Origin of the sequence: Halomonas sp. A11-A (assembly GCF_003182195.1) — a bacterium.
GTDB classification, from domain to species: Bacteria; Pseudomonadota; Gammaproteobacteria; order Pseudomonadales; family Halomonadaceae; genus Halomonas; species Halomonas alkalicola.
Genome location: NZ_QGTM01000016.1, coordinates 1 through 55,677, shown reverse-complemented (window position 1 = coordinate 55,677; position 55,677 = coordinate 1). Strand labels below are relative to the sequence as shown.

51 protein-coding genes, 2 tRNA genes, 1 other RNA gene and 1 pseudogene (1 of these 55 only partly in view) are annotated in these 55,677 nt (G+C 67.3%); 22 read left to right on the top strand and 33 right to left on the bottom strand.

Annotation, left to right across the window (positions count from 1 at the left end; all coding sequences use genetic code 11):
• Positions 1-870, bottom strand: the 5' portion of a protein-coding gene (locus DER72_RS11030; RefSeq protein WP_110070041.1) for a pyridoxal phosphate-dependent aminotransferase. 288 nt of this gene lie to the left of the window's left edge; 870 of the gene's 1,158 nt are visible here — the first part of the coding sequence; it begins with the start codon at positions 868-870; its stop codon lies beyond the left edge, outside the window.
• A 236-nt stretch (positions 871-1,106) separates the two neighbouring features.
• Between DER72_RS11030 and dksA the strand changes: the two genes are divergently transcribed.
• From dksA to DER72_RS10980, 11 genes are all read left to right on the top strand, one after another.
• A complete protein-coding gene (dksA, locus tag DER72_RS11025) occupies positions 1,107-1,544 on the top strand; it encodes an RNA polymerase-binding protein DksA (RefSeq protein WP_110070040.1) in 438 nt (145 codons plus the stop codon).
• An 84-nt stretch (positions 1,545-1,628) separates the two neighbouring features.
• Positions 1,629-2,525 carry a tRNA glutamyl-Q(34) synthetase GluQRS gene (gene gluQRS / locus DER72_RS11020; RefSeq protein WP_110070039.1) on the top strand — a complete coding sequence of 299 codons (897 nt, stop codon included), beginning with the start codon at positions 1,629-1,631 and terminating at the stop codon, positions 2,523-2,525.
• 9 nt (positions 2,526-2,534) lie between these two features.
• The gene (locus tag DER72_RS16185; RefSeq protein WP_181395657.1) at positions 2,535-2,711 is read left to right on the top strand and encodes a hypothetical protein; all 177 of its coding nucleotides are present in this window, start codon (positions 2,535-2,537) and stop codon (positions 2,709-2,711) included.
• On the top strand, positions 2,701-5,640 hold the full coding sequence (locus DER72_RS11015; RefSeq protein WP_110070038.1) for an ATP-binding protein: 2,940 nt from the start codon (positions 2,701-2,703) through the stop codon (positions 5,638-5,640). The genes DER72_RS16185 and DER72_RS11015 overlap by 11 nt, the downstream gene beginning before the upstream one ends.
• Positions 5,637-7,037 carry a sigma-54 dependent transcriptional regulator gene (locus DER72_RS11010; RefSeq protein WP_110070037.1) on the top strand — a complete coding sequence of 467 codons (1,401 nt, stop codon included), beginning with the start codon at positions 5,637-5,639 and terminating at the stop codon, positions 7,035-7,037. Before DER72_RS11015 ends, DER72_RS11010 begins: the two co-directional genes overlap by 4 nt.
• Positions 7,038-7,930: 893 nt before the next feature.
• A complete protein-coding gene (pcnB, locus tag DER72_RS11005) occupies positions 7,931-9,340 on the top strand; it encodes a polynucleotide adenylyltransferase PcnB (protein ID WP_110070036.1) in 1,410 nt (469 codons plus the stop codon).
• A complete protein-coding gene (folK, locus tag DER72_RS11000; RefSeq protein WP_110070035.1) occupies positions 9,337-9,831 on the top strand; it encodes a 2-amino-4-hydroxy-6-hydroxymethyldihydropteridine diphosphokinase in 495 nt (164 codons plus the stop codon). Before pcnB ends, folK begins: the two co-directional genes overlap by 4 nt.
• A gap of 134 nt (positions 9,832-9,965) precedes the next feature.
• Positions 9,966-10,757: a 3-methyl-2-oxobutanoate hydroxymethyltransferase gene (gene panB, locus DER72_RS10995; protein WP_110070034.1), complete on the top strand. Its 792-nt coding sequence runs from the start codon at positions 9,966-9,968 to the stop codon at positions 10,755-10,757.
• 14 nt (positions 10,758-10,771) lie between these two features.
• Positions 10,772-11,620 (top strand): pantoate--beta-alanine ligase, encoded by an 849-nt coding sequence (panC, locus tag DER72_RS10990; protein ID WP_110070033.1) that lies wholly within the window; start codon positions 10,772-10,774, stop codon positions 11,618-11,620.
• A gap of 28 nt (positions 11,621-11,648) precedes the next feature.
• Positions 11,649-12,029 (top strand): aspartate 1-decarboxylase, encoded by a 381-nt coding sequence (gene panD, locus DER72_RS10985; RefSeq protein ID WP_110070032.1) that lies wholly within the window; start codon positions 11,649-11,651, stop codon positions 12,027-12,029.
• Between the two features lie 212 nt (positions 12,030-12,241).
• Positions 12,242-13,417, top strand: coding sequence for an acetyl-CoA C-acetyltransferase (locus tag DER72_RS10980; RefSeq protein WP_110070031.1), 1,176 nt, complete (start codon positions 12,242-12,244; stop codon positions 13,415-13,417).
• A 179-nt stretch (positions 13,418-13,596) separates the two neighbouring features.
• On the opposite strand, the gene pnp is transcribed toward DER72_RS10980, so the two are convergent.
• The 15 genes from pnp to rlmE form a co-directional block, all read right to left on the bottom strand.
• Positions 13,597-15,732: a polyribonucleotide nucleotidyltransferase gene (pnp, locus tag DER72_RS10975; RefSeq protein ID WP_181395656.1), complete on the bottom strand. Its 2,136-nt coding sequence runs from the start codon at positions 15,730-15,732 to the stop codon at positions 13,597-13,599.
• Positions 15,733-15,929: 197 nt separating this feature from the next.
• Entirely contained in the window at positions 15,930-16,199 is a 270-nt protein-coding gene (rpsO, locus tag DER72_RS10970; protein ID WP_110070029.1) for a 30S ribosomal protein S15, read from the bottom strand.
• A 79-nt stretch (positions 16,200-16,278) separates the two neighbouring features.
• Complete coding sequence (gene truB, locus DER72_RS10965) at positions 16,279-17,196, bottom strand: tRNA pseudouridine(55) synthase TruB (RefSeq protein WP_110070028.1); 918 nt, start codon at positions 17,194-17,196, stop codon at positions 16,279-16,281.
• Positions 17,196-17,636: a 30S ribosome-binding factor RbfA gene (gene rbfA / locus DER72_RS10960; RefSeq protein ID WP_110070027.1), complete on the bottom strand. Its 441-nt coding sequence runs from the start codon at positions 17,634-17,636 to the stop codon at positions 17,196-17,198. The genes truB and rbfA overlap by 1 nt, the downstream gene beginning before the upstream one ends.
• 16 nt (positions 17,637-17,652) lie before the next feature.
• Positions 17,653-20,163, bottom strand: coding sequence for a translation initiation factor IF-2 (gene infB, locus DER72_RS10955; protein WP_110070026.1), 2,511 nt, complete (start codon positions 20,161-20,163; stop codon positions 17,653-17,655).
• A 101-nt stretch (positions 20,164-20,264) separates the two neighbouring features.
• On the bottom strand, positions 20,265-21,755 hold the full coding sequence (gene nusA / locus DER72_RS10950) for a transcription termination factor NusA (RefSeq protein WP_110070025.1): 1,491 nt from the start codon (positions 21,753-21,755) through the stop codon (positions 20,265-20,267).
• Positions 21,756-21,827: 72 nt separating this feature from the next.
• Positions 21,828-22,307, bottom strand: a complete 480-nt coding sequence (gene rimP / locus DER72_RS10945; RefSeq protein ID WP_110070024.1) for a ribosome maturation factor RimP — start codon at positions 22,305-22,307, stop codon at positions 21,828-21,830.
• Between the two features lie 246 nt (positions 22,308-22,553).
• Positions 22,554-22,630, bottom strand: a tRNA-Met gene (locus tag DER72_RS10940).
• A 119-nt stretch (positions 22,631-22,749) separates the two neighbouring features.
• Positions 22,750-22,836, bottom strand: a tRNA-Leu gene (locus DER72_RS10935).
• 30 nt (positions 22,837-22,866) lie between these two features.
• Positions 22,867-23,226 carry a preprotein translocase subunit SecG gene (secG, locus tag DER72_RS10930; protein ID WP_110070023.1) on the bottom strand — a complete coding sequence of 120 codons (360 nt, stop codon included), beginning with the start codon at positions 23,224-23,226 and terminating at the stop codon, positions 22,867-22,869.
• 4 nt (positions 23,227-23,230) lie between these two features.
• On the bottom strand, positions 23,231-23,980 hold the full coding sequence (tpiA, locus tag DER72_RS10925) for a triose-phosphate isomerase (RefSeq protein WP_110070022.1): 750 nt from the start codon (positions 23,978-23,980) through the stop codon (positions 23,231-23,233).
• Between the two features lie 67 nt (positions 23,981-24,047).
• Positions 24,048-25,403 carry a phosphoglucosamine mutase gene (glmM, locus tag DER72_RS10920; RefSeq protein WP_110070021.1) on the bottom strand — a complete coding sequence of 452 codons (1,356 nt, stop codon included), beginning with the start codon at positions 25,401-25,403 and terminating at the stop codon, positions 24,048-24,050.
• Positions 25,403-26,188 (bottom strand): dihydropteroate synthase, encoded by a 786-nt coding sequence (folP, locus tag DER72_RS10915; protein ID WP_110070054.1) that lies wholly within the window; start codon positions 26,186-26,188, stop codon positions 25,403-25,405. Before folP ends, glmM begins: the two co-directional genes overlap by 1 nt.
• Before the next feature lie 156 nt (positions 26,189-26,344).
• The gene (gene ftsH / locus DER72_RS10910; RefSeq protein ID WP_110070020.1) at positions 26,345-28,321 is read right to left on the bottom strand and encodes an ATP-dependent zinc metalloprotease FtsH; all 1,977 of its coding nucleotides are present in this window, start codon (positions 28,319-28,321) and stop codon (positions 26,345-26,347) included.
• Positions 28,322-28,518: 197 nt separating this feature from the next.
• Positions 28,519-29,208, bottom strand: coding sequence for a 23S rRNA (uridine(2552)-2'-O)-methyltransferase RlmE (rlmE, locus tag DER72_RS10905; RefSeq protein WP_258306277.1), 690 nt, complete (start codon positions 29,206-29,208; stop codon positions 28,519-28,521).
• 205 nt (positions 29,209-29,413) lie between these two features.
• Here rlmE and yhbY point away from each other — a divergent pair, with 205 nt between their 5' ends.
• Positions 29,414-29,740, top strand: a complete 327-nt coding sequence (gene yhbY, locus DER72_RS10900; protein ID WP_110070018.1) for a ribosome assembly RNA-binding protein YhbY — start codon at positions 29,414-29,416, stop codon at positions 29,738-29,740.
• A 122-nt stretch (positions 29,741-29,862) separates the two neighbouring features.
• On the opposite strand, the gene greA is transcribed toward yhbY, so the two are convergent.
• The 9 genes from greA to grpE form a co-directional block, all read right to left on the bottom strand.
• Positions 29,863-30,339, bottom strand: coding sequence for a transcription elongation factor GreA (greA, locus tag DER72_RS10895; protein WP_110070017.1), 477 nt, complete (start codon positions 30,337-30,339; stop codon positions 29,863-29,865).
• Positions 30,336-33,566, bottom strand: a complete 3,231-nt coding sequence (gene carB / locus DER72_RS10890; RefSeq protein ID WP_110070016.1) for a carbamoyl-phosphate synthase large subunit — start codon at positions 33,564-33,566, stop codon at positions 30,336-30,338. The genes greA and carB overlap by 4 nt, the downstream gene beginning before the upstream one ends.
• A gap of 59 nt (positions 33,567-33,625) precedes the next feature.
• A complete protein-coding gene (gene carA / locus DER72_RS10885; RefSeq protein WP_110070015.1) occupies positions 33,626-34,774 on the bottom strand; it encodes a glutamine-hydrolyzing carbamoyl-phosphate synthase small subunit in 1,149 nt (382 codons plus the stop codon).
• 323 nt (positions 34,775-35,097) lie between these two features.
• Positions 35,098-35,904: a 4-hydroxy-tetrahydrodipicolinate reductase gene (dapB, locus tag DER72_RS10880; RefSeq protein WP_110070014.1), complete on the bottom strand. Its 807-nt coding sequence runs from the start codon at positions 35,902-35,904 to the stop codon at positions 35,098-35,100.
• A gap of 65 nt (positions 35,905-35,969) precedes the next feature.
• The gene (locus DER72_RS10875; protein WP_258306276.1) at positions 35,970-36,878 is read right to left on the bottom strand and encodes a DMT family transporter; all 909 of its coding nucleotides are present in this window, start codon (positions 36,876-36,878) and stop codon (positions 35,970-35,972) included.
• On the bottom strand, positions 36,875-37,153 hold the full coding sequence (locus DER72_RS10870) for a DUF2218 domain-containing protein (RefSeq protein ID WP_110070012.1): 279 nt from the start codon (positions 37,151-37,153) through the stop codon (positions 36,875-36,877). Before DER72_RS10870 ends, DER72_RS10875 begins: the two co-directional genes overlap by 4 nt.
• Before the next feature lie 183 nt (positions 37,154-37,336).
• The gene (gene dnaJ / locus DER72_RS10865; protein ID WP_110070011.1) at positions 37,337-38,476 is read right to left on the bottom strand and encodes a molecular chaperone DnaJ; all 1,140 of its coding nucleotides are present in this window, start codon (positions 38,474-38,476) and stop codon (positions 37,337-37,339) included.
• A gap of 91 nt (positions 38,477-38,567) precedes the next feature.
• Positions 38,568-40,499 carry a molecular chaperone DnaK gene (dnaK, locus tag DER72_RS10860; protein ID WP_110070010.1) on the bottom strand — a complete coding sequence of 644 codons (1,932 nt, stop codon included), beginning with the start codon at positions 40,497-40,499 and terminating at the stop codon, positions 38,568-38,570.
• A gap of 121 nt (positions 40,500-40,620) precedes the next feature.
• Positions 40,621-41,244 (bottom strand): nucleotide exchange factor GrpE, encoded by a 624-nt coding sequence (gene grpE, locus DER72_RS10855; RefSeq protein ID WP_110070009.1) that lies wholly within the window; start codon positions 41,242-41,244, stop codon positions 40,621-40,623.
• A gap of 233 nt (positions 41,245-41,477) precedes the next feature.
• Here grpE and recN point away from each other — a divergent pair, with 233 nt between their 5' ends.
• Positions 41,478-43,151 (top strand): DNA repair protein RecN, encoded by a 1,674-nt coding sequence (gene recN, locus DER72_RS10850; RefSeq protein WP_110070008.1) that lies wholly within the window; start codon positions 41,478-41,480, stop codon positions 43,149-43,151.
• 96 nt (positions 43,152-43,247) lie between these two features.
• Here the strand turns inward: recN and fur are convergent, their stop codons facing one another.
• Positions 43,248-43,694 (bottom strand): ferric iron uptake transcriptional regulator, encoded by a 447-nt coding sequence (gene fur, locus DER72_RS10845; RefSeq protein WP_110070007.1) that lies wholly within the window; start codon positions 43,692-43,694, stop codon positions 43,248-43,250.
• 72 nt (positions 43,695-43,766) lie between these two features.
• Between fur and DER72_RS10840 the strand changes: the two genes are divergently transcribed.
• A complete protein-coding gene (locus DER72_RS10840; RefSeq protein WP_181395655.1) occupies positions 43,767-44,228 on the top strand; it encodes an outer membrane protein assembly factor BamE in 462 nt (153 codons plus the stop codon).
• 52 nt (positions 44,229-44,280) lie between these two features.
• Here the strand turns inward: DER72_RS10840 and DER72_RS10835 are convergent, their stop codons facing one another.
• Together DER72_RS10835 and DER72_RS10830 are read right to left on the bottom strand one after the other, a co-directional pair.
• Entirely contained in the window at positions 44,281-44,577 is a 297-nt protein-coding gene (locus tag DER72_RS10835; RefSeq protein ID WP_110070005.1) for an RnfH family protein, read from the bottom strand.
• Between the two features lie 3 nt (positions 44,578-44,580).
• Positions 44,581-45,015 carry a type II toxin-antitoxin system RatA family toxin gene (locus DER72_RS10830; RefSeq protein WP_110070004.1) on the bottom strand — a complete coding sequence of 145 codons (435 nt, stop codon included), beginning with the start codon at positions 45,013-45,015 and terminating at the stop codon, positions 44,581-44,583.
• 128 nt (positions 45,016-45,143) lie between these two features.
• On the opposite strand from DER72_RS10830, the gene smpB reads away from it, so the two are divergent.
• The 6 genes from smpB to DER72_RS10805 all read left to right on the top strand — a co-directional run bounded on the left by smpB (position 45,144) and on the right by DER72_RS10805 (position 49,301).
• Positions 45,144-45,635 carry an SsrA-binding protein SmpB gene (gene smpB / locus DER72_RS10825; RefSeq protein WP_110070003.1) on the top strand — a complete coding sequence of 164 codons (492 nt, stop codon included), beginning with the start codon at positions 45,144-45,146 and terminating at the stop codon, positions 45,633-45,635.
• A 41-nt stretch (positions 45,636-45,676) separates the two neighbouring features.
• Positions 45,677-46,057: a transfer-messenger RNA gene (ssrA, locus tag DER72_RS10820) on the top strand.
• Positions 46,058-46,337: 280 nt separating this feature from the next.
• On the top strand, positions 46,338-47,561 hold the full coding sequence (locus DER72_RS10815) for an integrase arm-type DNA-binding domain-containing protein (protein WP_110070002.1): 1,224 nt from the start codon (positions 46,338-46,340) through the stop codon (positions 47,559-47,561).
• Positions 47,562-47,675: 114 nt separating this feature from the next.
• Positions 47,676-48,338, top strand: a complete 663-nt coding sequence (locus tag DER72_RS16035; protein ID WP_146209051.1) for a hypothetical protein — start codon at positions 47,676-47,678, stop codon at positions 48,336-48,338.
• Between the two features lie 105 nt (positions 48,339-48,443).
• Positions 48,444-48,674 carry an AlpA family transcriptional regulator gene (locus DER72_RS10810; RefSeq protein WP_110070001.1) on the top strand — a complete coding sequence of 77 codons (231 nt, stop codon included), beginning with the start codon at positions 48,444-48,446 and terminating at the stop codon, positions 48,672-48,674.
• Positions 48,675-48,779: 105 nt separating this feature from the next.
• Positions 48,780-49,301 (top strand): hypothetical protein, encoded by a 522-nt coding sequence (locus DER72_RS10805; RefSeq protein ID WP_258306275.1) that lies wholly within the window; start codon positions 48,780-48,782, stop codon positions 49,299-49,301.
• Between the two features lie 280 nt (positions 49,302-49,581).
• Here DER72_RS10805 and DER72_RS10800 read toward each other — a convergent pair whose 3' ends face one another.
• Together DER72_RS10800 and DER72_RS10795 are read right to left on the bottom strand one after the other, a co-directional pair.
• Positions 49,582-50,937, bottom strand: coding sequence for an IS1182 family transposase (locus DER72_RS10800; RefSeq protein ID WP_110070000.1), 1,356 nt, complete (start codon positions 50,935-50,937; stop codon positions 49,582-49,584).
• A 45-nt stretch (positions 50,938-50,982) separates the two neighbouring features.
• Complete coding sequence (locus DER72_RS10795) at positions 50,983-52,356, bottom strand: type I restriction endonuclease (protein ID WP_243726499.1); 1,374 nt, start codon at positions 52,354-52,356, stop codon at positions 50,983-50,985.
• Positions 52,357-52,442: 86 nt separating this feature from the next.
• Between DER72_RS10795 and DER72_RS16180 the strand changes: the two genes are divergently transcribed.
• Positions 52,443-52,607 carry a hypothetical protein gene (locus tag DER72_RS16180; RefSeq protein WP_166637560.1) on the top strand — a complete coding sequence of 55 codons (165 nt, stop codon included), beginning with the start codon at positions 52,443-52,445 and terminating at the stop codon, positions 52,605-52,607.
• Here DER72_RS16180 and DER72_RS10790 read toward each other — a convergent pair.
• The 3 genes and pseudogenes from DER72_RS10790 to DER72_RS10780 all read right to left on the bottom strand — a co-directional run.
• On the bottom strand, positions 52,585-53,136 hold the full coding sequence (locus DER72_RS10790) for a Fic family protein (protein WP_208107413.1): 552 nt from the start codon (positions 53,134-53,136) through the stop codon (positions 52,585-52,587). The two genes, DER72_RS16180 and DER72_RS10790, sit on opposite strands and share 23 nt — an antisense overlap.
• Positions 53,137-53,244: 108 nt before the next feature.
• Complete coding sequence (locus tag DER72_RS10785) at positions 53,245-53,628, bottom strand: alpha/beta-hydrolase N-terminal domain-containing protein (RefSeq protein WP_208107414.1); 384 nt, start codon at positions 53,626-53,628, stop codon at positions 53,245-53,247.
• 242 nt (positions 53,629-53,870) lie between these two features.
• A pseudogene (locus DER72_RS10780) lies at positions 53,871-54,434 on the bottom strand (transposase); the annotation flags it as partial.
• Between the two features lie 112 nt (positions 54,435-54,546).
• Here DER72_RS10780 and DER72_RS10775 point away from each other — a divergent pair.
• Positions 54,547-55,677, top strand: a 1,131-nt coding sequence (locus tag DER72_RS10775) for a transposase (protein ID WP_375153272.1), incomplete at its 3' end; no start/stop codon positions are given.

Genomic DNA, 55,677 nt, shown 5'->3' with positions numbered 1-55,677 from the left:
CTCGTGGCGACGGGCCTCCAGGAGCTCTCGGCACTCGGGCGTGAAGGCTGCCAGGGCGGCGTGCTGGGCCGGGGTGGGGGCGGCCAGGAAGACGTTCTGGGCCAGCCGGGTGAGCGGTTCCACCGCGACCTCGGGTGCCAGCAGCCAGCCCAGGCGCCAGCCGGTCATGCCGAAGTACTTGGAGAAGCTATTGACCACGAAGGCGTCCGCGGTGATCGCGGCCACTGAGAGCGGCGCGAGGTCATAGCAGAGCCCCTGGTAGATCTCATCCACCAGCAGGTGGCCGCCCCTCGCCGCCACCGTCGCGGCAACGGCCGCCAGATGCGCCTCGTCGAGCATATGGCCGGTAGGGTTCGAGGGGGTGGCCAGCATCGCCAGCCGGGTGGTGTCGCGCCAGTGGGCCTCGATAAGGCCAGCATCCAGCTGCCAGCCGCTGGCCGGCCCCACCGGTACGGCGTCCACCTCGGCGCCGGCCAGGGCCATGAAGTGGCGGTTGCAGGGGTAGTTGGGGTCGGCCATCAGCACGCGGTCGCCGGGGCCGGCGAGCAGCTGGCTGGCCAGCAGCAGCGCCCCGGAGGCGCCGGGGGTCACCAGGATCCGTCGGGGGTCCACCTCGGCACCGAAGTGCGAATAGTGGCCGGCGATCGCCTCGCGCAGCGCCGGCAGCCCCGCCGCCGGCGTATAGCGGGTATGGCCCGCGGCCAGGGCCGCCTGGCCGGCTGCCACCACCGGCGCCGGGGTGGGAAAGTCGGGCTCGCCCACCTCCAGGTGGATGACGTCGTGGCCGGCCGCCTCGCGGGCCTGGGCGGTTTCCAGCAGGCTCATCACCCGGAAGGGGGCAACCTGGTCGATGCGTGCATTCCACGCCATGGCGGGCTCCTGTGGTAGACGACCGACGCCCGGGAGCCTTGCTCCCGCGGCGTGGTCAGAGTGTCATATGACTGAGGGTCCCTAGTGTAGCGACTTTGGTGGCAAGGCCGCAGCCAGCGGGGAGAGCGAGGTTGCAAAGCCCCGATATTTGGGCTAAACAAGCATCCCTTTGGCGTGAGATACCTTGCATCGCGGCGGGTATTGATCAGCAGTCACTCAAGTAACGAGGCAGTCCCATGCCAGTAGCCGACAAGAAAACGGAAGCGCCCAAGAAATTCACCCCCTACGAGCCGGCGGCGGGTGAAGAGTACATGAACGAGAAGCAGCTGGAGCACTTCCGACAGATCCTGCTGGGCTGGAAGCAGGAGCTCATGGAAGAGGTGGACCGCACCGTGCGTCACCTGCAGGAAGAGGCGAACAACTACGCCGACCCGGCCGACCGCGCCACCCAGGAGGAGGGCTTCAGCCTGGAGCTGCGCACCCGGGATCGCGAGCGCAAGCTGCTCAAGAAGATCAACGAGACCCTCGACAAGATCGACGAGGATGACTACGGCTTCTGCGAGGCCTGCGGCGTCGAGATCGGCATCCGCCGCCTCGAGGCTCGCCCCACGGCCACCCTGTGCGTTGACTGCAAGACGCTGGCCGAGCTCAAGGAAAAGCAGCTGGGCGGCTGATCCAGGCATGCCGATGGCCTGCATGAACCCTCGCAACGGGCACCCCTGGGTGCCCGTTCGCGCGTCTGATGGCGGGAGCCGCCCATGAGCCATTACCGCGGCCGCTTCGCCCCGACCCCGTCGGGCCCGCTGCACTTCGGTTCGCTGGTGGCCGCCCTGGCCAGCTTCCTGGATGCCCGCCGCGCCGGCGGCGAGTGGTGGCTGCGCATCGAGGACATCGACCCGCCGCGCTGCCCGCCGGGTGCCGCCGACGAGATCCAGCGCCAGCTCACGGCCTTCGGCCTGCACTGGGACGGCCCGGTGCTCTGGCAGCACGACCGTGACGACGCCTACCAGGCCGCCCTCGACCGCCTGATCACCCTCGGCCTGGCCTACCCCTGCAGCTGCTCGCGCAAGCAGTGGCGCGAGCAGGCGGTCTACCCCGGCTGGTGCCGGGAGGGCGTGCGCGAGCCCGGCAGGCCAGTGGCCTGGCGGCTGCGCAGCGACCTGGGCCTACGTCCGGTGGTCTGGCAGGACCGCCTCTTCGGCGAGCAGCGCTTCGATCCGACCGAGCTCGGCGACGTGGTGCTCAAGCGCAAGGATGGCCTCTGGGCCTACCAGCTCGCCGTGGTGGTGGACGACGCCGAGCAGGGGATCAGCGACGTGGTGCGCGGCTTCGACCTGCTCGACAATACCCCCTGGCAGCGACAGCTGCAGCACGCCCTGGACTACCCCGCGCCGCGCTACCTGCACCTACCGCTGATCATCGGCGAGGGGGGCCAGAAGCTCTCCAAGCAGAACCTGGCCCCGGCCCTGCCCACCGCTGACGATGCGGTGCGCCCCCTGCTGCATGCCGCCCTCGTGGCCCTGGACCAGGCCCCGCCCGCCGTGCTCCGCGAGGCGCCCGTGGTGGAGCAGCTCGCCTGGGCCATCGCCCACTGGCAGGTCTCCCGCATCCGCCCCGAGCCACACCGAACGCGCGATGCGCTCCGGTCCGGCTGAGAGGCACCCATGTACGTCTATCGCATCCTGCTGTTCCTGGTGCTCGGTGGCTACCTGCTCTCGCCGCTGATGATGAGCGGCTGGGCCAGCCCCGGCGTGGCCTGGTATCGCCCCTTCCTCATCTGGGGGGTGCTGATCGCGCTGACCCTGTGGCTGGAGCAAAAGAGGAAGCTCGATGAACGCTAGCCTGGCCGGGATGTTCGCCCTGGGCACCGGCTTCCTGCTGGTGCTCTTCCTCTGTGCCCTGGCAGTGGAGCGCGGGCTGATCGGCACGCGCATCACCCGTCACCCGCTGGTCTACACCCTGGCGCTCGGGGTCTACGCCAGCGCCTGGGCCATCTACGGCAGCCTGGAGCTCGCCTCCACCTCCGGCTATGGCTACCTGGCCTACTACCTGGGGGTGGCCGGAGCCTTCCTGCTCGCCCCGGTGCTGCTGGTGCCGATCCAGCGCATGACCCGCACCTACCAGCTCGCCTCGCTCTCCGACCTGTTCGCCTTCCGCTTCCGCTCGCGCTGGGTCGGTACCCTGATCACCCTGATCAGCCTGCTGGCGGTGCTGCCACTGCTGGCCCTGCAGGTGCAGACCATGGGCGATGCCATCTTCCTGATGACCGGTGCCGCCTCGCCGTCGCTGCTGGCGCTGGCCTTCTGCACCATGATCGCGCTGTTCGCCATGCTGTTCGGCGCCCGCCAGGGCCGCGTGAATGGCCACCATGACAGCCTGCTGGCGGTGATCGCCCTCTCCTCGCTGGTCAAGCTGGTCGCCATGCTGGGCCTCGGCGCCTTCTCGCTGTTCGTGGTCTTCGACGGCCCCGCCGACCTGCAGACCTGGCTCGACGGCCCCGGCCAGGCCTTCCAGGCCGACGTGATACAGCCCGACCCCGCCCACTGGCGCACCCTGCTGCTGCTCTTCTTCGCCGCGGCCCTGCTGATGCCGCACATCTTCCACATCACCTTTACCGAGACCCACTCCCGCCACACCCTGCTCCAGGCCAGCTGGGCGCTGCCGCTCTTCCTGCTGCTGATGGCGCTGCCGGTGCCGCTGATCCTGTGGGCGGGACAGCGTCTCGGCGCCGGCGATCTCCTGCCCTCCGCCTATCTGGCCTTCGGGCTGTCGGAGTCGCTGTGGATCCAGTCGCTGGCCTTCATCGCGGGGCTTGCCGCCACCAGCGCTACCATGGTGCTGATCGCCCTGGCCCTGGCCGGCATGATCCTCAACCACGTGCTGCTGGTGGCCCACCCCCCCGAGGCCCAGCTGAACCTCTACCGCTGGCTGCTATGGCTGCGCCGCGCCCTGGTGGGCGCCGTGGTGCTGGGCGGCTGGCTCTTCTACCGCACCGTGGGGGTGCATCACGACCTCACCACTCTGGCGCTGGCCGCCTTCGTCGGCATGGCCCAGTGCCTGCCGGGGCTGCTGGCCCTGCTCTACTGGCCCGGCGCCAACCGCAAGGGCATGGTCTCGGGGCTGGTGGTGGGCCTGCTGGTATGGCTGCTCGGCCTGTGGGGGCCGCTGCTCACCGGCCTGCCCGCGCTGGTGGTCATTCCTCCCGGCCTCGAGGCCCTGGCCAGCGAGCCGGAGTGGTACGTGATCACCCTGGTCTCCCTGGCCAGCAACGCCCTGGTCTTCATCCTCGTCTCCCTGGCCACCCCCACCTCCGAGGGGGAGCGGGCGGCGGCCGAGGCCTGCTCGGTGGACGCGGTGATCCGCCCCAAGCGCCTGCCGCTGGACGCCGCCAACGGCGAGGAGTTCAAGGCCTGCCTGGCTCGTGCCCTGGGCGATGAGGTCGCCCGCCGCGAAGTCGACCGGGCACTCGACGACCTGGGGCTCTCCCCCCTGGACGGTCGCCCCTACGCCCTGCGCCGGCTGCGCGACCGCCTACAGGCCAACCTCTCCGGCCTGATGGGCCCCTCCGTGGCCCAGGACATCGTCGACCGCTACCTGCCCTATCGCCAGGGCAGCACCGGCGCCACCGAGGACATCCACTATGTGGAGAGCCGCCTGGAGGCCTACCGTTCGCGGCTCACCGGCCTGGCCAGGGAGCTCGACGGCCTGCGCCGCTACCACCGCCGCACCCTGACCCGCCTGCCGGTGGGGCTCTGCGCCTTCGGCGAGGACGGCGAGCTGCTGATGTGGAACGACGCCCTGGCCACCCTCAGCGGCATCGACGGCGCCAGCGTGATCGGCGCCCGCCGCGACAGCCTGCCGGCCCCCTGGGGGGAACTGCTCGGCCGCATCCTGGCCGAGTCGCACAGCCACCTCTACAAGCAGCCGGTCACCCTCGAGGGCGGCATCCGCTACCTCAGCCTGCACAAGGCCGAGCTCGCCGGCGACGACAACGAGCCCGGCGGCATGGTAGTGCTGGTGGAGGACCACAGCGAGATGAAGTGGCTGGAGGACGAGCTGGTCCACGCCGCCCGCCTCGCCTCCATCGGCCAGTTGGCCGCCGGGATAGCCCACGAGATCGGCAACCCCATCACCGGCATCTCCTCGCTGGCCCAGAACCTGCGCTACGATACCGAGGACCCCGAGGTCCTCGAGACCGCCGGGCAGATCCAGCAGCTCACCGACCGCGTCTCGCGGATCGTCTCCTCGCTGGTCGGCTTCGCCCACGGGGGGCGCCACCTGGGCGAACAGGCCTTTGCCCCGGTCTCCCTAGCCGAGGTCGTCGACGAGGCCATCCACTTGATCCACCTCGCCCGCTCAGACGACGATGTGCTCTTCGAGAACCACTGCCCCGCCGAGCCCTGCATCCAGGGCGACGCCCAGCGGCTGCTGCAGGTGATGGTCAACCTGCTCAGCAACGCCCGCGACGCCAGCGGCCCCGGCGACCGGGTCGTCATCGAGGCGGCTCCCGAGGGGGCTGGGCTGAGGCTGACCGTCACCGACGAGGGCCACGGCATCGACGAACGGATGCGCGACCACCTCTTCGAGCCCTTCACCACCACCAAGCCGCCCGGCCAGGGCACGGGGCTGGGCCTGCCGCTGGTCTACAGCATCGTCGCCGAGCATCACGGCCAGATCGAGATCGAGTCCCCACCGGCGGGGGGCGAACGCGGCACCCGCATCAGCCTCTGGCTGCCGCTGAACCCACAGGAGGGTGAGACACCGCGATGAGCCGGATCCTGATCGTAGAAGACGAAGCCATCATCCGCAGCGCCCTGCGCCGCCTGCTGGAGCGCCACGACTACCGGGTCGAGGAGGCCGGCTCGGTGGACGAGGCCACGGCCCTGGACCCGCAGCGCTTCGACCTGGTGATCAGCGACCTGCGCCTGCCCGGCGAGCCGGGCACCGCGCTGATCCATCGCGCCGCCCCGGTGCCGGTGCTGATCATGACCAGCTACGCCAGCATGCGCTCGGCGGTGGATGCCCTGAAGCAGGGGGCGGTGGACTACGTGGCCAAGCCCTTCGACCACGACGAGCTGCTCGAGACGGTGGCCCGGGTGCTGCACCTGCAGGCCTCGCGGCGCGCCGAGCCGCCGGACATCACCGAGCCCAGCGGCCATGCCCAGCCGATGATCGGCAACTGTCCCGCCATGCAGCTGGTCTACTCACGCATCCGCAAGACCGCGCCCGCCGATGTCACCGTGCTGATCCAGGGCGAGTCCGGCACCGGCAAGGAGCTGGTGGCCCGCGCCCTGCATCAGCAGAGCAAACGCGCCCAGGCGCCGCTGATCTGCGTGAACTGCGCCGCGATCCCCGAAACGCTGATCGAGTCGGAGCTGTTCGGCCATGAGAAGGGCGCCTTCACCGGCGCCAGCGCCTCGCGCACCGGCCTGATCGAGGCCGCCGACGGCGGCACCCTCTTCCTCGACGAGATCGGCGAGCTGCCGCTGGACGCCCAGGCCCGGCTGCTGCGGGTGCTACAGGAGGGCGAGATCCGCAAGATCGGCTCGGTGGAGACCCGCCACGTGGATGTGCGCCTGATCGCCGCCACCCACCGCGACCTGCGCGCCCTGTCGAAGACCGGCGAGTTTCGACTCGACCTCTACTATCGCCTCAACGTGATGCAGATCGACCTGCCGCCGCTGCGCGACCGCGAGGAGGATGTGCTGCTGATCGCCGATGCCCTGCTGGAGAAAGCATGTCGCCGCCATGACCGCGAGGGCCTGCGCCTCTCCCGCGCCGCACGCCGCGAGATCCACGACTACCCCTGGCCCGGCAACGTCCGCGAGCTGGAGAACGCCCTGGAGCGCGGGGTGATCCTCGCCGAGGGCCACCTGATCCACCCGGACGACCTGGGGCTCTCCCCGCCCAACGCCGCGTCCCCCGCACCGCGCAAGCCCCTTGCTCACGAGCCCGCCAAGGCCTCCGCCGGCCCCGACGACGAGGGCGGCGGCGAGGACGACCTCTCCCTCGAGGACTATTTCCAGCACTTCGTGTTGGAGCACCAGGACCAGATGAGCGAGACGGAGCTGGCCCAGAAGCTCGGCATCAGCCGCAAGTCCCTGTGGGAGCGGCGCCAGCGCCTCGGCATCCCGCGCAAGAAGAGCCCGCGCCGCAAGAGCGACTGAGCGCCCTGTCACCTCAGGCGCCACCCTGCGACCATCGTCTATGCGACCAACGATACGGCGCCCGCGGCCAAGGCCGCGGGCGCCGTCGCAGGGGGCCTGACACCCCATCCTGCGCCATTTGTTACCGTCCCACACAGCCGGTGCCCCACGATGGAGCCCAAGGGGTAACACTTTCCCGCCCCGGCCGCAGAAGCCAGCAGGCACCACCCTCCTAGACCGCTGATAGATAAGGCATAAAATTCAGATGGCACGCGACCTGCTATATACCTTGGCAAGAAAAACAAGTTCCGGAGTCACCGGCTGCCCCAACAAGAACAACGCTGCAGCCCAGAGTGACGAGGCCCGCACCGCCAACAACAATTTCCGCGGGCCAGTGCTGCAAGGCACGATTAGCCAACAAGAACAACAGGTAACGTGCCCGTCCCCTCGCTTGCCAACAACAACAAGCCCCGCGAGGCACCGGAAACTCAGGACGCGACGCATCAATACGGCCAACAACAAGAACAATCGCCGTCGAAGATGCACCCCCGGCAACAACACCAACAAGCTGGGGGGAGGCAGGTCAGCTGCCGTCGTGGTTGGATTATTGTTTTGAATACGAGGCGGTTACCACCAGGAGCGCCAACAAGGACAACAACACAGCTAGCCTGTTCTTCTCCTTGGTGACTGTGGTGCGTATTCAAGGCGATGTGCCATCACGAAGAAGAACCAGCAGCAGGACGCTGCAAGACCACTTGAGGGGGAGGCCAACCGGTCTCCCCCTTCTACTTTCACTGCCTGCCAGCCTCCCCGCGCCCTGCTCCGGCCGGGGCTGCGCTATGCAAGCTCCCGGGGGTCGGCTACACTCAAGCCCTTTCGCACCCTTTTTCCGCCCCGCGAGTCGATATCGACGCATGTTCAAAGGATTTACCCGTTTCCTGCAGAGTCCGGGCGAACGCCTGAAGTCACTCTTCGGCCCCGACAGCGCCGCCGCCGGCACGCCCGAGCTGCGCATCATTCCCCGCCAGGAGCACCCGGTATCGCGCCAGCACTTCAGCGATGCCGCCCTCAAGGTGCTCTACCGGCTCCACAATGCCGGCTACCAGGCCTACCTGGTGGGCGGCTGCATCCGCGACTCCCTGCTCGGCCGCATGCCCAAGGACTTCGACGTGGCCACCGACGCCACGCCGGAAGAGGTCAAGGCGCTGTTCCGTAACTCCCGGATCATCGGCCGGCGCTTTCGCATCGTGCACGTGCGCTTCGGTCGCGAGGTGATCGAGGTCACCACCTTCCGCGGCAAGCCCGGCGACGATCACGGCGACCATATCGCCCAGCAGTCCGACGAGGGGCTGCTGCTGCGCGACAACGTCTGGGGCAATATCCAGGAGGATGCCCTGCGCCGCGATTTCACCATCAATGCGCTCTACTACAGCATTGCCGACTTCTCGATCCACGATTTCGCTAATGGCGTGCGCGACATCGAGGCGCGCACCCTGCGCCTGATCGGCGATCCCGCCACCCGCTACCGTGAGGACCCGGTACGCATGCTGCGGGCGGTGCGCTTCGCGGCCAAGCTCGACTTCCACCTGGCGCCCAGCACCGAGGCGCCGATCCACGAACTGGCGCCGCTGCTGCTGCAGATTCCGCCGGCCCGGCTGTTCGACGAGACCCTCAAGCTCTTCATGTCCGGGCATGGCGTGGCGACCTTCCGGCTGCTGCGCCACTACGGGCTTTTCGAGATGCTCTTCCCGGCGGCCGCGGAGGCCATGGACGTCCTGCCCTGGGCCGAGCCCCTGGTGGAGGCCGCACTCGCCAGCACCGACCGGCGCATCGCCGAGGAGCGCCCGGTCACCCCGGCGTTCCTGTTCGCCGCCCTGCTCTGGGCGCCGGTGGTGCAGCGCCAGGCCGAGCAGGAGGCCAGGGGCCTGCCGCCGATCCCCGCGCTGCAGGCGGCCTCCCAGCAGGTGGTCTCGCGCCAGCTGCAACACATCTCGATCCCCAAGCGCTTCAGTCTGCCCATGCGCGACATCTGGGACCTCCAGCAGCGCCTGCCGCTGCGCCGTGGCCGCCGCGTCTTCCAGACCCGCGAGCACCCGCGCTTCCGCGCCGCCTACGACCTGCTGCTGCTGCGCGAGGCCGCCGGCGAGATCGAGCCCGGCCTCGGCGACTGGTGGACCGCCTTCCAGCAGGCGGACGAGCATGAGCAGCGGCGCCTGCTCGACAAGGCGGGCGCCAACCCCGCCGGCAGCGGCGCCCCGCGCAAGCGCAAGCGTCGCCGTCGCGGCCCGCGCGGCGGAAACGGCGGCGACAGCGGCAACGCATGAGCCCCCACCGCGCCTGGATCGGCCTGGGCAGCAACCTGGACGATCCGCACCGGCACGTCGCGCAGGCCCTCGCGGAGCTCGACCGCCTGCCGCTGACCCGCCGCCTTGCCGCTTCCCGCCTCTATGCCAGCCGGCCGCTCGGCCCTCAGGACCAGCCCGACTTCATCAACGCCGTGGCGCTGCTGGAGACGCGTCTCTCACCGCTGGCGCTGCTCGATCAGCTGCAGGCGCTGGAGCAGCGACATCGCCGGGTCCGTACGCGCCGCTGGGGGCCCCGCACCCTGGACTTGGATCTGCTACTGTTTGATGACAGCGTGCTGGCCCTGCCGCGCCTCGTCGTGCCCCATCCCGAACTGAGGCAGCGCGCCTTCGTGGTGATGCCGCTGCTGGAACTCGCGCCTCAGCTCGTGCTGCCGAATGGCGAGCGCCTGGCGGCAGCGGCCGACGCCCTGACGGCCGAAGGGCTGGCACCGCTGCTACCGCCGACCTGATCTCGCCGAGGAAGTGTTACCTATCGACACGCCCTGGCGGTTCGGGTAACAATCGCAGGTTACTTTCAGCACGGTTACCGGCAGGAGACGCTCTCACCTTGCGCCCCCTGCTGCCACAACGATGAGAGCACGCCATGAAAACCGTCACCCTGAGCACGCTGCAGGCCTTCAAGCGCGCCGGTGAGTCATTCAGCTGCCTGACCGCCTACGACGCCTCCTTTGCCAGGGCCGCCAGCGACGCCGGCATCGAGGTGCTGCTGGTCGGCGACTCCTTAGGGATGGTCCTGCAGGGGCACGCCAGCACCCTGCCGGTGACGCTCGAGGAGATCTGCTACCACACCCGCTGCGTGGCCCGCGGCAAGGGCGCGAGCCTGCTGATGGTCGACCTGCCCTTCATGGGCAATGCTAGCACCGAGCGCCTGCTGGAGAATGCCGGCGAGCTGATGCGTGCCGGCGCCGAGCTGGTCAAGGTCGAGGGCGAGGCGTGGATGGCCGAGGGCATCCGCGAGCTGACCCGCCGCGGCGTGCCGGTATGCGCCCACCTGGGCCTCACCCCGCAGACGGTCTACCAGCTGGGCGGCTACAAGGTGCAGGGCCGCGAGGCCGAGCGTGCCACCCAGATCCTCGAGGACGCCCGCATCCTGGTCGAGGCCGGCGCCTCGGTCATCCTGCTGGAGTGCGTGCCGGCGAGCCTCGGTCGCGCCATCACCGAGGCGCTCGACGTCCCGGTGATCGGCATCGGCGCCGGTCCCGACACCGACGGCCAGATACTGGTGATGCACGACATGCTCGACGTCACCGCCGGCCGCAAGCCACGCTTCGTCAAGAACTTCATGGCCGAGGCCGAGGATATCCAGGGCGCCTTCCGGCGCTACCACGAGGACGTCAAGGCACGCCGCTTCCCCGCCGAGGAACACTGCTTCTAGCTCCGGAGCCCACAATGCGCACCCTCAGAGAGATTCCCGCCCTGCGCGAGGCGCTGGGCGACGTTCGCCGTCGCGGAGAGCGCATCGCCCTGGTGCCCACCATGGGCAATCTGCACGACGGCCACCTGGCGCTGGTCGCCGCGGCCCGCGAGCGTGCCGACGTGGTGATCGCCACGATCTTCGTCAACCCCATGCAGTTCGGCCCGAACGAGGACCTCGACGCCTACCCGCGCACCCTCGAGGCGGATCAGGCGGGGCTCGAGGCGGCCGGCTGCGACCTGCTGTTCGCCCCGGAGGTGAGCACGGTCTACCCGCGCCCCCTGGAGGCGCAGACCCGCATCGCGGTCCCCGAGGTCACCGAGGGGCTGTGCGGTGGCTCGCGCCCCGGCCATTTCGACGGCGTCACCACCATCGTCGGCATGCTCTTCAACCTGGTGCAGCCCGACTTCGCCTGCTTCGGCGAGAAGGACTACCAGCAGCTGGCCGTGATCCGCCGCATGGTGGCCGACCTGCACTTCCCCATCGAGATCGTCGGCGTGCCCATCGTGCGCGCCGAGGACGGCCTCGCGCTCTCTTCGCGCAACGGCTACCTGAGCGCCGAGCAGCGCGCGGTGGCCCCACGGCTCTACCAGACCCTGGGCGAGCTGCGCGAGGCCCTGGAGGCCGGCGAGGCGACCGGGCCGACCCTGGCGCGCGGGTATGCCCGCCTGCAGCAGGCCGGCTTCGTGCCGGACTACCTCGAGCTGCGTGCCGCCGACCTGGGCCCCGTCACGCCCACCACCCGCGAGGCCGTGCTGCTGGCAGCCGCCCGGCTCGGCGCCACGCGCCTGATCGACAACCTGACCCTGACCCTGCCGCGCTGAGGCAGCCTACCCGGAGGACCCCACGTCCATGTTCACCATCATGCTCAAGGCCAAGCTGCACATGGCCCGCGTTACCCACGCCGTGCTCAACTACGAGGGCTCCTGCGCCATCGACGGCGAGCTCCTCGACATGTCCGGCATCCGCGAGAATGAGCAGATCCAGATCTACAACGTCGAGAACGGGCAGCGCTTCACCACCTACGCCATTCGCGCCGAGGAGGGCTCCCGGGTGATCTCCATCAACGGCGCCGCCGCCCACCTGGCCGGCCCCGGCGATCGCGTGATCATCTGCAGCTACGCCCACTACAGCGAGGCGGAGCTCGAGAACCACCAGCCGGCGCTGGTCTACCTGCAGGAAGGCAACACGGTCAGCCATACCAGCCACGCCATCCCGGTACAGATGGCCTGATCTCGCCCGCGGGCCGCGGCCGGCGACTACGCCGGCCGCCTCGACACCATTCACCGACGTGCCCCCTCCTCGCTACGCGCTTTCTCCCCCTGCGCCCATGGAAGCATTGCCGCGGCGCACAAGAGTCACCTATGCTGGACTGACCCGGCCCTGCCCCGTTGCTGAGCGGCACGGCCGCAAGCCCGTCGTCTACCATTCAGGAGAACTCTCCCATGCAAGAAGTGGTGATCGTTGCCGCACGTCGTACCGCCATCGGCGCCTTTGGCGGCTCCCTGGCCGGCATTCCCGCCAGCGACTTGGGCGCCCTGGTGATCAAGGACCTGCTCGCCACCACCGGCGTGTCCGGCGACCAGGTGGACGAGGTGCTGATGGGCCAGGTGCTCACCGCAGGTGTCGGCCAAAACCCCGCCCGCCAGGCCGCTATCAAGGCCGGCCTGCCCGATGCCGTGCCCGCCATGACCATCAACAAGGTGTGCGGCTCCGGCCTCAAGGCGCTGCACCTCGCCGCCCAGGCGATCCGCTGCGGCGACGCCGAGCTGATCATCGCCGGCGGCCAGGAGAACATGTCCGCCTCGCCCCACGTGCTGCCCAACTCGCGCAACGGCCAGCGCATGGGTGACTGGAAGGCCGTGGACACCATGGTCCATGACGGCCTGTGGGACGCCTTCAACAACTACCACATGGGCATCACCGCCGAGAACCTGGCGGAGAAGTACGGCATCACCCGCGAGGCGATGGACGAGTTCGCCGCCGCCTCCCAGCAGAAGGCCGCCGCCGCCATCAAGGAAGGCCGCTTCAAGGGCCAGATCGTCCCGGTGGAGATCCCCCAGCGCAAGGGCGACCCGGTGGTGTTCGACACCGATGAGAACCCCCGCGAGGTGAGCGCCGAGAAGCTCAGCGGCATGCGTCCCGCCTTCAAGAAGGACGGCACCATCACCGCCGGCAACGCCTCCTCCATCAACGACGGCGCCGCCGCGGTGATGCTCTGCTCCGCCGAGAAGGCCAAGGCGCTGGGCCTTACGCCCCTGGCGCGCATCACCGCCTACTCCAACGCCGGCGTCGACCCGGCCATCATGGGCATCGGCCCGGCCCCGGCCACCCGTCGCTGCTTGGAGAAGGCCGGCTGGAGCCTGGACGACCTCGACCTGATCGAGGCCAACGAGGCCTTCGCCGCCCAGGCCCTCTCCGTCAACAAGGAGCTCGGCTGGGACGTCAGCAAGGTCAACGTCAACGGCGGTGCCATCGCGCTGGGCCACCCGATCGGCGCCTCCGGCTGCCGCGTGCTGGTGACCCTGCTGCACGAGATGATCGCCCGCGATGCCAAGAAGGGCCTCGCCACCCTCTGCATCGGCGGTGGGCAGGGGGTGGCGCTCGCCATCGAGCGCTAAGAGCGCCAAGCGCCAAGCGCCAAGCGCCAAGCGCCAAGCGCCAAGCGCCAAGCGCCAGACAGCATGCCCCGGGATTGATGCCCGGGGCATGTTTTTTCGGGTAACAAACAGCAAACCGCCGCCAGGGCAGGTCCCTGGCGGCGGTTTTACCTTGCAGCTCGGCGCTCGGCGCCTGGCGCTTAGAGCGCAGGCTCGGCGGCTGCCTCGGCCTCGAAGGCCGCCCTCTCTTCCGGGGTGATCTCCTTGATGGTGAGCTTCACCCGGTTGCGGTTGTCGATGTCGAGCACCTTGACCACCACCTCGTCGCCCTCGTTGAGGAAGTCACGCACGTCGTTGACCCGCTCCGGCACGATCTGGGAGATGTGCACCAGACCGTCGGTGCCCGGCATGATGTTGACGAAGGCGCCGAAGTCGGCGATGCGCACCACCTTGCCACGGTAGAGCTTGCCGATCTCGGGCTCGGCGGTGATCGCCAGCACGGTGTCGATGGCCGCCTTGGCCGCCTTCTTGTCCTCGGCGTAGATGCGCACGGTGCCGTCGTCGTCCAGGTCGATGGAGGCGCCGGTATCCTCGCAGATCTTGCGGATGGTGGAGCCACCCTTGCCGATGACGTCGCGGATCTTCTCCGGGTCGATCTTGATGGTCGCCATGGAGGGGGCGTTCTCGGAGACCTCGGTGCGGCTCTGGCCGATCACCGCGTTCATCTGCTCGAGGATGTTGAGGCGCGCCTCCAGAGCCTGCTGCAGCGCCTGCTCCATGATCTCCTCGTTGATGCCCTCGATCTTGATGTCCATCTGCAGGGCGGTCACGCCCTCGGAGGAACCGGCCACCTTGAAGTCCATGTCGCCGAGGTGATCCTCGTCGCCCAGGATGTCGGTCAGCACGGCGAAGCCGTCGTCATCCTTTACCAGGCCCATGGCGATACCGGCCACCGGGGCCTTCATCGGGACGCCGGCGTCCATCAGCGCCAGTGACGCACCGCACACCGAGGCCATGGAGCTGGAGCCGTTGGACTCGGTGATCTCGGAAACCACGCGGATGGTGTAGGGGAACTCCGCCTCGTCGGGCAGCATGGCCTGCACACCGCGACGCGCCAGGCGGCCGTGGCCGATCTCGCGACGCTTGGGACCGCCCATGAAGCCGGCCTCGCCCACGCTGTAGGGGGGGAAGTTGTAGTGCAGCAGGAAGCGGTCCTTGCGCTCGCCCTCCAGCGACTCGATCAGCTGGGAGTCGCGCAGGGTGCCCAGGGTCGCCACCACGATGGCCTGGGTCTCGCCGCGGGTAAAGATCGCCGAGCCGTGGGTCTTAGGCAAGGTGCCCACCTCGATGGAGAGCGGACGCACGGTCTTATGGTCGCGGCCGTCGATGCGCGGCTCGCCCTTGACCACCCGGGAGCGCACCACCCGCTTCTCGAGGCCGGCGAAGGCGCCCTTGACCTCGTCGGCGTCGAACTTGCCCTCCTCCTCGCCGGCGAGCTGCTCGACGGCCTGCTCCTTGAGGGCGGAGAGGGCATCCTGGCGCGCCATCTTGTCGGTGATGCGGTAGGCCTCGCCCACCTTGGCCTCGAACGCGGAGGCCAGGGCGGCCTTGAGCTCGGTGTTCTCCGCCGGTGCCTGCCACTCCCACTTCGGCTTGCCTGCCTCGGCGGCCAGCTCGTTGATGGCCTGGATGGCCACTTGCATCTCCATGTGGCCGTAGAGCATGGCGCCCAGCATCTCGTCCTCGAGCAGCTCCTTGGCCTCGGACTCCACCATCAGCACCGCTTTCTCGGTGCCGGCCACCACCATGTCGAGCTCGGAGGTGGTCAGCTCCTCGACGGTGGGGTTGAGGAAGTAGCCCTTCTCCTCGTTGAAGCCGACGCGGGCCGCGCCGATGGGGCCGCTGAAGGGCACGCCGGAGATGGCCAGGGCCGCGGAGGTGCCGAGCAGCGCCGCGATGTCCGGGTCATGGTTGCGGTCGGTGGAGAGCACCGTGCAGACGACCTGCACCTCGTTCATGAAGCCCTTGGGGAAGAGCGGGCGGATCGGGCGATCGATCAGCCGCGAGGTGAGGGTCTCCTTCTCGGTGGGACGCCCCTCGCGCTTGAAGAAGCCGCCGGGGATCTTGCCGACCGCGTAGGTCTTCTCCTGATAGTGGACGGAGAGCGGGAAGAACGGTTGGCTCGGATTGGCGTCCTTGCGCGCCACCACGGTGCAGAGCACCACGGTGTCGTCCATGGTGACCATGACGGCACCGGTGGCCTGGCGGGCGATGCGCCCGGTTTCCAGGGTGACGGTGCTGCGACCGTACTGAAATGTCTTCTTGACCGGATTCACGGCGACTTCCTTCCTATCTACTTTTCTGTGTTGGGGTCGTTTTGACTCGGCGGCCATTTTAGGGGTTGACGCGCCCCGCGGCCACCGGATAGCAACATTTCCGCCCACCAGACGCAAAACGGGCAGCCCCCTGAGGGAGCTACCCGTTTCGAAAAAGCTGAAGAAAAGGAGGATTTCGTTAACGAAATACCCTTTTCTTAGCGACGCAGGCCCAGGCGCTGGATAAGAGCCTGATAGCGCTCGAAGTCCTTGCGCTTCAGGTAGTCAAGCAGCTTGCGGCGCTGGTTGACCATGCGGATCAGGCCACGACGGGAGTGGTGATCCTGCTTGTTGGTCTTGAAGTGGTCCTGCAGGCCATCAATGTTGGCGCTCAGCAGGGCTACCTGCACTTCGGGGGAACCGGTGTCGTTCTCGCCGCGACCAAATTCGCTGACGATTGCGGACTTCTGCTCGGCTGTCAGTGCCATCTGTCTCTCCAGTAAGCAATATGCCTGAATGATGAGTGTGTGAGACCACGCATATTTGCAGTCTCGGGCGTTTCTCCCTTCAATCGGCTGCGGTGCTCAGCAGCCGTTTCGGCGCCACCTCCTGTGGCGCCGTTACCGCGCCGAGGCCCAGGAAGGCCCCATCGCAGTAGAGTCTTGCCGTCTCGCCGGTGGCGATGCCCGAGGCATCGACACGCGCCGCCTGACCCAGGGTCAGGCGAGCGGCCGCCGAGACGTCCAGCTCGAGTCGCGGCAGGTGCGCGACCAGCACGTCGACGGGCAGCAGCGTCGCCTCCCGGGCAACCTGCTCAGGCAGCGCCTCCAGGGCCTCGAGGGTCAGCATGCCCTGCGCGGTGAAGGGGCCGGTCGCCAAGCGCCGCAGCGCGCTGATATGCGCGCCGCTGCCCAGGGCCCGACCGATGTCCTCGGCCAGGGTGCGCACATAGGTGCCCTTGCTGACCTTCACTTCCAGCTCGAAGGCCTCGCCCTCGCAGGCGAGAAGCCGGGCATCATACACCGTCACGCGCCGCGCTGCACGCTCGATCGCCTTGCCCTCGCGGGCCAGCTCATAGAGCTTGCGCCCCTGATGCTTGAGCGCCGAGTACATCGGCGGCACCTGCTCGATCTCGCCGTGGAAGCGCTCGAGCACGCCCTCCACATCGGCCGCGGTGAGCGGCGGCACCGCACAGCGTTCGACCACCTCGCCCTCGGCGTCGCCGGTGTCGGTCACCGCGCCCAGTTCGACCCGGGTACGGTAGACCTTGTCGGCGGCCAGCAGGTGGGCGGAAAACTTGGTCGCCTCACCGAAGCAGACCGGCAAGAGCCCGGTGGCCATGGGGTCCAGGGTGCCGGTATGACCGGCCTTCTGGGCCTGGAACAGCCGCCGGGCACGCTGCAGGGCGTGGTTGCTGGAGAGGCCCTTGGGCTTGTCCAGCAGCAGCACCCCGTTGACCGGTAGGCCGCGACGCCGACGCGCCATCAGTCGCGCCCGCTGTCGCTGCCGGGCTGACCCTCGCCGCTCGACTCGGCGCCCTCGTCGCCGCCCTCCTCGCCACTGCGGGAGCGGTCGCTGGCGACCGCCTCCTGGATCAGCGAGGAGAGCCGCTGGCCCCGCACCACGCTCTCGTCGTAGTGGAAGCGCAGCTCCGGCACGTGGCGCAGCTTGATGCGCCGCGCGACCTGGCCCCGCAGGAAACCCGCGGCCTGCTTGAGAACCTTGAGGTTCTCCTTGATCCGCTCCGGGGTGTCCTCGCCCAGCAGGGTCACGTGGACGTCGGCGTAGCCGAGGTCACGACTGACCTCGACGCCGCTGACCGTCACCATGCCCAGGCGCGGGTCCTTGACCTCGCGCTGGATGAGTACCGCCAGCTCCTTCTGGAGCTGGTCGGCCACCCGGTCGGTTCGCTTGAACTCGCGCATGCTAGGCTCCTGGCGCTCAGAGCGTCCGCTCGACCTTGACCTGGTCGAAGACCTCGATCTTGTCGCCGACCTGGACATCGTTGTAGTTCTTCACGCCGATGCCGCACTCCATGCCGCTGCGCACTTCCTGGACGTCATCCTTGAAGCGGCGCAGCGACTCGAGCTCACCCTCGTAGATCACCACGTTGTCGCGCAGCACGCGGATCTTCTTGTTACGGAAGACGCTGCCCTCGACCACCATGCAGCCGGCCACGGCGCCGATCTTGGGCGCGCGGAAGACGTCACGGACCTCGGCCACGCCGACGATCTCTTCCTTCCACTCCGGCGCCAGCATGCCACTCATCGCCTGCTTGACCTCGTCGATCAGCTGGTAGATGACGCTGTAGTAACGCAGATCCAGGCCTTCACGCTCGATGATCTCCCGGGCCGCGGCGTCGGCACGTACGTTGAAGCCGACCACGATAGCCTCGGAGGCCAGCGCCAGGTTGGCGTCGGTGCCGGTGATGCCGCCCACCCCGGAGGAGACCACCGCCACCTGCACCTCGTCGGTGGAGAGTTCTTCCAGCGCGCCCTTGATCGCTTCCAGGGAGCCCTGGACGTCGGCCTTAAGCACGATGTTGAGCTTGGCGACCTCGTCCTGGCCCATCTGGCTGAACATGTTCTCCAGCTTGGCCTTCTGCTGGCGAGCCAGGCGCACCTCGCGGTACTTGCCCTGACGGAAGTTGGCGACCTCGCGGGCCTTCTTCTCGTCGGCCACCACCATGAAGTCATCACCGGCGTCCGGGGTGCCGTCGAGGCCCTGGATCTCCACGGGCATCGAGGGACCGGCCGAATCGACCTGCTGGCCCAGCTCGTTGGTCAGCGCGCGCACGCGGCCGTAGTGCAGGCCGGCCAGCACGATGTCGCCCTTCTTCAGGGTACCGTTCTGGACCAGCACGGTGGCCACCGGGCCGCGGCCCTTATCGAGGCGGGACTCGATCACCACGCCCTTGCCGGGCGCTGCCGGCACGGCCTTGAGCTCGAGCACCTCAGAGACCAGCTGGATCGCCTCCAGCAGGTCCTCGATACCTTCACCGCTCTTGGCCGAGACGTGGACGAACTGGGTGTCGCCGCCCCACTCCTCGGAGATCACGCCGTGCTGTGAAAGCTCGTTCTTGACCCGATCCGGGTCAGCCGTCGGCTTGTCGATCTTGTTGACCGCCACCACCATGGGCACATCGGCCGCCTTGGAGTGCTCGATCGCCTCGATGGTCTGGGGCATGACGCCGTCGTCGGCGGCCACCACCAGGATGACCACGTCGGTGGCCTTGGCGCCGCGGGCACGCATGGCGGTGAACGCCGCGTGACCGGGGGTATCCAGGAAGGTCACGCCACCGTGCTCGTCCTCGACGTGGTAGGCGCCGATGTGCTGGGTGATGCCGCCGGCTTCACCGGTGGCCACCTTGGCCTTGCGGATATAGTCGAGCAGCGAGGTCTTGCCGTGGTCGACGTGACCCATCACGGTGACCACCGGCGAGCGGGTGATCTCCTCGCCCTCGTAGGAGATGCCTTCGAGCATTTCGGTCTCGAGAGCGTCGTCCTTGATCAGCTTGGCCTTGTGGCCCATCTCCTCGACCACGATGGCCGCGGTGTCCTGATCAATGGTCTGGTTGATGGTCACCGCCGCGCCCATGGTGAACATGGCCTTGATGACCTCGTTCGCCTTGATCGACATCTTGTCGGCCAGGTCGGCGACGCTGATCGACTCGGGGATGGAGACCTCGCGGACGATCGGCTGGGTCGGCTTCTGGAAGCCGTGCTTGCCGCCCCCCTGAGTGCCACCACGACGACCACCGCGGCGCTCGGCGCGCTTGGCCTTCTTGCCGCCGCCACCGCGGCGACGCTCCTCGCGATCATCGTCGTCGCGCTCGTGGCGCCCCTTCTTGGCGGCGGCTTTCTTGGGCGGCGCGGTACGGCGATCGGTGCGGCCTTCCTTGGGCGGCGCGGGCGGCTCGTCACCGGCCGGTGCCTCCTCGAGCTCGGGCACCGGGATCTGCGGCTCGGCTTCGGCCTTCTCGGCCTCGAGCTTGGCCGCGGCCTCGCGGGCGGCCTCATCGGCGGCGCGGGCCTTGGCGGCTTCGGCCTCGCGGGCCTCCTGCTCGGCCTGGGCCTGCTGGGAGTCGGCCATGTCACCGACCAACTGGCGCGGCCCGGTCTCCTCGACCGGCTCCGGCGTCGCCTCTTCATCGGCCCGTTTGACGTAGGTACGCTTCTTGCGCACCTGCACCTCGATGGTCTTGCCGCGCTCGCCGGTGTTGATGCGCGTACGCGTCCTGCGCGTCAGGGTGATGCGGTTCTTCGGCACCGCGGCGCTGGTGCTCCCACCGTGACTCTTGGTGAGGTAGTCCAGCAGCTGGCGCTTGTCCTCTTCGGACACCGCATCGCTTTCAGTCTTGTGGCCGAGACCGGCCTCTTTCATCTGTTCCAGCAGACGAGGCACGTCGCGCCCCACCTTCGCTGCAAAATCCTTAACGGTCATCTCTGACATTACGACCCTCCTGAGCCCGTGACCCCAATTCTTCGCTTCGAATCCTCTCGCCCGGCCTCTGATTACCGGGCATGGCGCCTGTCACGCCAATCGCCTTCGAGCTATTCGTTTTCAAACCAGGGCGCACGGGCAGTCATGATCAATGCCGCGGCGCGCTCCTCGTCCATCCCCTCGATGTCCAGCAGATCATCGACGGACTGCTCGGCAAGATCTTCCATGGTAGCGATCCCGCGGCTGGCCAGGATGAAGGCCAGGTGGCGCTCCATGCCGTCCATCTCCAGCAGGTCCTCGGCCGGCTGTGCGCCGTCGAGCTCCTCCTCGGAGGCGATGGCCAGGTTGAGCAGCTCATCCTTGGCGCGGGCGCGCAGCTCCTCGACGATCTCCTCGTCGAACTCCTCGATCTCGAGCATCTCCTCGACCGGCACGTAGGCGATCTCCTCCAGAGAGGTGAAGCCCTCCTCCACCAGCAGGCGCGCGACGTCATCGTCGATGTCCAGGTGCTGGATGAAGTGCTCGACCAGGCTGTCGATCTCCTGGTCGCGCTTGGCCTCGGCATCCGCCTCGGTCATGACGTTAATCCGCCAGCCGGTCAGCTCGGAGGCCAGGCGCACGTTCTGGCCGCTGCGGCCGATGGCCTGGGCCAGGTTGTCCTCAGCCACCGCCACGTCCATGGCGTGGGCATCCTCGTCCACCAGGATGGAGGCGACATCCGCCGGCGCCATGGCGTTGATCACCAGCTGGGCGGGGTTGTCGTCCCACAGCACGATGTCGATACGCTCGTTCTGCAGCTCCGAGGAGACCGCCTGAACGCGGGAGCCGCGCATGCCCACGCAGGCGCCTACCGGATCGATGCGCCGGTCGTTGGTCTTCACGGCGATCTTGGCCCGGGAGCCCGGATCCCGGGCGGCGCCCTTGATCTCGATGAGCTGCTCGGCGATCTCCGGCACCTCGATGCGGAACAGCTCGATGATCAGCTCCGGGCAGGTGCGCGACAGGATCAACTGGGCGCCGCGCGCCTCGGGATCCACCTTGACCAGCAGGGCGCGCACGCGCTCGTTCATGCGATAGCGCTCGCCGGGGATCATCTCGCTGCGCGGCAGGAACGCCTCGGCGTTCTCGCCCAGGTCGATGATCAGGCCGTCGCGGGTGGTCTTCTTGACGATGCCGGAGACCAGCTCGCCCTCGCGCTCGGCGTAGAGGCGCACCACCTCGGCCCGCTCGGCCTCGCGCACCTTCTGCACGATCACCTGCTTGGCGGTCTGGGCGGCGATGCGGCCGAAGTCGGCGTTCTCGATCTTCTCCTCGACCACATCGCCCAGCGCCAGGGGCGGGTCGCGACGCTCGGCGAAGGAGAGCTTGATCTGGTGGTCGGGACCGTCGAAGTCGTCGTCTTCCACCACCGTCCAGCGGCGGAAGGTCTCGTACTCACCGGTACGACGATCGATATGCACCCGCACGCTGGCCTCTTCATCCTCGAAGCGCTTGCGGGACGCGCTGGCCAGGGCCGCCTCGACGGCCTCGAAGATCACCTCGCGGGGAACTCCCTTCTCGTTGGAGATCGCGTCAACGACCGCCAGAATCTCTTTGCTCATGCCATTGCCTCGCCAGAAAACCTGTCCTCGAGCGTCATGCTCATTGCGCCGTGCCGACCAGTAGCCTGATGGTCACGGCTGACCATCGACCGGGTCCTCGAACCTTGGCACCACGTGCGCCTGGTCGATGCTCTCGATCGGAAAGCAGTACTCTTCGCCGTCCATCTGGAGCAGCACCTCATCCCCCTCGACACCGGCCAGCAGGCCCTGGAACTTGCGTCGCCCCTCGAAGGGCACACGCAGCTTCAGCGCCACATCGTGGCCGCGATAGCGGGTGAACTGATCGAGGGTGTAGAGCGGACGGTCCATGCCCGGGGAGGAGACCTCGAGACGATACTCGCCGCGGATCGGGTCCTCGACGTCGAACACCGCACTTACCTGACGACTGATGTCGGCGCAGTCGTCCACACTGACGCCATTCTCGTGATCGATGTAGATCACCAGACGGGAGTGCCTGCCCTGGGATTGAAAGTCGATGCCCCACAGCTCGAAACCCATGGCAGTGACCACGGGTTCGATCATTGCGTGCAGGACTGCATCCTTGATTGCCACGAAAATATCGCTCCTACAGCCGTTGCATCAGGCACCTGGCCGGGAGTCATCAGGAAAGTCAGGTGGCTGATTGGCGTTGCCCGGAACAGCCGCCGGGCGCGCAACGCCCTGCATGCTGCTAACAAAAAGCCCCTTCACAGGAAGGGGCTTTCAGAAGAAACCTGTATACCATTCCGGCAATCTGACCGCCCCTTCTCTTCGAACTTTAGCGCATGAACCGCAATTCGAAAGGCGTCAGCCGGAAGATGGTAGCGGGGGCCGGATTTGAACCGACGACCTTCGGGTTATGAGCCCGACGAGCTACCAGACTGCTCCACCCCGCATCAATCTAGGTCGGTGATTCTACGCATCGCCGCGACTGACGTCAAGGGATGCTCACCGCTATGCCAATCCTGCTGTCTGAAGGACCGCCTGTGCGCCCATGGCGCTGCGGTGAATCAGATGGTGCCGAAGGCGGGACTTGAACCCGCACGACCGTAAGGTCACTACCCCCTCAAGATAGCGTGTCTACCAATTCCACCACTTCGGCATCAGGGGAGGCTGGAAACCGCGAAGCGATCTAGCCGTCGCTTCCCTCCAGCACTGGCGCTGCATTATCCATACCTTGGGCACTGTCGTCAAGGGTCGGAATGCCGCGCTGCTGCTCGATCAGGCGGGGGTCGGGAATCCCGGCCTCCGGCGCCTGGCTTGCCTGGGTGGCATACCAGGCCAAGGTCAGGGAGGTGGCGAAGAAGGCCGCCGCCAGTACCGCGGTGCTCTTGGAGAGAAAACCGCCGCTGCCGCGGGAGCCGAACACGGTCTGGGAGGCACCGCCACCGAAGGCGGCGCCGGCTTCGGCGCCCTTGCCCTGCTGCAGCAGGACGAGGGCGACCAGGGCGATGGCGATCGCCACGTGGATAATGAGAATGACAACTTGCATGGAATCAACCTGCTGACTGACAGATGGCTAGGAAATCGTCGACCTTGAGCGAGGCACCGCCCACCAGGCCGCCGTCGATATCGGGCTGGGAGAGCAGCTCGGCGGCATTGCCGGCGTTCATGCTCCCCCCGTAGAGCAACCGCAGTCCATCGGCCAGCTCCCGGTCGTAGCTGGCCTGGTAGTCGCGAATGCCGGCCATGACCTCCTGGGCCTGCTTCGGCGTGGCGGTGCGGCCGGTGCCGATGGCCCACACCGGTTCGTAGGCGATGACCACGCGCGGGCGCTGCTCCGGTTCCAGGCGCGACATCACGAACCCCACCTGGCGCAGCACCACCTCCATGGTGCGGCCGGCATCGCGCTCCTCGAGGGTCTCGCCCACGCAGAGCACCGGCGTCAGGCCGACGCTGAGGGCGGCCAGCAGGCGATCGAAGACCTGCGCATCGCTCTCGCGATAGAGCTGACGGCGCTCCGAATGCCCGACCAGGACATAGCGCACGCCGAACTCGCACAGCATGCGTCCGCTGACCTCGCCGGTATGCGCCCCGGAATGCAGCGGATTGAGCGACTGGGCGCCAAGCCGAAGCGGGGTGCCGGCGAAGGCGCGCCGAGCCGCATCCAGGTAGGGGAACGGAGGGAAGATCACGACCTCGATCCCCTCCGGCAGCTCGGCCTCGGCAAAGGCACGACCGAACGCCTCGACCAGATCGGCCGAGCCATTCATCTTCCAGTTGCCGGCAAGCAGCGGGGTACGCATCGACTGTCCTCTTTCAAGGTGGAGCGAAATGGTATAGGAGCGACCCTGTCAAGACAACCAGCCCCGCTCAGCCCAGTAGCGACTCGACCTCGGCGGCGATGCGTCGCGCCAGGCCATCCACATCCAGGTGGGGACGCCCCTCCACCATCACGCGAATCAGCGGCTCGGTGCCGGAGGGGCGCAGCAGCACGCGCCCTTCGTCGCCCAGCTCGGCCTCCACCTCGGCCACCACCGCCTGGAGCTCCGGCCGCTCCATGAGCAGCGCCGCCTTGCTGCCCGGCGTGAGCCGCACGTTCACCAGCGCCTGGGGCGCCTTCTCCAGGCCGGCCAGCAGGCGGCTCAGCGGCTTCTCCTCGCGCACCATGATCGCCAGCACCTGCAGCGCCGAGACGATGCCGTCGCCGGTGGTCTGCACGTGGCCACAGACGATATGGCCCGAAGATTCGCCGCCCAGTTGCCAGCCCTTGGCGGCCAGCCGCTCCATCACGTAGCGGTCGCCCACCTTGGCGCGCTCGAAGGGCACGCCCATCTCCTCGAAGGCCGCCGCCAGGCCGAAGTTGGACATCAGGGTGCCCACCACGCCGCCGCCCAGCTCGCCGCGGGCGTGGCGATCACGGGCGATCAGGTAGAGGATGTCGTCACCGTCGATCTCGCGGCCGTCGCTGTCCACCAGCAGCACGCGGTCGCCGTCGCCGTCGAAGGCCACGCCGAGGTCGGCGCCCTGCTGGATCACCGCCGCGCGCAGCGCCGCGGGGTGCGTCGAGCCGACCCCCTGGTTGATGTTGAGCCCGTCGGGGCTCGCGCCGATCAGGCTCACCTCGGCGCCCAGCTCGCGGAACACGCTGGGAGCGATGTGGTAGGTCGCGCCGTGGGCGCAGTCCAGCACCACCTTCAGGCCGTTCAGGCTGACCCGGTCCGGGATGGTGGACTTGCAGAACTCGATATAGCGGCCGTCGGCATCATCGATACGGGTCGCCTTGCCCAGCTTGTCCGCCGCCACCGTGGTAAGCGGCTCGTCGAGCATTGCCTCGATCTCCTCCTCCAGCTCATCGCCCAGCTTGGCGCCAGCGGTGGAGAAGAACTTGATGCCGTTGTCGGGGAAGGCGTTGTGGGAGGCGGAGATGACGATCCCGGCATCGGCACGGAAAGTGCGGGTTAGGTAGGCGATGCCGGGCGTCGGCATGGGGCCAAGCAGGGACACGTCGACCCCCGCGGCGGAGAGCCCCGCCTCCAGGGCCGACTCGAACATGTAGCCGGAGATCCGGGTGTCCTTGCCGATCAGCACCCGCGGGCGGCGCTTGCCGCCGCGCGCGGCCAGCACGCGGCCGGTGGCCCAGCCCAGCTTGAGCATGAAGTCCGCCGTGATGGGGGGCTCACCGACGGTCCCGCGGATTCCGTCGGTGCCGAAATAGCGTCGTGTCATCAGCATCCTTCCTTGAGTACGGCCCAGGTCATGTTCACCGCATCCACGCTGGGGGCCACATCGTGGACGCGCAGGATGCGGGCGCCACGCTCTACCGCCAGGGCCGTCAGCGCCAGCCCTCCGGGCAGGCGCTCCTCCACCGGACGCTCCAGCACCTTGCCGATCATGCTCTTGCGGGACATGCCCACCAACAGCGGCAGCTCGAGCGCCGCCAGGCGCTCCAGGCGATTGAGCAGGCGCAGGTTGTGCTCCACGGTCTTGCCGAAGCCGAACCCGGGGTCGACCAGCAGGCGCTCGCGGCGCAAGCCGGCCGCCTCGCAGACGGCGACCCGCTCGGCGAGGTAGTCGACCACCGCCTCCTCGATGGGCACATCATAGCGGGGCGAGTGCTGCATGTCGCGGGGCTCGCCCTGGCGATGCATCAGGCAGACCGGCAGGCCCGTGCCGATCGCCGCGGCCAGCGCACCCTCGCGCTCCAGGGCACGCACGTCGTTGATCATGCCGGCCCCTAGGGCCGCGCTCTCGCGCATCACCTCGGGGCAGCTGGTATCCACCGAGACCAGGGCGTCCAGCTCGCGCACCAGGGCCTCTACCACCGGCGCGACCCGGTCGAGCTCCTGCTGGGTCGAGACCTCGTCGGCGCCGGGACGGGTGGACTCGCCGCCCACGTCGATGATCGCCGCCCCCTCGGCCAGCATGCGCTCGGCGTGACGCAGGGCGTCATCCAGGGCCACATGGCGGCCGCCGTCGGAGAAGGAGTCGGGGGTGACGTTGAGGATCCCCATCACACGGGGAAAGCTGAGGTCCAGCCGCTGGCGGCCGCAGGCAAGGGAGGCAAGGGTCGAAGTCATCATGGCTCTTGGTGGCGGGAATCGGGGCTCATAATCGCACAGGCGCCCCACGATGGGGGCGCCTGTCAGGGGGGGGTGGACACTGCGGCTTCAGGAGCCGACCGGGCCGCCCAGCGGGTCGGAGGGACGACGGCGGGGCTCGTCGTCGTCGCTGGTCTCATCCGGCGCCTCGGGCGCCGCCTCGGCGGCAGGCTCTTCGGTCACCGGGGCCCCAGGGCCGGAGGAGTCACCATCCTCCCAGTCCTTGGGCGGACGCGGATCGCGCCCTTCCATGATGTCCTTGAGCTGGTCGGCATCGATGGTCTCGTACTTCATCAGCGCCTCGGCCATGGCGTCGAGCTTGTCGCGGTTCTCCTCGAGGATGGCACGCGCCTTCTCGTAGCACTCGTCGATCACCCTGCGCACCTCCTTGTCGAGCTTGGAGATGGTCTCGCCGGACTTCAGCTTGCCACCGCCCTGGCCCGGGCCGCCGAGGAACTGGTGGGACTCGTCCTCGTCGTACATGATCGGGCCCATCTCCTCGGAGAGGCCCCACTTGGCGACCATATTGTGGGCCAGCTCGGTGGCGCGCTTGATGTCGTTGGAGGCCCCGGTGGTGACGCCGTTCGGGCCCAGAGTCATCTCCTCGGCGATTCGGCCGCCGAACAGCGAGCAGATCTGGCTGAGGATCTGCTGTCGCGACAGGCTGTAGCGATCCTGCTCGGGCAGGAACATGGTCACGCCCAGGGCGCGGCCGCGGGGGATGATGGTCACCTTGTAGACCGGGTCATGCTCCGGCACCACCAGACCGATGATGGCGTGACCCGCCTCGTGGTAGGCGGTGTTGAGCTTCTCCTTCTCGGTCATGACCATGGAGCGGCGCTCGGCGCCCATCATGATCTTGTCCTTGGCCAGCTCCAGCTCCTCCATGCCCACCAGGCGCTTGTTGCGGCGCGCGGCGAACAGGGCCGCCTCGTTGACCAGGTTGGCCAGGTCGGCGCCCGAGAAGCCCGGAGTACCGCGGGCGATCAGAGACGGCTTGACGTCGTCGGCCAGTGGCACCTTGCGCAGGTGCACGTTGAGGATCTGCTCGCGGCCGCGGATGTCGGGCAGGCCCACCACCACTTGGCGGTCGAAGCGGCCCGGACGCAGCAGCGCCGGGTCGAGCACGTCGGGCCGGTTGGTGGCGGCGATGACGATGATGCCCTCGTTGGCCTCGAAGCCGTCCATCTCCACCAGCAGCTGGTTGAGGGTCTGCTCGCGCTCGTCGTTGCCGCCGCCCATGCCGACCCCGCGGGAACGGCCCACGGCGTCGATCTCGTCGATGAAGATGATGCAGGGGGCCTGCTTCTTGGCCTGCTCGAACATGTCGCGCACGCGGGAGGCACCCACGCCGACGAACATCTCCACGAAGTCGGAGCCGGAGATCGAGAAGAAGGGCACCTTGGCCTCGCCGGCGATGGACTTGGCGAGCAGCGTCTTGCCGGTGCCGGGCGGGCCCACCATCAGCACGCCGCGGGGAATGGTGCCACCCAGGCGCTGGAACTTGGTGGGGTCGCGCAGGAAGTCGACCAGCTCCTCGACCTCCTCCTTGGCCTCGTCGCAGCCGGCGACGTCGGCGAAGGTGGTCTTGATCTGGTCCTGGGAGAGCAGCTTGGCCTTGGACTTGCCGAAGCTCATCGGCCCGCCCTTGCCGGCGCCACCGCCCTGCATCTGGCGCATGAAGAACATGAAGATGGCCAGGATCAGCAGGATCGGGAAGCTGGCGATCAGCAGCCGGGCCCACAGGCTCTGCTGCTCGGGCTCCTTGCCCACCACGGTGACGTTGTTGGAGAGCAGGTCGTCGATCAGCTTGGGATCCTCCGCCGCGGGGCGGATGGTCTGGAACGAGGAACCGTCGGTGCGCTCGCCGGTGATCCGGTAGCCATCGATGGTCACGCTGCGTACCTGCTGGTTCTGCACCTGCTGGACGAACTGGGAGTAGCTCATCGACTGGGGTGAGCTGTCGACGCTGAAGTTGTTGAACACCGTCAGCAGCACCGCCGCGATGACCAACCACAGGATCAGGTTCTTCGCCATGTCGTTCAAGGGACTACCCTCAATATCAGTAATCTGTCGGCCATATATGCGCCTGGCACATTGGACACTACAGGAGCCAGCTGCGTTCGGCCACCGCCGGCGCGCTGGCGCAGACGGTCCATCTCAGGCACCACTCTGACACAGTTGCGCGCCGCTGTCCGGCAATCGTCCCGGTAGGAAAGACCTATCAAGGCGATCGCCCGCCATCAGCCGCGAAGGCCCTGCGCCAGCAGGTAGACCTCGCGGGAGCGCGCCCGGGAGGCGCCCGGCTTGCGGGTCACCACCCGGGTGAAGCGCTCGCGCAGGGTCTTCAGGTATTCGTCGAAGCCTTCGCCCTGGAACACCTTGGCCAGGAAGGTGCCACCGGGGCGCAGGGTCTGGCCGGCCAGGTCCAGCGCCAGCTCCACCAGGTACATCGCCTGGGGCTGGTCGATGGCGGCCATGCCGCTCATGTTGGGGGCCATGTCGGACATCACCAGGTCCACCGGGCGCTCGCCCAGCACCCCGAGGATCGCCTCGAGCACCGCCTCCTCGGTGAAGTCGCCCTGGATGAAGTCGACGCCGGCCAGGGCGTCCATCTCAAGGATGTCGGAGGCGATCACCACCCCCTCGGGGCCGACCTTCTCCGCTGCCACTTGGCTCCAGCCGCCGGGGGCCGCACCGAGATCGATCACCGTCATGCCGGGCTTGAAGAGGCGATCCTTGTCGTCCAGCTCCAGCAGCTTGTAGCTGGCCCGGGAGCGATAGCCGTCCTGCCAGGAGCGCTGCACGTACTGGTCGTCGAAGTGCTCCTTCAGCCAGCCCTTGCTGGTCTTGCTGGCAGCGCCCTTGTTCGCGGCGCTCTTGCCGGCCGGCGCAGGGCCGGAGGCGGGAGATGTTGTGCGAGAACGAGCCACGGCATCACCAGGAGTGGAGGGTAACGGACAGGCGCAGGAGCGAAATGCAGAAGGCGGCATGCCAGGAGGCCTGACGCCGGCCGATCCTTCGGAGAGGACCAGGCTCAGGGCGCGCACGGCGCGGCATTTCGCCGTAGCCATTTTCGGCGCCAGGTTTTACGCGTACTATGGGAGGCTGCGCGCAACCAAGAAGATGCAAGATACCATGAGCTTGTCACAGGCACAAAAGAAAGCATTTCGCAGCATCGGCCACCACCTGAACCCGGTGGTGACGGTCTCCGAGAACGGCATTTCCGAAGGAGTGCTGGCGGAGCTCGACCGGGCGCTCTCCGACCATGAGCTGATCAAGGTGAAGCTGGCCCTGCCGGAGCGCGACGACCGCGGCATCATTCTCGAGGAGCTGGTCGCCGCGAGCGGCGCCGAGCTGGTGCAGAAGATCGGCAAGATGGCGCTGCTCTATCGCAAGAACCCCAGGGTCAACCCGAAGCTCTCCAACGTCCAGCGCTTCGAGGGGCACCACGGGCGGCACTGACCCCCAAGCGCCAAGCGACCCAGAAAAGAAGCCCCGCAGACGCGAGTCTGCGGGGCTTCTTCTTGCCTGGCTTACCCGCCGCCCGTCACCGAGCGGCTTGGTTGGCGCTCAAGGCCTGGCGCTTACAGGTGCTCGACGCTGCCGATCTCGTACTCGACGGTGCCGCCGGGGGTCTTGACCACCACCACGTCGCCCTCCTCCTTGCCGATCAGGGCACGGGCGATGGGCGAGGTGACCGAGATCAGCCCCTGCTTGATGTCGGCTTCGTCCTCGCCGACGATCCGGTAGGTGACCTCCTCATCGGTATCGAGGTTGACCAACCCCACGGTCACCCCGAAGATCACCTTGCCTGTCTGGGGCAGCTTGGTGACGTCGATCACCTGGGCGCTGCCGAGCTTGCCCTCGATCTCCTGGATGCGCCCCTCGATGAAGCCCTGCTGCTCGCGAGCGGCATGGTACTCGGCGTTCTCCTTGAGATCGCCGTGCTCGCGGGCCTCGGCGATGGCGGCGATCACCCTCGGACGCGCCTCGCTCTTGAGCTGCTCGAGCTCCTTGCGCAGACGCGCCTCTCCGGCAACGGTCATCGGGACCTTGTTCATAGTGCAGCTCCTGCATGCAGTTCCTGAAGCCGCCGCACTGTGATCTCGTTGCCGTACTCCAGCGCCATGCAAACGGCGTTGGCCCCTGCCAGCGTCGTGGCATAGGGAACCTTGCGGGCAAGCGCGGTGCGGCGGATCACCGAGGAGTCCTGGATCGCCTGGCGACCCTCGGTGGTGTTGACGATATAGGCGATGTCGTCGTTCTTGAGCAGATCGACGATATGCGGACGGCCTTCGAAGACCTTGTTCACGACCTCCACCTCGATACCGGCGGCCTTTAGGGCAGCGGCGGTACCGCGGGTCGCGCACAACGTGAAGCCCAATGTTACCAGAGAACGGGCCACCTCAATAACGCCCGCTTTGTCAGGCTCGCGCACCGAGAGGAACGCCTTGCGGTCACCGTCGACGGGCGGAATCGCCTCGCCGGCACCCAGCTGGGCCTTGTAGAAGGCCTCCGCGAAGGTGTCGCCGGAGCCCATCACCTCGCCGGTGGACTTCATCTCCGGCGACAGGATCGGGTCGACGCCCGGGAACTTGTTGAACGGGAAGACCGCCTCCTTGACGCTGAAGAAGTGCGGCACGATCTCGCGGGTGAAGCCCTGTTCCTCGAGGGTCTTGCCGGCCATGCAGCGCGCGGCGATCTGGGCCAGGGAGGTGCCGATGCACTTGGAGACGAAGGGCACGGTGCGCGAGGCGCGCGGGTTGACCTCGATGACGTAGATCTCGCCGTCCTGCCAGGCCAGCTGCACGTTCATCAGACCCTTGACACCCAGCTCCACGGCCATCTGCTTGACCTGGTCGCGCATGGCGTCCTGGACGTCCACCGGCAGCGAATAGGGCGGCAACGAGCAGGCGGAGTCGCCGGAGTGCACGCCGGCCTGCTCGATGTGCTGCATGATGCCGCCGATCACCACCTGCTTGCCGTCGCTGACCGCATCGATGTCGATCTCGATGGCAGCGTTCAGGAAGTGGTCGAGCAGCACCGGGGAGTCGTTGGAGACCTTGACCGCGTGGGTCATGTAGTTCTCGAGCTCCGAGGCATCGTAGACGATCTCCATGGCGCGGCCGCCCAGCACGTAGCTCGGGCGCACCACCAGCGGGTAGCCGATGGCCTCGGCCTTGGCGAAGGCCTCCTCGAAGCTGCGCGCGGTGGCGTTGGGCGGCTGCTTGAGGCCCAGCTTGTCGATCATCTGCTGGAAGCGCTCGCGGTCCTCGGCACGGTCGATGGCGTCCGGGGTGGTGCCAATGATCGGCACGCCGGCGGCCTCGAGCTCGCGGGCCAGCTTCAGCGGGGTCTGGCCGCCGAACTGCACGATCACGCCGACCGGCTGCTCCTTGTCGGCGATCTCCAGCACGTCCTCCAGGGTCACCGGCTCGAAGTAGAGGCGATCGGAGGTGTCGTAGTCGGTGGAGACGGTCTCCGGGTTGCAGTTGACCATGATGGTTTCAAAGCCGTCGTCGCGCATGGCGAAGGCGGCATGGACGCAGCAGTAGTCGAACTCGATGCCCTGGCCGATGCGGTTCGGGCCACCGCCCAGCACCATGATCTTCTGGCGACCTGTGACCTCCGCCTCGCACTCCTCCTCGTAGGTGGAGTACATGTAGGCGGTGTCGGAGGCGAACTCGGCGGCGCAGGTATCGACCCGCTTGTAGACCGGGCGGATGCCGGCCTTCTGGCGGGTGCGGCGGAACTCCTTCTCGGAGACGCCGAGCAGGCTCGCCAGGCGGGCGTCACTGAAGCCCTTGCGCTTGAGGCGGAAGAGCTCCCGGGCGTCGAGCTCGGAGAGCGAGCGCCTGGCCACCTCGGCCTCGGTGGCGACCAGGTCCTCGAGCTGGATCAGGAACCAGGGGTCGATCTTGGTCAGCGCGAAGATCTCGTCGCGGCTCATGCCGGCGCGCATGGCGTCGGCCACGTAGAAGATGCGCTCGGCGCCGGCGGCCTGCAGCTCGCCCTTGATATGCGCCAGGGCATCCTCGGTGAACTCAGTGACGATGGGGTCGAGGCCGTCGTTGCCGGTCTCCAGGCCGCGCAGCGCCTTCTGCAGCGACTCCTGGAAGGTGCGCCCGATGGCCATCACCTCGCCCACCGACTTCATCTGGGTGGTCAGGCGGTCGTTGGCCTGGGGGAATTTCTCGAAGGTGAAGCGCGGGATCTTGGTGACCACGTAGTCGATGGCCGGCTCGAAGGAGGCCGGGGTGCGCCCGCCGGTGATGTCGTTCGAAAGCTCGTCCAGGGTGTAGCCCACCGCCAGCTTGGCGGCGATCTTGGCGATGGGGAAGCCGGTCGCCTTGGAGGCCAGGGCGGACGAACGCGACACCCGCGGGTTCATCTCGATCACCACCATGCGCCCGGTCTTCGGGTCCACGCCGAACTGGACGTTGGAGCCGCCGGTCTCGACGCCGATCTCGCGCAGCACCGCAAGCGATGCGTCGCGCATGATCTGGTATTCCTTATCGGTCAGCGTCTGGGCCGGCGCCACGGTGATGGAGTCGCCGGTGTGCACGCCCATGGGGTCGAAGTTCTCGATGGAGCAGACGATGATGCAGTTGTCGTTGCGATCGCGCACGACCTCCATCTCGTACTCCTTCCACCCCAGCAGCGACTCGTCGATCAGCAGCTCATGGTTGTTGGAGAGCTCGAAGCCGCGCTGGCAGATCTCCTCGAACTCCTCCTTGTTGTAGGCCACGCCGCCACCGGAGCCGCCCATGGTGAAGGAGGGGCGGATGATCACCGGGAAGCCGAGCTCGCCCTGGATCTCCCAGGCCTCCTCCATGGTGTGGGCCACCTTGGCCTTAGGGCACTCCAGGCCGATGCGCTTCATGGCCTGGTCGAAGAGGTCGCGGTCCTCGGCCTTGTTGATGGCGTCGGCGTTGGCGCCGATCATCTCCACGCCGTACTTGGCCAGCACGCCGTGCTTGTCCAGGTCGAGGGCGCAGTTGAGCGCGGTCTGGCCGCCCATGGTGGGCAGGATGGCGTCGGGGCGCTCGGCCTCGATGATCTTCTCCACCGCCTGCCAGGTGATCGGTTCGATGTAGGTGGCATCGGCCATGGCCGGGTCGGTCATGATGGTGGCCGGGTTGGAGTTGACCAGGATGACCCGGTAGCCCTCCTCGCGCAGCGCCTTGCAGGCCTGGGCGCCGGAGTAGTCGAATTCGCACGCCTGGCCGATGACGATGGGGCCGGCGCCAATGATCAGGATGCTCTGGATGTCGGTACGCTTGGGCATGGTGCTTCCCGCAGAAAAAGGTGACGAGGGGCGACGTGTCTCGGGCTGTGTCCCAGGGCTCAGGCCTGGCGAGCCTTCATCATCTCGACGAAACGGTCGAACAGCGGCGCGACGTCCCGGGGGCCGGGGCTCGCTTCCGGGTGGCCTTGGAAGCTGAAGGCCGGGCGGTCGGTCCGCTCGATCCCCTGCAGGGTGCCGTCGAACAGCGAGCGATGGGTGGCGCGCACGTTGGCCGGCAGGCTCGCCTCGTCGGCGGCGAAACCGTGGTTCTGGCTGGTGATCATCACCTTGCCGGTGTCGAGGTCCTGCACCGGGTGGTTGGCGCCGTGGTGGCCGTGGCTCATCTTGACGGTTTTCGCGCCAGAGGCCAGGGCCAGCAGCTGGTGGCCCAGGCAGATGCCGAACAGCGGGAGCTCGCTCTTGAGGATCTCGCGGATCGCGGTGATGGCGTAGTCGCAGGGCTCGGGGTCGCCGGGGCCGTTGGAGAGGAAGATACCGTCCGGGTTCAGGGCCAGCACCTCGGCGGCCGGGGTCTGGGCCGGCACCACCGTGAGACGGCAGCCGCGGGAGGCCAGCATGCGCAGGATGTTGCGCTTCACGCCGAAGTCGTAGGCCACCACGTGGAAGGGGCGCTCGGCCTGGGTGGTGTCGGCATAGCCCTCGCCCAGGGTCCACTCACCCTCGCTCCACTCGTAGGGCGCCTGGCAGGAGACCACCTTGGCCAGGTCCATGCCCTTGAGGCCCGGGAAGGCGCGGGCCGCGGCCAGGGCACGCTCCACGGCGTCCTCGCCCTCGGCCTCGGCGCCGGCCAGGATGGCGCCATTCTGGGCGCCCTTGTCGCGCAGGATGCGGGTCAGCCGGCGAGTATCGATCTCGGCGATGCCCAGCACGTTCTGGCTCTTGAGGTAGTCGGAAAGGGTCTGCTCGCAGCGGAAGTTGCTGGCCAGCAGCGGCAGGTCGCGGATCACCAGGCCTGCCGCGGCGATGCCGCCGGACTCGACGTCCTCAGCGTTGACGCCGGTGTTGCCGATATGGGGGTAAGTCAGGGTGACGATCTGACGGGTGTAGGAGGGGTCGGTCAGGATCTCCTGGTAGCCGGTCATCGCCGTATTGAACACCACCTCACCGCTGGTCTGTCCATCGGCACCAATCGCCGTGCCATGAAACACACTGCCGTCTTCCAGGGCCAGTATCGCGGGTCTGTTCAATGCAACGTCCTCCCATGCTTATACGAATAGCTTCACAGACAGCTATATAGAGACAACTTGTCCAGAAATCCGGGTTACCGATGGCCTGCCCACGAATGACCGCCCCGCAAGATGGGCGGCCACTCCGCAAAAAAGCGGGACGAAACCCGATAGATACCGGTTTCATCCCGCTTGTTGTCGTTCGCTCGGAACTGATTCGCTCAGAACTAGGGGCCGAAGCAACAAGCGCTGATGCAGGGGCTCTCGCCCGGGCGCCCGGCCAAAATTTTCGGGATTTTACAGGATCGACCGCCCTTGGGCCACCCCTTTGGTCGAACACCTCCTCAGTCGAGCCCGAGCACGTCCTGCATAGCGTAGCGGCCATTGCCCTGGCCGGCCACCCAGCGCGCGGCGCGCACCGCCCCCTTGGCGAAGGTCATGCGGCTCGAGGCCTTGTGGGTGATCTCGATGCGCTCGCCCTCGGTGGCGAACATCACGGTGTGCTCACCGACGATGTCGCCGGCGCGCACCGTGGCGAAGCCGATCTCCTTGTCGGTGCGCGGCCCGCACTGCCCCACCCGCTCGAAGACGCCGTGCTCCTTGAGGGTGCGGCCCAGGCTCTCGGCCACCACCTCGCCCATCTTCAGCGCGGTGCCGGAGGGGGCGTCGACCTTGTGGCGGTGGTGGGCCTCGATCACCTCGATGTCGTAGCCCTCGTCGCCCAGCGCCTTCGCCGCCGTCTCGAGCAGCTTGAGGGTGAGGTTCACCCCGACGCTCATGTTGGGGGCGAAGACGAAGGGCAGCCGCTCGCGGTAGGCGTCGAGTTCGTCCAGCTCCTGGTCGGAGAGGCCGGTGGTGCCGATCACCATGCGCTTGCCGTGCGCCGCGCAGAAGGCCAGGTTGGCAAGCGTCACCCGGGGGGCGGTGAAGTCGATCAGCACGTCGAAGTCATCGACGATGGCCTCCAGGGAATCCACGGCGGCCACACCCAGCCTGCCGACCCCGGCCAGCTCGCCGATGTCGGCGCCGGCGAGCGAGCTGCCCGGCTCGACGATGCCGCCGGCCAGGGTGGCGCCGTCGGCCTGCAGCACGGCGTTGACCAGGGTGCGGCCCATGCGGCCGGCGACACCGACGATGGCGATACGGGTCATGAGGACTCCTGTGAAAGCGGTAGTGGTTCGGGAATGAGCGGCAGTATACCAGAGGCGAGACCCCGTCAGCCGCCCGCCCTGCCGTCACCGCGCTTCAGCAGCCCCATGGCCAGCAGCACAGCCAGGCTGCCCGGCAGCCAGACCCAGCCGATGCGATCCGGCGACTGCACGAACAGCAGCAGCATGGAGACGAAGGGCACCAGATAGCCGTAGGCGGTAACCGCCCCCGGCGTCAGCGCCGCGGTGGCCCGCTGCATCAGCCAGAAGGTGAGCGCGCTGGAGCAGAGCCCCAGATAGACCAGCAGGGCGAGATCCAGGGCCGTCATGGCCGCCAGCCTTCCTGCCGGCTCCACGGCGAGCCCGGCCAGGCCGATCAGCACGCCGCCGGCCCCCAGGCTCCAGAAGGTGCGCACCGATGCCGTCCCCGGCAGCCACCCCCGCGCCAGGCCCCACTTGCTGAGCACCGGATAGAGCGCGGTGGAGCAGCAGCCCAGAAAGAACACCGCCTCGCCGATGCCGAAACGCAGCCGACCACCCTGGTGCCAGGCCTCTGCCAGCGCCAAGCCGAGCGCACCCAGGGCGCCCAGCGCCAGGATCCCCGGCAGCCGCCAGCCGGGGCGCTCAACCCCCAGCCCCCGCCCCATCAGAAAGGCCAGCAGCGGCACCGTGACATACAGCGTGGCCATGGAGAGCGCCGTGGCGCGGTGGGCGGCCCAGAACATGGCGCCGAAGAAGCCGGCCAGACAGAGGCCCATTAGCGCATAGAGCGGCAGCAGCCTCGGCGCCGGCATAAAGTCCTGCGCACGCCTGGCCAGCCACCAGAGCCCGGCACAGGCGATGGCAAAGCGCAGTGCGGTGAGCGAGAGCGGCGGCAGCTCGCTCATCAGCCCCACGGCGGGAAACGAGAGCCCCACCAGCACCGCCCAGAGCAGCATGCCCAGGTGGGCGGCAGCGGGGCCGATGACGGGGCTCACGCCTCCCAGACGATATCCAGCTCGACGCCCTTGAGGGCATCCAGGGCATTGTCCACATATCCCTCCAGCTGGTCGTGGGCCTCGTCCTCGACCGCCTCCACGATCACCACCAGCTTGTCCGGCTCCGCCACCAGGTAGCAGCTGCCGGTAGCGAAGGTCACCTCGACCCCCGCATCGCGCTTTGCCACCGCGTGCTCCCCGGACCAGCGCTGGCAGAGCTGGTCGATCAGGACCTCGGCGTCCTCGGCGGGAATCTCGGCACGTGAAATCGGCATGGCGGCCACCTCCTGAAAGAATGTCGGGCTACCAGACTATGCCGACCGCACCGCCGGCGCCAAGCGGCCATTTTCAACCGAGGATGCCGCCACGGCAGGCCATGGGACCCCGGCCGGAAACGCGATGGGCCCCGGCATCTGGTGATGCCGGGGCCCGTCTGTCGCTGCGAGGGGTGATGCCGCCTACGGTTTCATGTCCTCGAAGAACTTCTTCACGCCGTCGAAGAAGCTCTTCTTCTTCGGCGAGTGGCTGTTGGACTCGCCGAGGCTCTCCTGGAAGCGGCGCAGCAGCTCCTTCTGCTCCTCGGAGAGGTTGACCGGGGTCTCGACCACCACCTTGCAGATCAGGTCGCCCGGGGCGCCGCCGCGCACCGGCTTGACGCCCTTGCCGCGCAGGCGGAAGAGCTTGCCGGTCTGGGTCTCGGGCGGGATCTTCAGCTTGACCCGGCCGTCCAGGGTCGGCACCTCCAGCTCGCCACCCAGCGCGGCGTCGACGAAGTTGATCGGCACCTCGCAGTGCAGGTTGCGGCCGTCACGCTGGAAGATATGGTGCGGCTTGATGTGCACCTGAACGTAGAGATCCCCGGGCGGGCCGCCATTCATGCCGGCCTCGCCCTCGCCGCTGAGGCGAATGCGGTCGCCGGTATCGACCCCCGCAGGAATCTTGACCGACAGGGTACGGGTCTCGCGCACGCGACCCTCGCCGTTGCACTTGTGGCAGGGCACCTTGATGTGCTGGCCGGAGCCGTGGCAGGTCGGGCAGGTCTGCTGCACGGCGAAGAAGCCCTGCTGCATACGCACCTGGCCGTGACCGGCACAGGTGGGGCAGGTCTCCTTGCTGGAGCCCGGTTCGGCGCCCGAGCCGTCGCAGCGCTCGCACTCCACGTGACGCGGCACGCGGATGTCCACATTGGTGCCGGCCACGGCGTCCTCGAGGTCAAGCTCGAGGTTGTAGCGCAGGTCGCTGCCGCGCTGCGGCGCATGGGGGCTGCGCCGGCCGCCGCCGCCACCGAAGATGTCGCCGAACACGTCGCCGAAGATATCGCTGAAGCCCCCGGCACCCGCGCCGCCGAAGCCACCGCCACCGCCTGCCTGGCCGTCGACCCCGGCATGGCCGAACTGGTCATAGGCCGCGCGCTTCTCGCTGTCGGAGAGCACCTCGTAGGCCTCGGAGACCTCGCGGAACTTCTCCGCCGCGCTGTCATCGCCCGGGTTGCGGTCGGGGTGGTACTTCTGGGCCAGGCGTCGGTAGGCCTTCTTGATTTCCTTGGTGTCGGCACCGCGCTCTACGCCCAGCACCTCGTAATAGTCACGTTTGGACATGGATCGGTCCGCCTCCGTCACGGTACCGCGGAAACACCAACGCGGGAGTCAGGCCCCCGCGCTGGCATCATCCGTGGTTCAGATGCGTGGTTTACTGCTTCTTCTGGTCGTCGTTGACTTCTTCGTACTCGGCGTCGACCACGTCATCTTCCTGCTTGGCGCCGGCCTCCTGGCCTTCGCCACCGCCCTGCTGGGCCGCTTCGGCCTGGGCGGCATACATCTTCTGGGCCAGATTGCCGGAAACCTCGGTCAGCTTGTCGAGCTTGGCCTGGATGTCGTCCTTGTCGTCACCCTTGACCGCCTCCTCGAGCTCCTTGGCAGCGCTCTCGACGGCTTCCTTCTCCTCGTCGCTGGCGTGCTCGCCGGCTTCCTGCACGGTCTTGCGCGCGGCGTGGACCATGCCGTCGGCCTGGTTGCGCAGCTGCACCAGCTCCTCGAACTTCTTGTCCTCGTTGGCGTGGGCCTCGGCGTCGCGGATCATCTGCTCGATCTCGTCCTCGGAGAGGCCGCTGGAGGCCTTGATGACGATGGACTGCTCCTTGCCGGTGGCCTTGTCCTTGGCGGACACGTTCAGGATGCCGTTGGCGTCCAGGTCGAAGGCGACCTCGATCTGCGGCACGCCGCGGGGCGCCGGCGGGATGTCGGCCAGGTCGAAACGGCCCAGCGACTTGTTGGCGCTCGCCTGCTTGCGCTCGCCCTGCAGCACGTGGATGGTCACGGCGGTCTGATTGTCATCCGCGGTCGAGAAGGTCTGGGTCTTCTTGGTCGGGATGGTGGTGTTCTTCTCGATCAGCGGGGTCATCACACCGCCCAGGGTCTCGATGCCGAGCGTCAGCGGGGTGACGTCGAGCAGCAGCACGTCCTTGACGTCACCGCCCAGCACGCCACCCTGGATGGCAGCGCCCACGGCCACCGCCTCGTCCGGGTTGACGTCCTTGCGCGCTTCCTTGCCGAAGAACTCGGCGACCTTCTGCTGCACCAGGGGCATGCGGGTCTGACCGCCGACCAGGATGACATCGTCGATCTCGGAGGCGGAGAGGCCAGCATCCTTCAGGGCGATCTTGCACGGCTCGAGGGAGCGCTGCACCAGATCCTCCACCAGCGACTCCAGCTTGGCCCGGGTCACCTTGACGTTGAGGTGCTTGGGACCGGTCTGGTCGGCGGTGATGTAGGGCAGGTTGACGTCGGTCTGCTGGGCGCTGGAGAGCTCGATCTTGGCCTTCTCGGCGGCTTCCTTGAGGCGCTGCATGGCCAGGTTGTCGCCGGAGAGGTCGATGCCGCTGTCGGCCTTGAACTGATCGACCAGGTAGTTGATCAGTTGCATGTCGAAGTCTTCGCCACCCAGGAAGGTGTCGCCGTTGGTGGCCAGCACCTCGAACTGGGTCTCGCCGTCGACGTCCGCCACCTCGATGATGGAGATGTCGAAGGTGCCGCCGCCCAGGTCATAGACCGCGATGGTCTTGTCGCCGCGGGACTTGTCCATGCCGTAGGCCAGAGCCGCCGCGGTGGGCTCGTTGATGATGCGCTTGACCTCGAGGCCGGCGATGCGGCCGGCATCCTTGGTGGCCTGGCGCTGGCTGTCGTTGAAGTAGGCCGGCACGGTGATCACCGCCTCGGTGACCGGCTCGCCCAGGTAGTCCTCGGCGGTCTTCTTCATCTTCTTCAGCACTTCGGCGCTGACCTGGGGCGGGGCCAGCTTCTTGCCCTTCACCTCGACCCAGGCGTCGCCGTTGTCGGCCTCGACGATGGTGTAGGGCACCATCTTGATGTCCTTCTGGACGACGTCGTCCTTGAAGCGACGACCGATCAGGCGCTTGATGGCGTAGAGGGTGTTCTGCGGGTTGGTGACCGCCTGGCGCTTGGCCGCCTGGCCCACCAGGACCTCACCGTCCTCGGTGTAGGCGATGATGGAGGGCGTGGTGCGCGCGCCCTCGGCGTTCTCGATGACCTTGGCGCTGTCGCCGTCGAGCACGGCGACACAGGAGTTGGTGGTACCCAGGTCAATTCCGATGATGCGTCCCATAGGAAATCCTCGAAAGTCGTGTGGTGTATTCGGAGTCGTTGCGGCCTGCGCCGCGGGGTTGCCGTCTATCTGGGGGCCGCGTGGCGCATTTCAAGCCCCGCGGCCGGGATTTGTTGGTACGTCAGCCGGCGGCCTGGCTGACCACCACCATGGCCGGGCGCACCAGGCGGCCGTTGAGCAGGTAGCCCTTCTGGACCACCTCCATCACGCTGTTGGGCTCGAGATCCGGGTTGGGCACCATGGCCATGGCCTCGTGGTACTGCGGGTCGAAGGGCTCGCCGGCGGGCTCCACCACCTCGACCCCGAACTTGGCCAGCACGTCGCGCTGCATCTTCAGTGTCATGGCAACGCCCTCGCGATGGGCCTCGGTGGCCTCGTCCGCCATGGCCTCCAGCGCCTTCTCCAGGCTGTCGACCACCGGCAGCAGCTCCTTGACGAACTTCTCCAGGGCGAACTTGCGCGCCTTCTCGGCCTCCTGCTCGGCGCGGCGGCGCACGTTCTGGGCCTCGGCGGCGGCACGCAGCGCCTGGTCCTTGGCCTCAGCGAGGCTCTGCTCGAGCTCCTCGACCTTGGCCGCCAGCACCTCGGCCTCGGGGTTGTCGCTCGCCTCGGCGGCGACCTCGGTCTCCTCGGCCGCCTCGATGGCCTCCTCCAGCTCGCCTTCGATGGGCTGGGGCTGGGGCTCGGCCTCCTGCTCACGACGGGCAAGTTCCTCGTCCAACGGGGTCTGGGGATCTCTGGCCATGGGTCTCTCCTGACAGGAATGCGGCGGCGCCTGGCCGCCGATGCAACATGAATGAGGGGGTTGAACGGTTCTGCGAGCTATATGGGGACGCCAGGGCGGATCTCAAGGCGAGACAGCGGGAGAGGCCGATCCGTGCATTGTGGGGCATCGTGGACTACTGTATAAACGCACACATATTGGATGTATGACCAGTAGTCCTGAGACCAGGGCGCGCAGACTTCCCGGGAGGCCTCATGCTGACAGAGCTTGCCATTCGCGACTTCGCCATCGTCGACCACCTGGAGCTGGAGCTCGCCGGCGGCATGACCGCCATCACCGGCGAGACCGGCGCCGGCAAGTCGATCCTGCTCGGCGCCCTGGGGCTCTGCCTGGGCGAGCGCGCCGATGCCGGCAGTGTGCGCCACGGCGCCGAGCGCGCCGACCTCAGCGCACGCTTCGATATCGCCGCCCTGCCCGAGGCCCGCGCCTGGCTCGCGGCCCGGGAGCTGCCCGAAGACGACTGCCTGCTGCGACGGGTGGTGAGCGCCAATGGCCGCTCCAAGGCGTGGATCAACGGCCAGCCCGCCACCGTCGCCGACCTCAAGGCGCTGGGCGAGCGGCTGATCGAGGTACACGGCCAGCACGCCCACCAGGCGCTGCTGCACGAGGAGACCCACCTGCGCCTGCTCGACGACTTCGCCGGCCACCGCGAGGCGGTGGCCGAGATGGCCGAGACCTTCCGCACCTGGCAGGCCGCCAGGCGCCGGCTCCGGCGGCTGGCCGAGGACGGCGACGAGCTGGCGGCCCGCCGCCAGTTGCTGCGCTACCAGGTGGAGGAACTCGACGCCCTGGCCCTGGCCGAGGGCGAGCTCAAGGCCCTGGAGGAGGAGCAGGAGGAGCTGGCCCACGCTGAGGAGCGCCTGCGCGAGGCGCAGTTTGCCGCCGCGTGCTGCGACAGCGACGAGGGCGGCGCCATGAGCCTGCTGACCCAGGCGATCAACCACCTCTCGGCGCTGCCGGGCAGCGACCGCGGCCGCCTGGCCGAGGCGCTCGCCATGCTGGGCGACGCCCGCATCCAGGTCGAGGAGGCCACCCGAGAGCTCCACCGCTTCGCCGAGGGCACCGAACTCGACCCGGAGCGCCTGGCCTGGGTCGAGCAGCGCCTCGGCGAGGTGCACCGCCTGGCCCGCAAGCACCATGTGATGCCCGAGGAGCTCACCGCGCTGCACCAGCAGCTGCAGGAGGAGCTGGCACGTCTGGAGGGCGGCGAGGAAGACCTCGAGACCCTGGAGGCCGAGGTGGACGCCCTGCGCGAGCAGTGGCGGGGGCAGGCCCGGCAGGTGGGCGAGGCGCGCCGCCAGGCCGCCACCCGCTTCAGCACGGCGGTCCAGGAGCAGCTCGCCTTCCTGGCCATGGGCAAGGCGCGCTTCGAGGCCGAGGTGCTGGAGCGCGATACTCCCGCCGCCGAGGGCCTGGAGGGGGTGCGCTTCCTGATCAGCGCCAACCCCGGCCAGCCGGCCCGGCCGCTGGCCAAGGTGGCCTCCGGGGGTGAGCTATCGCGCATCAGCCTGGCGATCCAGGTGGTCGCTGCCCGCCACTCCACCATTCCCAGCCTGGTGTTCGACGAGGTGGACGTGGGGGTCTCCGGCGCCACCGCCGAGATCGTCGGCCAGCTGCTGCGCCGCCTGGGCGAGCAGGGCCAGGTGATGACCGTGACCCACCTGCCCCAGGTGGCGGCCCAGGCCCACCGGCACTTGCACATCGAGAAGCGCGCGGAGCAGGAGACCACCCTCACCCGCATGGCGCTGCTCGACGAGGCCGGCCGGGTGGGCGAGCTGGCGCGCATGCTGGGCGGGGTCAACCTCTCCGAACGCACCCTGGCCCACGCCCGCGAGATGCTCGACGCCAGCCAGCGCCCACCCCACTGACTCCACCCGCCGACGCCCCCCAAACGCGCGCGGCCCCGATCGAGGATCGGGGCCGCGCTGAGCCGTGGCGCCGGTCGCGGGACCGGCTGCGGGGAGCTACTTCCTCTGATTCGCGTCCTGGCGGGTCGCGCTGGAGCCCTTGGGGCGTACATAGAGCACCAGGGCGTGATCGACAAGATCGAAGCCGTGCTCCGCGGCAATCTCCTGCTGGCGCCGCTCGATGATCTCGTCGAAGAACTCGATGATCTCGCCGTTCTCCAGGCAGACCATGTGATCATGGTGCTCGTCCTGGGAGATCTCGAAGACGGCGTGGCCGCCATCGAAGTTGTGGCGCACCACGAGGCCCGCGGACTCGAACTGGGTCAGCACGCGGTAGACGGTGGCCAGGCCGACGTCCTCGCCGGCTTCCAGCAGGGTCTTGTAGACGTCCTCGGCGCTCATGTGGTGCTCGCCCTGGGCATTCTCGAGGATCTGCAGGATCTTGACGCGGGGCAGGGTCACCTTCAGACCGGCCTTGCGCAGTTCATGGTTCTGGTCGGCCATGGTTGCTCTTCGCAGTATCGGGTAGGGTCGGGTATGATCGACCGAAACCACGATAGTGAAGAACAGGCGCAAATGCAAAAGTTGACAAGAATCGTCACCCTTTCTGCCGCCCTGCTGCTGGCCAGCGGTTGCAGCTACTTCGGGGTCTACAAGCGGGACATCCTTCAGGGCAACCTGGTCACCGCCGACATGGTGGAACAGCTGCGTCCCGGCATGACCCGCGACGACGTGGTCTACGTCATGGGCCGCCCGCTGCTGGAGGCGCCCTTCGACGCCAACCAGTGGGACTATGTGTTCTATCTCGACAAGGCCTACGGCGGTGTGGAACGGCGCCGCGTGACCCTGACCTTCGACGGCAACCGCCTGGTGGATATCCGGCGCGAGGGTAACCTGGAGCGCGACATCGACCTGCGCGCCAGCGAGGGCGCCGGCCCCCAGGTAGAAGGCGCCGAGCCGCTGGAGACCACCCCGGAGCCGCAGTCAGAAGGCGGCGCGACCGTGCCCATGGGCGGCGAGCCGGCCAGAGACTTCTGACCCCGCAGGCGACGCCCCTGGGCACTCCGCCGTGGCCCTTCCCGGCGGTGCGTCAGCGTTTTTTGGCGGCCCGGGCCAGCCGAGCCTGCTTGGGATCGATGGTTAGCGGGCGGTAGAGCTCCACGCGATCGCCGGCCCGCAGGCGATGGGTCGCCGGCTCGCGCAGCCGCCTGCCGAAGATGCCGAGGTCTGGCTGCTCGAAGGCCTCCGCGGGCAGCTCGGGGAAGCGCCCGGGCAGGTCGGCCAGCACCACCGCCTCGCTGGCGGTGGTGCCCAGGGGCACGCTCAGCGCCACCACGGCCTGATGCCCGGGCAGGGCGAAGGCCACCTCCACCGCGATCTCGGCCATGGCTCAGCGCCCGTAGAGCTGATCGGCGCGGCGGGTGAAGGCCTCCACCAGCTGCCCCGCCACCTGCTGGAAGAGCTTGCCGAAGGCCATGCCCAGCAGGCGGTTGGCGAACTCGAACTCCATCTCCAGGCACACCTTGCAGGCGTTCTCGCCCATGGGGATGAACATCCAGCGCCCGCGCAGGCGCTTGAAGGGGCCGCTGACCAGCGACATCTCGATGCGCTCCGGTTCGATCAGGTCGTTGCGCGTGGCGATGCTCTGCTCGATGCCCGCGCGACCCAGGGTCATCTCGCCGATCAGGTGGGAGTCATCCCGCTCGATCAGGCGGGCGCGACGACAGCCGGGCAGGAACTCCGGATAGCGCTCGAAATCGTTGACCAGGTCGAACATCTGCTGGGGGGTGTGTCGCACCATGGCGGTTCGGTTGACCGTTGGCATTGAGCTCTCCGCTGACTTCACAGTGCCCAGGGCGTATCATGAGCCGTTACTTCAGGCCTTGAATGGTATCACGCTTCCCCCCATATCGAAGGGAAAGCCGCCACGGGCACGGACAGACACGAGGTTTCATGGCCAACAAGAAAGGCAAGAGCAATGGGCCCGGCAGCAACGTCATCGCCCAGAACAAGAAGGCGCGCTTCGAGTACCACATCGACGAGGTGTTCGAGGCGGGCCTGGTGCTGGCCGGCTGGGAGGTGAAGAGCCTGCGCGCCGGCAAGGCACAGCTCACCGACACCTACATCCTGGTCAAGAACGGCGAGGCCTGGCTGCTGGGCTGCCATATTATGCCGCTCAACACCGCCAGCACCCACGAGGTCGCCGACCCCGTCCGCACCCGCAAGCTGCTGCTGCACCGGAAGGAGATCGCCAGGATCTTCTCGCGGACCCAGGACAAGGGGCACACCTGCGTGCCGCTCAAGCTCTACTGGAAGGGCAACCGGGTGAAGTGCGAGCTGGCCCTGGTGACGGGCAAGAAGCTCCACGACAAGCGGGCCACCGAGAAGGACCGCGACTGGCAGCGCCAGAAAGGTCGCATCATGCGGGAACAAAACAAGGCGTAGGCTGTCACAGTGACGCACATCCTGATAGGATGCGTGATCAAGGGGGCGACATGGTTTCGACGCCGGTGACAACCCCTGCGGTGCATGCCGAGAGCGTGATGTATCTCGTAAATCCAACATCACGACTAAATAGTCGCAAACGACGACAACTACGCTCAGGGCGCGCTGGCAGCGTAAAAACTGCTAGCTTCTAGCCCGGCCCCGAAGTGATGTGCCCATTCATCACGGAGGGGATACGAGCCAAGACTGATGGGATCGCGATCGGTAGCGTCCTCATGCCGGTCGTTAAATCTACGAGGAATCGCGTCGCTGGATCCTGACCGTCGGAGCCAGAGGCGTTAAAGCAAAAGACGGAATCTAAGCATGTAGAGCCAATGGGCGCGTGCTGGCGGACGCGGGTTCAATTCCCGCCGCCTCCACCACACAAAGGTTTCAGGAGCTTCCAGAACACTTCAGAAACCGCATGAACAGGGGCCTTCGGGCCCCTTTCTTGTTTCAGGACATCTCATAACATTCCTTGACATGCCACCTAAGATGGGGGCATATCTGGGGGCACAGCGTCGAAGCCAACCACCTGATGCCCCCAAATCGGCCAGAACCCGCACCAGCCGGGCCTGGCTGGCAGATTGCCTGCCCCAGACATGGGGGCATCCAGCACTGCTGAAAGGGGGCATGAGGCTGTCACCATCGTGAGGTGCCCCCATGAGCCGCCAGACCAACAAGCTATCTGCCACCGCCGTGAAGATGGCCAAGCCCAGAGAGAAAACGTTCAAGATGACCGATGGGGGCGGCCTCTACCTGGAGGTCTCCCCTACCGGCAGCAAGTACTGGCGCCTGAAGTACCGCCACGCCGGCAAGGAGAAGCGGCTGGCCGTCGGCGTCTACCCCGATGTCACCCTGATGGCAGCCCGTGATGCGCGGGACGCTGCCAAGCGCCAGCTTACCCAGGGCATCGACCCCAGCACCGCCAAGCGCATCGCTCGCCAGCAGGGCGAACAATCCGCCTCCAACACTTTCATGGCCGTGGCCGTCGAGTGGCTTGAGAAGGTTCACCAGCACGAGGTGGTGCCGGCCCACTACCAGCGCAACAAGCGCCGTCTGGAGCGAGACGCCTTTCCCATCATCGGCAAGCGTCCCATCGCCGAGATTACCCCACCTGAGCTGCTGGGCTGCCTGCGCCGTATCGAGGAGCGCGGCCACGTCGAGACTGCCCACCGAGTCAAGACGCTCTGCGGCCAAGTCTTCCGCTATGGGATCTCTACCGGGCGAGTCGAACGTGACCCGACACCCGATCTACGGGGCGCCCTGCGGCCCAGCAAGACCAAGCACTACCCTGCCCTGACCGACCCCAAGGAGGTTGCCGAGCTCCTGCGCGCGATCGATGGCTATGGCGGCCAGCCCACCACCATCGCGGCTCTGAAGCTAGCGCCCCTGGTCTTTACCCGCCCCGGCGAGCTGCGCCAGGCCCGCTGGGCCGACATCGATCTGGAGGCCGCCACCTGGACCTTTGAGGCTAGCAAGACCGGCCAGCCCCTGATTGTCCCCATGCCCCACCAGGCAGTAACCATTCTAAGCGACCTGCACGGGTTGACCGGGCGCACCGAGTTTGTCTTCCCCGGCATTCGCAGCAGCAAGCGCCCGATGAGCAATGCCACGATCAAGGCCGCGCTCGACCGCATGGGCTTCAAGGGCGAGATGACAGCACATGGCTTCAGGGCCATGGCCCGCACGATCCTGGCCGAGCGGCTGAACTACCCCGAGCACTACATCGAGCAGCAGCTGGCCCACGCGGTGAAGGATAGCAACGGCCGCGCCTATAACCGGACCACCCACCTGGAGCAGCGCCGCGAGATGCTGCAGAGCTGGGCCGACTATCTGGATGCGCTTCGTGAAGGTGCCGATAACGTGGTGCCGATCCGTGCCTAAGAGGCGCGACAGAGGCCGCCTCCTTCAGCCGGCTAGGTCTGATAACCCGAGAGCATGGCCATCTTCACCATGCCCGCCAACCCTCTCTCCCTGGAGTATGCGAGGAGCCGCATAATGGCCAATGACGAAATATCGGTAGTAGACATCCTGGCGAAAGAAGGGATCGGCTTATTCGCGTTTGAACTCGAGACGCTGCATCCAGATTTGGAGACCACCAGCCTGGCCAAACTGCTTGCAACGGTGATTCAAGAAAGCGGCCGTCTACCGGATTGGTGGCACCAGAGTTCCGGGCAGGTCTCGGTCGCTCGGGAGTGCAATCGACTTGCCCATGAGATGATAAAAGATCTGGCCACAGAAAAATGTCAAGACCATCATCATCTATTAATTATCGGTTATCTATATGGTCGCCTGACGTTGCCCAGCAGGGAGGTGATTCACAAGCTAATTCAGGCTGAGGAGAAAGTAAAAAAGAATGAAAAGCGTGAAGAACTGCGCAAGGCTGGTTTAAAAGAAGTCGAGTCTGACCGGGAAGAAGGTCGCCTATGGATGCGGGAGAGAGCTGCCGAGATCTGGAAAGAGGACCACGCCGAAGAACTAACACTCAGCAAAATGGCCGCAAAGGTGCACGCCTTGGTTAAAGAAGAAAGTGCCGCCAGGGAAGCCAGTCGTGACGAGTCCTCTAGGCGTTGGCCCCAGTCGCTAGAGAAGATCAAGGACGCCATTCGGCCGGCCGCTCCAGAGTATGCCTCGAAGAGGGGTAGGCCACGCAAAAAATAAGACACCTGTACAGAAAACCCCTTTTCCTGTGCATGCGCCCGTTTTCCGCCGGGCGCCGCTCTCCTAGCCTTGGTCATATCTCAATAAACCAAGAGGTTCCGAGACATGGCCAGACCGTCCAAGACGTACCGCCCCACCCTCATCCGGCGCTCCGAGGTGCTCCAGCGCTGCGGGTTCTCAAATACCACGTTACACCGCCTTCTCACCAAAGGTGAATTCCCCCCACCAGTACAGGTTCTAGGGCGTTCAGTCGCATGGATTGAGGCCGAGGTCGATGCCTGGATCATGGAGCGGATCGAGGCCAGCCGCTCCCACGGGGGTACTGGCCATGTATGAAATCGCTCATGCCCTGGCGGCCGCCTGTCGCTGGCTAACCGGATCTATCCGACCGAAATGCCAGCCCAAAAACCACCACCGCCGTGAGGCGACGGAGGAATGATCATGTACAACAAAACGACTGCGTCCTGCCACATGAAAGAGGCACTTGGGGGGCACCTGCACCCTCCCCCCCAGCATAAAAATAAACTTGGTGCCGATGTTCACAACCTGCTGGCGAAGTTGGACAAGGTGAAGATCAATGGCCCCGGGCGATGGCTCGCGTGCTGCCCTGCACATGACGACCGATCGCCCAGCCTAGCCATTCGAGAGACCGAGGACGGCACCATTCTCCTCAAGTGCTTTACCGGCTGCTCAACCGACGAAGTGCTGGCCGCCGTGGGCATAGACATGCACGAGTTGTTCCCCAGGCGCGATAACGATGCCTTCCGCGCCGCCAAGCGCCAGGGAGAACGATGGGTGCCACGCGACGTGCTGGCCGCCATGGCCCGAGAGGCGCTGGTGGTGATGCTCGCCGCCGAGGCGGTGGCAGCCGGCAAAGTACTGGCGCGTGAGGATCTGGCGCGGCTGGCTCAAGCGGCTGGTCGCCTGCGTGGTGCTGCCAAGGAGGTCGGTTGCGATGTCTGAAGCCGCATATGACCGTGCTGTTTCTGAGCTTGACCGCTGGGCAGACCAGCACCAGCCAGAGCAGCCTGGAGAGCTTGCTCCTCGAGTGTCGGCTGTAGGGCTGAGGGAGTTCCTAGCAGTCTGTCGGATTAGAGGGCATGAAGCGTAGAAGCAACGTCCCCTCTCTGGTTTCTTCGCAGGGTAGTCGGTCATGTGGCGGGAGAGTCGCTGTTGGCCCTCCCTGCCTCGCCTTGCACCGCTCCTGACCCCGGTGACGCGCTACCCGGTGAGGGATCTCCCCTCATCCGGCAGCCAGGCGGTGCATCCGCTTGATGTTCCAGGCCAGGGTGGCCAAGCACCATTCACCACTGACGTTGTCGAGACCACGCAGCGAGAACTGCCGGAACCCCATCACGTGCTTGATGATGCCGAAGACCGGTTCCACCGTATGCTTGCGCAGCGCATACAGGGCGCGTCCCGCCCGGGTCTTCAGGCGGTGCGCCATCTGCTCGACGGGATCCTCACTCGCCGGGGCGGGCGGATCCGCCGCGAAGCGCTCGAACACGGGGAGATGATGGACATCGCGCTTCATGGCCAGCAGCGGTTCGATGCCATGGGCATGGCAGGCATCGACATTGGCCGCACTGAAGTAGCCCGTGTCGGCCAGCAGGCAACTGGGGCGCCCCAGCGCCTCGGGGTAGCCCTGCCAGGTCGTCAGTAAGGGCATGACCTGCTGCTTGTCGTTGGTCGCCTGGGTGACATGCACGTGGGTGACCAGCAGGGTGTCGGTATCGACGGCCGCCTGGGCGTTGTAGCACTGATCGAAGGCCTTGCCGGTGACCGGCATGATGCGTGATTGCGGGTCGGTGAGGTTGACCTGATCCTTGTCGCGGGGGCCGCCCGTCGGTGGCTCGGGATCCCGCCCACGAGGCGTCTTTCCGGCCTTCCGCTGCGCCTCACGGCGCGCCACCTTTTCCTGGTAGGCGGCTTGTTCGACGGCGTCTCGCTCCTCGGCCCGCGCTTCGATCTTGGCCTTGGCCTCGGCGATCGCCGCCAGACGCTGTTCGCGACGGGCAATCTCCGCCGGGATATCCATGCCATCGGCGGCGTCATCCCGATCCGCGGACTCGGCCCGCTGGGTCAGCGCTTTTACCTCGGCCTTGAACTGCGTCTCCAGCTTCTTGGCATGGCCATACGACAGCGCCTTGTGCTTGCTGGCGTTGGCCTTGAGCTTGGTGCCATCCAGCGCGATGGTGCCGAGCTTGAGCAGCTTCATCTCGCGGGCCAGCAATAGCACCTGGACGAACAGTTGCTCCAGTTCGGGCAGGAAGCGCCGCCGGAAGGTGGCCAGGGTGTCGTGGTCGGGATGGGTGTTGGCGGCCAGGTAGCGGAACGCCACCGAGTCATAGGTGGCCCGCTCGATCTTGCGGCTGGAATACACCCCGGTGGCATAGCCGTAGACCAGCAGGCTCAGCAACACCGCAGGGTGATGGGCCTTGTGCCCCCGACCGGCGTACCGACGCGTCAGCGCGGAGAGGTCCAGTTGCTCGACGACGTCCACGACGAAGCGCGCCAGGTGGTCATCGGGCAGCCACTCGTCCACGGAAGGCGGCAGAAGATAGTCGGTCTGGCGGTCAACGGGGATGAAGCGGCTCATGGCGACGTTCCGGTGGTGGCAGCTGGAAGCGAGTATCTCACGACGTTATCGAAAACCCGACAGACTGCTAGGCGTGCCGTTGGCATAGGGAGTTGGCTCGGCGGCATCACGGCGGCCGGTGTCGAGCCCGGCACCGGCGCCAGCCTCCTCGTCGCCCTGACCCTCCTCCCCCTCGGCGTCCGGATCGCGGTACTTCTGGATCGTGCCGAACACCAGGCCGGGGCCGTCGCGGCCCAGCAGCTTCTTGAGCTGGGCAGTGTTGCCGGCCTTCTCGACGCTCTCGCCGGTGAGTTCGGCGGTGGCGGAGAGCTGGGCCTGCAGGTCCTTGCGGTCGGTGATGACCACCACCTTGAAACGACGCAGCGTTGGGTCGGTGCGCAGCTTGCGCACCAGGAAGACCATGGAGAGGCTCTTGCCGCTGCCCTGGGTGTGCCAGACGATGCCGCCACGCCGGTCGGCCTCACCATCCTGGCGGCGGGTCTTGCCGCTCTTCAGGCGCTCCATGGCCCGGGTGACGCCGCGGAACTGCTGGTAGCGGCACACCAGCTTGATGGTCTGGCCGCCGACGTTCATGAACAGGGTGTAGTGGCGCACGATGTCGAGCAGGTTGGCCCGGGTAAGCATGCCGGCGATCAGGCGCTGCTGGGCAGAGAGGTCCGCCACGCCGAGATCGATGGCCACCTCCGCCTCGCGCATCGGCGCCACCGTCTTCCAGCTCAGGTAGTGGGCGAAGCGGGCGCCGATGGTCCCGACTCGGGCCTCGTCGAAGTTGCTGGCCACCAGAAACTGGCTGGTGGCGAACAGCGCAGGTGCCCCTTCGTGCTCGCCGACCTCGCCCTCCAGGAAGCGCTGGTCGTGGTAGCGGCGCAGCTGGTCCACCGCCTGGCTGAGCCCCTCCGGCACGCTGCGGCTCTTGCACTCCACCACCACCAGCGGGATGCCATTGACGAACAACACCAGGTCCGGGATCACGTGGACCTTGGCGCCATCGTGGCCGGGCGGGCACTTCACCTTGAACTGGTTGACCACCGTGAAGAAGTTGTTGGCGGGCTCGTCCCAGTCGATATAGCGCAGGGTCTGGCCGCGGCCGCCGTCCCAGCCCTCCAGCCCCTCCACTGGCAGGCCGCCCAGCAGTAACTCAGTGGCCTGCTGGTTGGCCTCCAGGACCCTGCTGGCCGGCAGCCGGGTGATGGCGGCGACGGCCTGATCCAGGCGCGCCTCATCGAGCCAGGGCTCGCCGTCGCGCAGGTTGATCCGGCGCAGCCGCTCGCGCAGCAGGGGCTCCATCACTACCTGGGCGAAGCTCTCGCGGTGGGTCACGGCGGGATCGTCCACCGAGCCGGCCAGGAACTCCCAGCCCTGACCGACCAACTGGTCGATAAAGGGCTTCTCGACATCCGTGTACTCGGGTCCTGCCATGCCGTAGCTCCAAGGTGCTGTAGGGTGTTTGATGCAGGGGGCGCGGTATGCGCGTAAAATGAGCATATCAGCAAGGAGAGACAGGCATGACCACATCCCGCCCCCCCAAGCAGCGCCGTACCGTGAGCCGTGACGCCCTCCTGAAGAGCGTTGCCTCCTCCACCGCCGTGGAGACCGGCGAGGCCAGCCGCGGCATCGAAGCCCGGCTTCGCTCCGGCAAGTCCCGCTTCAAGTCCCTGCCGCTTGCCTGACCCGCTCCATCATCGGCGCATAGTCACCGTCGAACCCAGCATGAATGGCCTGGATATAGGCCTCCTTGTTCACTCTCCAGTCATCGTAATTCAGTAGCCCCAGCCCCGCCTGATAGGCCATGGCATCGGCCAGTAGACGGGCGATGCGGCCGTTTCCCTCTCTGAAGGGATGCACCAGGATCAGCTCGACATGGACCTGGGCGATGGCGTCTATCGCCTCCTCGCGGCTCATGCCGCTGCAGGGCGTCAGCCGGTTCAGCCACTTCTGATCCAGCTCGCGCAGCAGAAAGGGCAGCTGTCTCGCGGCAGCGAAGGGGAAGCCATCCTTCTCCAGATTGACCTGGCGCTCTTCCCCCGCCCAGTCGTAGAGGCTGCCGAGCCAGCGGTGATGCCAGTGCTTGAGCAGCGCGGTATCAAGCGGCTGATCTTCCGCCAGCGAACCGAACACCTCCTCGTACAGCTTCAGCAGCAGCTCGGCTTCGGCCTCGTCCAGGCTCTCCTGGTCGGTGATGCCGAGCCTGTTGGCCATTACCCGGCCACCTGAGCCGGGCTCGGCGCTGCCCTGTGATCCTGTGGTGCGATACCGGTTCATCCAGTTGCTCCCCCGGCGCAAAGCCTCGTCAGTGGCCCATCGCCTTCAACCGCGGGCGCAGGGCGTTGACGAACTGGTTGAGCTGCTGCGCCAAAGCGCGAGCGCGGCGATGACCGCGCAGGCGACGACCGCGATACGGCGGCGACGCGGCTGTCCCGCCGGCCCGGGGAGCGGCAGCTCCAGGTATCCCCACAGCCAGCGCAGCAGCACGCCCAGGCCGTAGCCGGCGGCCAGGCACATGCCCGACAGCACCGCCTGCGCGACCGTGATCCGTGGCGTGAGGCTGGGCGTGAGCGAGGCGGCGAAGAACAACGTCCCCAGCACGAGCCCGGTATTGCCAAGGCGCGCCAGCAGCGAACGCCGGAGCCGGGTGAACCAGCCATCGGATGTAGTACCGGAAGCGAGTGCAGCGTCGTCGTCCTGTCGCATCAAGTATCCCCTGCGAGTGGTCCCCTTGGGCCAATATACCGGACACGGATAGGCGTTTTAACCGCATGAGGCCAAGTATCGCACCGCGGAAGCGCCATCAAGCCGGCTGAGACACTCGATTTTCCCGCCCAGGTGTCAGGTTCACCACCAGGGTTTGGCGTTCAGGAGAGTGATTTGTGGCGCTCGGCGTGTACCGGGCGCAGAGCCAGTTCGCGGCAAGTCAAAATCGCCGCTTTGTTCATTCACCAACTGATGCGCTGATCGACCTCAAAGTCCGGTGCCGGTTGCGCCGCTAGGTCCCAGTCTGCTGGCTCGGTTTGCGCCCCGTCATCCATCTGCGCATCACTACAGTCATCCCACAGCGGTGGCCCGCGCGCCGGGGAGATGCGGGGTGGCTCTGAATCTGCCCCGATGTGGTCCAGGATGTGCCGGATGTCAGCGCTGTGCGTAATGAACGCGATGATGCGCATATGCCCGCCACACAGCGGACACAAGAGGGGGAACACCTCGTAGATGCGGGCGATCAGCACCGCCCACAGGTAGTGCGCTGCACGCTTGGGCAGCACCGGCTCGCTCTGGGATGGCAGCGCGCTGCTCATCGGTACCACACCAGGCGCGCACTCCCCCGTGCTGATCGACGCGCCCAGCACGGGAGCGGCTTGCGCCGGTGTCGCCAGCGCCGTCACCGCAGCCCTGAGCGGCGAGTTGGGTGCCAACACGCCAAAATAGCGGTGCCGGTGGGTGCGTGGCGGGGGAACCAGCGCGGCAATGCGGTCGATCAGCTCCAGCGGTGTGAGGTGCAGCTCATAAAGGCCGATATGAACCGGCCGGGGCGGGCGCAAGCCTGAGCAGCCATTCCCTGCACCGGAGTGTTTCGTGCCGCGCCTCGCCGCGACCGTGTCGCAGCTGCAGGATGCCGTGGCGCACGCAACGTCGCCGGCAGCGCATCTGCCCACGGCTCGCTATGCGCCTCACCGTCCCGAGCGCACGCTGCTGTATTCGCTGGTGCAGGCGCACTACCCGGACTTCATCGCGCGTCTTGAGGCCGAAGACCGCCCGCTGCCCGAGTATGTGCGCGAGGAGTTCGAGACCTACCTGCGCTGCGGCGTGCTCGAGCACGGCTTCCTGCGCGTGGTCTGCGAGCACTGTCGTGCCGAGAGGCTGGTGGCGTATTCCTGCAAGAAGCGCGGGCTGTGCCCGAGCTGCGGCGCACGGCGCATGGCCGAGTCGGCGCGGCATCTGGTGGACGAGGTGTTCGGCCCGCGGCCGGTGCGGCAATGGGTGCTGAGTTTTCCGTACCCGCTGCGCTTCCTGTTCGCCAGCAAGCCTGAGGCGATCGGCCCGGTGCTGGGCATCGTGCATCGTGTGATCGCCGGTTGGCTTGCCGATCAGGCCGGCGTGCCACGGGATACGGCGCAATGCGGCGCGGTAACGCTGATCCAGCGCTTCGGCAGCGCGCTGAACCTGAATGTTCACTTCCACATGCTGTGGCTCGACGGCGTGTACGACGCGAACGTCGAGCCCCCGCGGCGCAAGCCGCGCCTGCGCCGCGCCCGTGCCCCCACCTCTGCGCAACTGACGCAGGTCGCCAACACCATCGCGCATCGCGTGTGCCGGCACCTGTCGCGCCGCGGCTGGCTCGAAGGCGAGGACGAATCCGTGTTCCTGTCCGACAGCGCGGGTAGCGACGACGGCATGGATGGGCTGCGGATGAGTTCGATGACCTACCGCATCGCCACCGGTCGCGACGCTGGCCGCAAGGTCGTCACGCTGCAAACATTGCCCGGTGACGCAGGCTCGCTGGAGGGCGATGCCGGCAAGGTCGGCGGCTTCTCGCTGCATGCCGGCGTGGCCGCGGAAGCACACGAAAGCCACAAGCTCGAAAAGCTGTGCCGCTACATCACGCGCCCGGCGATCAGCGAGCAGCGGCTGTCGATCTCACCGCAGGGTAGGGTGCGGTATCAGCTCAAGACGCCGTGGCGAAATGGGACCACGCATGTCGAATGGGATGCGGTGGACTTCATCGCCAAGCTGGCGGCACTGGTCCCG

What these genes read in the sequence shown, in the direction of transcription:
- dksA (WP_110070040.1), top strand. Translation starts at nt 1,107, where the DNA reads ATGCCAGTAGCCGACAAGAAAACGGAAGCGCCCAAGAAATTCACCCCC.
- gluQRS (WP_110070039.1), top strand. Translation starts at nt 1,629, where the DNA reads ATGAGCCATTACCGCGGCCGCTTCGCCCCGACCCCGTCGGGCCCGCTG.
- DER72_RS16185 (WP_181395657.1), top strand. Translation starts at nt 2,535, where the DNA reads ATGTACGTCTATCGCATCCTGCTGTTCCTGGTGCTCGGTGGCTACCTG.
- DER72_RS11015 (WP_110070038.1), top strand. Translation starts at nt 2,701, where the DNA reads ATGAACGCTAGCCTGGCCGGGATGTTCGCCCTGGGCACCGGCTTCCTG.
- DER72_RS11010 (WP_110070037.1), top strand. Translation starts at nt 5,637, where the DNA reads ATGAGCCGGATCCTGATCGTAGAAGACGAAGCCATCATCCGCAGCGCC.
- pcnB (WP_110070036.1), top strand. Translation starts at nt 7,931, where the DNA reads ATGTTCAAAGGATTTACCCGTTTCCTGCAGAGTCCGGGCGAACGCCTG.
- folK (WP_110070035.1), top strand. Translation starts at nt 9,337, where the DNA reads ATGAGCCCCCACCGCGCCTGGATCGGCCTGGGCAGCAACCTGGACGAT.
- panB (WP_110070034.1), top strand. Translation starts at nt 9,966, where the DNA reads ATGAAAACCGTCACCCTGAGCACGCTGCAGGCCTTCAAGCGCGCCGGT.
- panC (WP_110070033.1), top strand. Translation starts at nt 10,772, where the DNA reads ATGCGCACCCTCAGAGAGATTCCCGCCCTGCGCGAGGCGCTGGGCGAC.
- panD (WP_110070032.1), top strand. Translation starts at nt 11,649, where the DNA reads ATGTTCACCATCATGCTCAAGGCCAAGCTGCACATGGCCCGCGTTACC.
- DER72_RS10980 (WP_110070031.1), top strand. Translation starts at nt 12,242, where the DNA reads ATGCAAGAAGTGGTGATCGTTGCCGCACGTCGTACCGCCATCGGCGCC.
- rpsO (WP_110070029.1), bottom strand. Translation starts at nt 16,199, where the DNA reads ATGGCACTGACAGCCGAGCAGAAGTCCGCAATCGTCAGCGAATTTGGT.
- truB (WP_110070028.1), bottom strand. Translation starts at nt 17,196, where the DNA reads ATGGCGCGTCGGCGTCGCGGCCTACCGGTCAACGGGGTGCTGCTGCTG.
- rbfA (WP_110070027.1), bottom strand. Translation starts at nt 17,636, where the DNA reads ATGCGCGAGTTCAAGCGAACCGACCGGGTGGCCGACCAGCTCCAGAAG.
- infB (WP_110070026.1), bottom strand. Translation starts at nt 20,163, where the DNA reads ATGTCAGAGATGACCGTTAAGGATTTTGCAGCGAAGGTGGGGCGCGAC.
- nusA (WP_110070025.1), bottom strand. Translation starts at nt 21,755, where the DNA reads ATGAGCAAAGAGATTCTGGCGGTCGTTGACGCGATCTCCAACGAGAAG.
- secG (WP_110070023.1), bottom strand. Translation starts at nt 23,226, where the DNA reads ATGCAAGTTGTCATTCTCATTATCCACGTGGCGATCGCCATCGCCCTG.
- tpiA (WP_110070022.1), bottom strand. Translation starts at nt 23,980, where the DNA reads ATGCGTACCCCGCTGCTTGCCGGCAACTGGAAGATGAATGGCTCGGCC.
- glmM (WP_110070021.1), bottom strand. Translation starts at nt 25,403, where the DNA reads ATGACACGACGCTATTTCGGCACCGACGGAATCCGCGGGACCGTCGGT.
- folP (WP_110070054.1), bottom strand. Translation starts at nt 26,188, where the DNA reads ATGGGGATCCTCAACGTCACCCCCGACTCCTTCTCCGACGGCGGCCGC.
- yhbY (WP_110070018.1), top strand. Translation starts at nt 29,414, where the DNA reads ATGAGCTTGTCACAGGCACAAAAGAAAGCATTTCGCAGCATCGGCCAC.
- greA (WP_110070017.1), bottom strand. Translation starts at nt 30,339, where the DNA reads ATGAACAAGGTCCCGATGACCGTTGCCGGAGAGGCGCGTCTGCGCAAG.
- carB (WP_110070016.1), bottom strand. Translation starts at nt 33,566, where the DNA reads ATGCCCAAGCGTACCGACATCCAGAGCATCCTGATCATTGGCGCCGGC.
- dapB (WP_110070014.1), bottom strand. Translation starts at nt 35,904, where the DNA reads ATGACCCGTATCGCCATCGTCGGTGTCGCCGGCCGCATGGGCCGCACC.
- DER72_RS10870 (WP_110070012.1), bottom strand. Translation starts at nt 37,153, where the DNA reads ATGCCGATTTCACGTGCCGAGATTCCCGCCGAGGACGCCGAGGTCCTG.
- dnaJ (WP_110070011.1), bottom strand. Translation starts at nt 38,476, where the DNA reads ATGTCCAAACGTGACTATTACGAGGTGCTGGGCGTAGAGCGCGGTGCC.
- dnaK (WP_110070010.1), bottom strand. Translation starts at nt 40,499, where the DNA reads ATGGGACGCATCATCGGAATTGACCTGGGTACCACCAACTCCTGTGTC.
- grpE (WP_110070009.1), bottom strand. Translation starts at nt 41,244, where the DNA reads ATGGCCAGAGATCCCCAGACCCCGTTGGACGAGGAACTTGCCCGTCGT.
- recN (WP_110070008.1), top strand. Translation starts at nt 41,478, where the DNA reads ATGCTGACAGAGCTTGCCATTCGCGACTTCGCCATCGTCGACCACCTG.
- fur (WP_110070007.1), bottom strand. Translation starts at nt 43,694, where the DNA reads ATGGCCGACCAGAACCATGAACTGCGCAAGGCCGGTCTGAAGGTGACC.
- DER72_RS10840 (WP_181395655.1), top strand. Translation starts at nt 43,767, where the DNA reads ATGCAAAAGTTGACAAGAATCGTCACCCTTTCTGCCGCCCTGCTGCTG.
- DER72_RS10835 (WP_110070005.1), bottom strand. Translation starts at nt 44,577, where the DNA reads ATGGCCGAGATCGCGGTGGAGGTGGCCTTCGCCCTGCCCGGGCATCAG.
- DER72_RS10830 (WP_110070004.1), bottom strand. Translation starts at nt 45,015, where the DNA reads ATGCCAACGGTCAACCGAACCGCCATGGTGCGACACACCCCCCAGCAG.
- smpB (WP_110070003.1), top strand. Translation starts at nt 45,144, where the DNA reads ATGGCCAACAAGAAAGGCAAGAGCAATGGGCCCGGCAGCAACGTCATC.
- DER72_RS10815 (WP_110070002.1), top strand. Translation starts at nt 46,338, where the DNA reads ATGAGCCGCCAGACCAACAAGCTATCTGCCACCGCCGTGAAGATGGCC.
- DER72_RS16035 (WP_146209051.1), top strand. Translation starts at nt 47,676, where the DNA reads ATGGCCAATGACGAAATATCGGTAGTAGACATCCTGGCGAAAGAAGGG.
- DER72_RS10810 (WP_110070001.1), top strand. Translation starts at nt 48,444, where the DNA reads ATGGCCAGACCGTCCAAGACGTACCGCCCCACCCTCATCCGGCGCTCC.
- DER72_RS10805 (WP_258306275.1), top strand. Translation starts at nt 48,780, where the DNA reads ATGTACAACAAAACGACTGCGTCCTGCCACATGAAAGAGGCACTTGGG.
- DER72_RS10800 (WP_110070000.1), bottom strand. Translation starts at nt 50,937, where the DNA reads ATGAGCCGCTTCATCCCCGTTGACCGCCAGACCGACTATCTTCTGCCG.
- DER72_RS10795 (WP_243726499.1), bottom strand. Translation starts at nt 52,356, where the DNA reads ATGGCAGGACCCGAGTACACGGATGTCGAGAAGCCCTTTATCGACCAG.
- DER72_RS16180 (WP_166637560.1), top strand. Translation starts at nt 52,443, where the DNA reads ATGACCACATCCCGCCCCCCCAAGCAGCGCCGTACCGTGAGCCGTGAC.
- DER72_RS10790 (WP_208107413.1), bottom strand. Translation starts at nt 53,136, where the DNA reads ATGGCCAACAGGCTCGGCATCACCGACCAGGAGAGCCTGGACGAGGCC.
- DER72_RS10785 (WP_208107414.1), bottom strand. Translation starts at nt 53,628, where the DNA reads ATGCGACAGGACGACGACGCTGCACTCGCTTCCGGTACTACATCCGAT.